The organism is Alloalcanivorax balearicus MACL04, assembly GCF_025532145.1.
Taxonomy (GTDB): Bacteria; Pseudomonadota; Gammaproteobacteria; order Pseudomonadales; family Alcanivoracaceae; genus Alloalcanivorax; species Alloalcanivorax balearicus.
In genome coordinates, this window is record NZ_ARXS01000029.1 from 1 (window position 1) to 57,019 (window position 57,019).

The 57,019-nt window shown below is 62.5% G+C and carries 46 protein-coding genes; 18 read left to right on the forward strand and 28 right to left on the reverse strand.

Annotated elements, in window-relative coordinates:
• Positions 1 to 224 precede the first annotated feature (224 nt).
• Together MA04_RS18345 and MA04_RS18350 are read right to left on the reverse strand one after the other, a co-directional pair.
• Positions 225 to 839 (reverse strand): DUF924 family protein, encoded by a 615-nt coding sequence (locus tag MA04_RS18345; RefSeq protein WP_262462054.1) that lies wholly within the window; start codon positions 837 to 839, stop codon positions 225 to 227.
• Complete coding sequence (locus MA04_RS18350; protein ID WP_262462057.1) at positions 836 to 1,450, reverse strand: arylesterase; 615 nt, start codon at positions 1,448 to 1,450, stop codon at positions 836 to 838. The genes MA04_RS18345 and MA04_RS18350 overlap by 4 nt, the downstream gene beginning before the upstream one ends.
• Here MA04_RS18350 and MA04_RS18355 point away from each other — a divergent pair.
• Together MA04_RS18355 and MA04_RS18360 are read left to right on the forward strand one after the other, a co-directional pair.
• Complete coding sequence (locus tag MA04_RS18355) at positions 1,428 to 2,123, forward strand: ABC transporter ATP-binding protein (protein ID WP_262462058.1); 696 nt, start codon at positions 1,428 to 1,430, stop codon at positions 2,121 to 2,123. The genes MA04_RS18350 and MA04_RS18355 overlap by 23 nt on opposite strands.
• Entirely contained in the window at positions 2,116 to 4,563 is a 2,448-nt protein-coding gene (locus MA04_RS18360) for an ABC transporter permease (protein ID WP_262462060.1), read from the forward strand. The genes MA04_RS18355 and MA04_RS18360 overlap by 8 nt, the downstream gene beginning before the upstream one ends.
• 129 nt (positions 4,564 to 4,692) lie before the next feature.
• Here the strand turns inward: MA04_RS18360 and MA04_RS18365 are convergent, their stop codons facing one another.
• Positions 4,693 to 5,871 carry a multidrug effflux MFS transporter gene (locus MA04_RS18365; protein ID WP_262462062.1) on the reverse strand — a complete coding sequence of 393 codons (1,179 nt, stop codon included), beginning with the start codon at positions 5,869 to 5,871 and terminating at the stop codon, positions 4,693 to 4,695.
• Positions 5,872 to 6,164: 293 nt separating this feature from the next.
• Here MA04_RS18365 and MA04_RS18370 point away from each other — a divergent pair, with 293 nt between their 5' ends.
• Positions 6,165 to 8,015: a cation:proton antiporter gene (locus MA04_RS18370; RefSeq protein WP_262462064.1), complete on the forward strand. Its 1,851-nt coding sequence runs from the start codon at positions 6,165 to 6,167 to the stop codon at positions 8,013 to 8,015.
• A gap of 141 nt (positions 8,016 to 8,156) precedes the next feature.
• On the opposite strand, the gene MA04_RS18375 is transcribed toward MA04_RS18370, so the two are convergent.
• From MA04_RS18375 to MA04_RS18390, 4 genes are read right to left on the reverse strand one after another with little or no spacing between them, the layout of a single operon-like run.
• The gene (locus MA04_RS18375) at positions 8,157 to 8,630 is read right to left on the reverse strand and encodes a MerR family DNA-binding protein (RefSeq protein WP_163127428.1); all 474 of its coding nucleotides are present in this window, start codon (positions 8,628 to 8,630) and stop codon (positions 8,157 to 8,159) included.
• Between the two features lie 45 nt (positions 8,631 to 8,675).
• Positions 8,676 to 10,238: an FGGY-family carbohydrate kinase gene (locus MA04_RS18380; RefSeq protein WP_262462065.1), complete on the reverse strand. Its 1,563-nt coding sequence runs from the start codon at positions 10,236 to 10,238 to the stop codon at positions 8,676 to 8,678.
• Positions 10,235 to 11,746, reverse strand: coding sequence for a glycerol-3-phosphate dehydrogenase/oxidase (locus tag MA04_RS18385; RefSeq protein ID WP_262462066.1), 1,512 nt, complete (start codon positions 11,744 to 11,746; stop codon positions 10,235 to 10,237). Before MA04_RS18385 ends, MA04_RS18380 begins: the two co-directional genes overlap by 4 nt.
• Positions 11,743 to 13,347, reverse strand: coding sequence for an FAD-binding oxidoreductase (locus tag MA04_RS18390; RefSeq protein ID WP_262462067.1), 1,605 nt, complete (start codon positions 13,345 to 13,347; stop codon positions 11,743 to 11,745). The genes MA04_RS18385 and MA04_RS18390 overlap by 4 nt, the downstream gene beginning before the upstream one ends.
• A 213-nt stretch (positions 13,348 to 13,560) precedes the next feature.
• Here MA04_RS18390 and MA04_RS18395 point away from each other — a divergent pair, with 213 nt between their 5' ends.
• Positions 13,561 to 14,226, forward strand: a complete 666-nt coding sequence (locus MA04_RS18395) for an OmpA family protein (RefSeq protein ID WP_163127420.1) — start codon at positions 13,561 to 13,563, stop codon at positions 14,224 to 14,226.
• 72 nt (positions 14,227 to 14,298) lie between these two features.
• Here MA04_RS18395 and MA04_RS18400 read toward each other — a convergent pair whose 3' ends face one another.
• The 4 genes from MA04_RS18400 to MA04_RS18415 all read right to left on the reverse strand — a co-directional run bounded on the left by MA04_RS18400 (position 14,299) and on the right by MA04_RS18415 (position 17,935).
• Complete coding sequence (locus tag MA04_RS18400; RefSeq protein WP_163127418.1) at positions 14,299 to 15,561, reverse strand: MFS transporter; 1,263 nt, start codon at positions 15,559 to 15,561, stop codon at positions 14,299 to 14,301.
• Positions 15,562 to 15,719: 158 nt separating this feature from the next.
• Positions 15,720 to 16,832, reverse strand: coding sequence for a ferritin-like domain-containing protein (locus MA04_RS18405; protein ID WP_163127416.1), 1,113 nt, complete (start codon positions 16,830 to 16,832; stop codon positions 15,720 to 15,722).
• Between the two features lie 180 nt (positions 16,833 to 17,012).
• A complete protein-coding gene (locus MA04_RS18410) occupies positions 17,013 to 17,465 on the reverse strand; it encodes a PaaI family thioesterase (protein ID WP_014994689.1) in 453 nt (150 codons plus the stop codon).
• Positions 17,465 to 17,935 (reverse strand): PaaI family thioesterase, encoded by a 471-nt coding sequence (locus MA04_RS18415; RefSeq protein ID WP_035451564.1) that lies wholly within the window; start codon positions 17,933 to 17,935, stop codon positions 17,465 to 17,467. Before MA04_RS18415 ends, MA04_RS18410 begins: the two co-directional genes overlap by 1 nt.
• A gap of 123 nt (positions 17,936 to 18,058) precedes the next feature.
• On the opposite strand from MA04_RS18415, the gene MA04_RS18420 reads away from it, so the two are divergent.
• Positions 18,059 to 19,180, forward strand: a complete 1,122-nt coding sequence (locus MA04_RS18420; protein ID WP_262462070.1) for an alpha/beta fold hydrolase — start codon at positions 18,059 to 18,061, stop codon at positions 19,178 to 19,180.
• Between the two features lie 161 nt (positions 19,181 to 19,341).
• On the opposite strand, the gene MA04_RS18425 is transcribed toward MA04_RS18420, so the two are convergent.
• Together MA04_RS18425 and MA04_RS18430 are read right to left on the reverse strand one after the other, a co-directional pair.
• Positions 19,342 to 19,752: a YkvA family protein gene (locus MA04_RS18425; protein WP_163127412.1), complete on the reverse strand. Its 411-nt coding sequence runs from the start codon at positions 19,750 to 19,752 to the stop codon at positions 19,342 to 19,344.
• On the reverse strand, positions 19,745 to 20,524 hold the full coding sequence (locus tag MA04_RS18430; protein ID WP_163127410.1) for a ParA family protein: 780 nt from the start codon (positions 20,522 to 20,524) through the stop codon (positions 19,745 to 19,747). Before MA04_RS18430 ends, MA04_RS18425 begins: the two co-directional genes overlap by 8 nt.
• Positions 20,525 to 20,835: 311 nt before the next feature.
• Here MA04_RS18430 and MA04_RS18435 point away from each other — a divergent pair, with 311 nt between their 5' ends.
• Entirely contained in the window at positions 20,836 to 22,182 is a 1,347-nt protein-coding gene (locus MA04_RS18435) for a cytochrome P450 (protein ID WP_262462072.1), read from the forward strand.
• A 253-nt stretch (positions 22,183 to 22,435) separates the two neighbouring features.
• Here the strand turns inward: MA04_RS18435 and gorA are convergent, their stop codons facing one another.
• Together gorA and MA04_RS18445 are read right to left on the reverse strand one after the other, a co-directional pair.
• Complete coding sequence (gorA, locus tag MA04_RS18440) at positions 22,436 to 23,854, reverse strand: glutathione-disulfide reductase (protein WP_262462099.1); 1,419 nt, start codon at positions 23,852 to 23,854, stop codon at positions 22,436 to 22,438.
• A 125-nt stretch (positions 23,855 to 23,979) separates the two neighbouring features.
• Positions 23,980 to 25,545, reverse strand: a complete 1,566-nt coding sequence (locus MA04_RS18445) for an FMN-binding glutamate synthase family protein (protein ID WP_163127406.1) — start codon at positions 25,543 to 25,545, stop codon at positions 23,980 to 23,982.
• Positions 25,546 to 25,789: 244 nt separating this feature from the next.
• On the opposite strand from MA04_RS18445, the gene MA04_RS18450 reads away from it, so the two are divergent.
• Complete coding sequence (locus tag MA04_RS18450; protein WP_163127404.1) at positions 25,790 to 26,425, forward strand: lytic transglycosylase domain-containing protein; 636 nt, start codon at positions 25,790 to 25,792, stop codon at positions 26,423 to 26,425.
• Between the two features lie 9 nt (positions 26,426 to 26,434).
• Here MA04_RS18450 and MA04_RS18455 read toward each other — a convergent pair whose 3' ends face one another.
• Positions 26,435 to 26,743, reverse strand: coding sequence for a Rieske (2Fe-2S) protein (locus MA04_RS18455; protein ID WP_262462074.1), 309 nt, complete (start codon positions 26,741 to 26,743; stop codon positions 26,435 to 26,437).
• 495 nt (positions 26,744 to 27,238) lie between these two features.
• On the reverse strand, positions 27,239 to 29,611 hold the full coding sequence (gene ppsA / locus MA04_RS18460) for a phosphoenolpyruvate synthase (protein ID WP_262462075.1): 2,373 nt from the start codon (positions 29,609 to 29,611) through the stop codon (positions 27,239 to 27,241).
• 270 nt (positions 29,612 to 29,881) lie between these two features.
• Here ppsA and ppsR point away from each other — a divergent pair, with 270 nt between their 5' ends.
• Together ppsR and MA04_RS18470 are read left to right on the forward strand one after the other, a co-directional pair.
• Entirely contained in the window at positions 29,882 to 30,700 is an 819-nt protein-coding gene (ppsR, locus tag MA04_RS18465) for a posphoenolpyruvate synthetase regulatory kinase/phosphorylase PpsR (protein ID WP_026949262.1), read from the forward strand.
• A 26-nt stretch (positions 30,701 to 30,726) separates the two neighbouring features.
• Complete coding sequence (locus MA04_RS18470) at positions 30,727 to 31,542, forward strand: thioesterase family protein (RefSeq protein WP_262462076.1); 816 nt, start codon at positions 30,727 to 30,729, stop codon at positions 31,540 to 31,542.
• A 46-nt stretch (positions 31,543 to 31,588) separates the two neighbouring features.
• Here MA04_RS18470 and MA04_RS18475 read toward each other — a convergent pair whose 3' ends face one another.
• From MA04_RS18475 to MA04_RS18510, 8 genes are all read right to left on the reverse strand, one after another.
• Positions 31,589 to 32,032, reverse strand: a complete 444-nt coding sequence (locus MA04_RS18475; RefSeq protein ID WP_262462078.1) for a hypothetical protein — start codon at positions 32,030 to 32,032, stop codon at positions 31,589 to 31,591.
• Positions 32,033 to 32,203: 171 nt separating this feature from the next.
• On the reverse strand, positions 32,204 to 33,688 hold the full coding sequence (prpD, locus tag MA04_RS18480; protein ID WP_163127392.1) for a 2-methylcitrate dehydratase: 1,485 nt from the start codon (positions 33,686 to 33,688) through the stop codon (positions 32,204 to 32,206).
• 203 nt (positions 33,689 to 33,891) lie between these two features.
• Entirely contained in the window at positions 33,892 to 35,061 is a 1,170-nt protein-coding gene (prpF, locus tag MA04_RS18485; RefSeq protein ID WP_055099999.1) for a 2-methylaconitate cis-trans isomerase PrpF, read from the reverse strand.
• A 99-nt stretch (positions 35,062 to 35,160) separates the two neighbouring features.
• Complete coding sequence (gene acnD / locus MA04_RS18490) at positions 35,161 to 37,767, reverse strand: Fe/S-dependent 2-methylisocitrate dehydratase AcnD (RefSeq protein WP_262462081.1); 2,607 nt, start codon at positions 37,765 to 37,767, stop codon at positions 35,161 to 35,163.
• Between the two features lie 68 nt (positions 37,768 to 37,835).
• A complete protein-coding gene (gene prpC / locus MA04_RS18495) occupies positions 37,836 to 38,978 on the reverse strand; it encodes a bifunctional 2-methylcitrate synthase/citrate synthase (protein ID WP_262462082.1) in 1,143 nt (380 codons plus the stop codon).
• Positions 38,979 to 39,045: 67 nt separating this feature from the next.
• Positions 39,046 to 39,936 (reverse strand): methylisocitrate lyase, encoded by an 891-nt coding sequence (gene prpB, locus MA04_RS18500; RefSeq protein WP_163127384.1) that lies wholly within the window; start codon positions 39,934 to 39,936, stop codon positions 39,046 to 39,048.
• Between the two features lie 45 nt (positions 39,937 to 39,981).
• Positions 39,982 to 40,668: a GntR family transcriptional regulator gene (locus MA04_RS18505; protein ID WP_163127382.1), complete on the reverse strand. Its 687-nt coding sequence runs from the start codon at positions 40,666 to 40,668 to the stop codon at positions 39,982 to 39,984.
• A 97-nt stretch (positions 40,669 to 40,765) separates the two neighbouring features.
• Complete coding sequence (locus MA04_RS18510) at positions 40,766 to 42,529, reverse strand: hypothetical protein (protein WP_262462084.1); 1,764 nt, start codon at positions 42,527 to 42,529, stop codon at positions 40,766 to 40,768.
• A 96-nt stretch (positions 42,530 to 42,625) separates the two neighbouring features.
• On the opposite strand from MA04_RS18510, the gene MA04_RS18515 reads away from it, so the two are divergent.
• Positions 42,626 to 43,723, forward strand: coding sequence for an anthranilate synthase component I family protein (locus MA04_RS18515; RefSeq protein WP_262462085.1), 1,098 nt, complete (start codon positions 42,626 to 42,628; stop codon positions 43,721 to 43,723).
• Between the two features lie 94 nt (positions 43,724 to 43,817).
• On the opposite strand, the gene dnaQ is transcribed toward MA04_RS18515, so the two are convergent.
• Genes dnaQ through MA04_RS18530 form a run of 3 tightly spaced genes read right to left on the reverse strand, consistent with a single transcriptional unit; the run spans position 43,818 to position 45,808 of the window.
• The gene (gene dnaQ, locus MA04_RS18520) at positions 43,818 to 44,537 is read right to left on the reverse strand and encodes a DNA polymerase III subunit epsilon (RefSeq protein ID WP_163127376.1); all 720 of its coding nucleotides are present in this window, start codon (positions 44,535 to 44,537) and stop codon (positions 43,818 to 43,820) included.
• The gene (gene rnhA, locus MA04_RS18525) at positions 44,534 to 44,977 is read right to left on the reverse strand and encodes a ribonuclease HI (protein WP_262462087.1); all 444 of its coding nucleotides are present in this window, start codon (positions 44,975 to 44,977) and stop codon (positions 44,534 to 44,536) included. Before rnhA ends, dnaQ begins: the two co-directional genes overlap by 4 nt.
• Before the next feature lie 48 nt (positions 44,978 to 45,025).
• Positions 45,026 to 45,808: a class I SAM-dependent methyltransferase gene (locus MA04_RS18530; RefSeq protein WP_163127374.1), complete on the reverse strand. Its 783-nt coding sequence runs from the start codon at positions 45,806 to 45,808 to the stop codon at positions 45,026 to 45,028.
• Positions 45,809 to 45,900: 92 nt separating this feature from the next.
• Between MA04_RS18530 and gloB the strand changes: the two genes are divergently transcribed.
• From gloB to nadN, 8 genes are all read left to right on the forward strand, one after another.
• Positions 45,901 to 46,674: a hydroxyacylglutathione hydrolase gene (gene gloB, locus MA04_RS18535; RefSeq protein WP_262462089.1), complete on the forward strand. Its 774-nt coding sequence runs from the start codon at positions 45,901 to 45,903 to the stop codon at positions 46,672 to 46,674.
• A gap of 78 nt (positions 46,675 to 46,752) precedes the next feature.
• Complete coding sequence (locus MA04_RS18540) at positions 46,753 to 48,339, forward strand: lytic transglycosylase (protein ID WP_205475472.1); 1,587 nt, start codon at positions 46,753 to 46,755, stop codon at positions 48,337 to 48,339.
• 136 nt (positions 48,340 to 48,475) lie between these two features.
• Positions 48,476 to 50,275, forward strand: a complete 1,800-nt coding sequence (locus MA04_RS18545; protein WP_262462092.1) for an extracellular solute-binding protein — start codon at positions 48,476 to 48,478, stop codon at positions 50,273 to 50,275.
• Entirely contained in the window at positions 50,276 to 51,364 is a 1,089-nt protein-coding gene (locus MA04_RS18550) for a microcin C ABC transporter permease YejB (RefSeq protein WP_262462094.1), read from the forward strand.
• Positions 51,364 to 52,398, forward strand: a complete 1,035-nt coding sequence (locus tag MA04_RS18555; protein WP_394356162.1) for an ABC transporter permease — start codon at positions 51,364 to 51,366, stop codon at positions 52,396 to 52,398. The genes MA04_RS18550 and MA04_RS18555 overlap by 1 nt, the downstream gene beginning before the upstream one ends.
• A complete protein-coding gene (locus MA04_RS18560; RefSeq protein ID WP_262462096.1) occupies positions 52,395 to 53,999 on the forward strand; it encodes an ABC transporter ATP-binding protein in 1,605 nt (534 codons plus the stop codon). The genes MA04_RS18555 and MA04_RS18560 overlap by 4 nt, the downstream gene beginning before the upstream one ends.
• 96 nt (positions 54,000 to 54,095) lie before the next feature.
• Positions 54,096 to 54,899, forward strand: a complete 804-nt coding sequence (locus tag MA04_RS18565) for an enoyl-ACP reductase FabI (protein WP_262462097.1) — start codon at positions 54,096 to 54,098, stop codon at positions 54,897 to 54,899.
• A gap of 81 nt (positions 54,900 to 54,980) precedes the next feature.
• Positions 54,981 to 56,813: an NAD nucleotidase gene (gene nadN, locus MA04_RS18570; protein WP_262462098.1), complete on the forward strand. Its 1,833-nt coding sequence runs from the start codon at positions 54,981 to 54,983 to the stop codon at positions 56,811 to 56,813.
• Positions 56,814 to 57,019: the final 206 nt, after the last annotated feature.

The following is a 57,019-nucleotide window of genomic DNA, read 5'->3' on the forward strand; positions in this document are numbered from 1 at the left end:
AATCCGTGTCTACTTAAATGGGGCCAGTCCAGCGAAAAAAATGCGATTCTGCAAAGGCCATTTGCGAATTCGCCACTCCTGATCCTAGTTGACAGGCTTGTTGTTTATTTGCTTTTGAACGCGGAGGGGCTTGCCAGCTTTTGACCGCGGCCCCTATGGTTGGAGAGCAAGGTTACGTATTTCGCGCAGCTATTAACTGTTCACTCTTCACTGTTCCCTGCTTTTCACTGTCCATACCGCTTCGCATTCTCCAAAAACACCGTCTCCTCTTCCGTGTTCTCCCTGCCCAGCGCTTCGTTGCGGTGGGGGAAGCGGCCGAAGCGGGCGACGACGTCGCGGTGTTCCTCGGCGAACTTGAGGTTATTTTCAATTTTGCTTTTCAAGTGTTCCGGCACCCGCTCCAGCAGGGAGCGGAAGCAGGCGATGCCCTGGTTTTGCAGTGCCAGGTCCTCGGCGTGCATCAGCGGCATATAGAAGAACACCTGCCCGGCCCAGGGAAGGCCGGTTTCCATACCGGTGGAGATACCTTCCAACGTCAGCGTGATCGCCTGATGGTCACCGGCGAAGGCCGCCGCCTCACCGCGATGGACGTTGCGACTGAACTGGTCCAGTAACAGAATCAGGGCCAGCCGGGAGCGGGGATGGCGCTCCCAGGCCACCAGTTCCCGGTCCAGTGCCGCTTGCAAACGAGCACTGAATTGCTCGCGAATGCGTGCATCCAGAGCGGCGCCGCCGGAGAACCATCGTCGCTCGCACTCCCCTGGCGGCCAGTCCCCCTGATCCAGCCCATCGAACCAAAAGTCCAGGATATCGTTGTAAGGCACTTCAAAATTCATCATTGCTGGCAGTCCTTCGGTAATACTTGCCGCAAAACCGGCCAGGCGTTATCCAGCAGGGTGGGCTGGGCTTCGGCGGTGGGGTGAATGCCGTCGCTTTGGATCCGGCCGGCTTCCACCACGCCGTCGAGAAAAAACGGCACCCAGGGTAACTCATTGTTCTCCGCCACCTGTTTGAACACTGCCTCGAAACGTTCGGTATAGGCACGACCATAATTGGGTGGAATGCGCATTCCGAGCAGCACCACCCGGGCCCCGGCCTGTTGGCCGAGGGACACCATTTTTTCCAGATTGCCGGCCAGACGACTCGGCGGCAGGCCACGAAGGCCATCGTTACCGCCCAGTTCCAGCACCAGAACATCCGGCTGATGCCGCTCCAACAAGGCCGGCAGGCGGCTGACACCACCATCACTGGTCTCACCGCTCACCGACGCATTGATCACCGGCATCGCGGAACATTGACTTGCCAGTCGTTGTCCGAGAAGGTGCACCCAACCCTCCGTTTCTTGCAGACCGTAGCCGGCGCTGATGCTGTCACCCAGCACCACGATGCCCTGCGCGCGGCCCAGTAAAGGCGCGAGGAACAACAGTATGACCAACAGGCACCTCGACATGGCTTCTTCCCCTGTACTCGTGGCTCAACGGTTAACCAAAACGGTGGTCGCTCCGGAAGGCGATCTGACCTTGCTGCACGGTATCGATCTGGAGATCGCCGCCGGTGACAGTTTGGCCATCACCGGGCCTTCCGGTTCCGGTAAATCCACCCTGCTCTCTCTGCTGGCCGGCCTGGATGTACCTTCCGGCGGCAACGTAACGCTGGCCGGACAGCCTTTCAGCGACCAGGACGAGGATACCCGGGCGGCCCTGCGCGGTCAGTATTGCAGCTTCGTGTTTCAGTCCTTTCATCTGGTCGCCGACCTCAGTGCGGTGGAAAACGTCATGCTGCCACTGGAAATCGCCGGCGACCGCGAGGCCCGCGATAAAGCGCGCCTCTGGTTGCAACGGGTCGGCCTGGAGCCCCGGCAGCATCATTTTCCCGCGCAGTTGTCCGGCGGTGAGCAACAGAGGGTGGCTCTGGCCCGGGCCTTCGCCATGGCGCCGCGGGTGCTGTTCGCCGATGAACCCACCGGCAGTCTGGATCGCGCCAACGGGGAGCAGATCGCCGAGTTACTGTTCAGTCTGAATCGCGATCACGGCACCGCCCTGGTGCTGGTCACCCATGATCCGGAACTGGCCTCCCATTGCGCGCGCCATCGGCAACTGGTGGAGGGGCGTCTCGGTGACTGAGCGGCTACTGCGCCCCTGGCGCTCCCCGGCGTTCCGGATCCAGGCGCTGGCGCTGTTGGTGGCCACCCTCGCCATCGCCACCGTGGTGCTGTTGCGCGGCGAGCTGGAGCATCGCTTCGCCACCCGCACCGCCGAGGCCATTGGCGGCGATCTGGTGCTCGAGGGCAGCGCGCCACCCAGCGATCAGCAAAAGGGCATGGTCAGCGATCTTGCCAGTGCCAACACTCTGACCTTCAGCAGCGTGTTGGTGCGTGACGACACCTTCGTGCTGGCCAGCGTCAAGGCGGTGGACCAAGGCTACCCTCTGTACGGTTTGGTGGCGGTGGCCGGGCAACGTTTCGCCGACCCGCGACGGGTGGATCACGGTCCCGCGCCCGGTGAGGTCTGGCTGGCCGGTACCGCCCTCGATCGCCTGGAGCAACAGGTCGGCGATACCGTCACCATCGGTGACCTGCCATTGCGGATCACCGCTGTGCTGGAACAGGAGCCGGATCAGGGCGCCGGTTTCTACAGCATGAATCCGCGCGTGCTGATGAACCTGGCCGACGTACCGGGTACCGGCATCATCGGCCCCGGCACCCGGGCCCGTTACAAGCTGCACCTGCGCGCGCCGGGCGAGATGATGGCGCCTCTGATCGAACAGCTGACTCCGACACTGGCCGCCAACCAGGAACTGGAAACCCGCGACAACGCCGGATTACGCTCCATGGGGCCACTGCGCCAGTTAACCCTTTGGGGGCAATTGGCGGTGATGATGGTGGTGCTGTTGTGCGGCGGCGCGGTCTATCTGGCCGCCGGTGTGCGCAGCCTTGAGCAGGCCCGGCGCAGCGCGGTGATGAAGACCTTCGGCGCCTCCCGGGCCACGGTGCTGCGTTGGATCCTGTCGCGCGAGCTGACCGCGCTGTTGCCGGCCATGCTGGCCGGGCTGGCGCTGGCGGTAGCGGCGTTTCTGGCTCTGCAACAGTGGCTCGGCGATACCCTGGCCTGGAGACCGGGCCCGGGCAGCTGGCTGCTGCTGGCGCTGGCGCCGCTGGTGATCTGGGCCGGGTTCGCCCTGCCCCGTCTATGGCGGCTGGCGGATCTGCCGCCTCGTCAGATCCTGCAGCCGGAACCGTCCGCGCCGGTGGCCCGCACCGGCCTCAACCTGGTTGGCGCGTTGGCGGCACCGGTACTGGTGGCCATGGTGCTGTCCGGCTCACTGATGGAGTTGCTCCAGTTGCTCGGGCTGATGGTGGCGGTGGCAGTGGGCCTGCCCCTGTTGCTGTGGGGGCCGCTGCGCCTTGCCGACCGCCTCGGCGACCGCTGGCCACTGGCGCCCAGGCTGGCCCTGCGGCGACTGTCCCGACGTCCGCTGACCACCCTGCCGATGCTGTCGGCGCTGGTGCTGGCGCTGGCGATCATGTCCATGTCCAGTCACGTGGGTCAGCAACTACTGAGCCAATGGCGCGCCACGCTGCCGGAAAAGGCCCCCAACTATTTCGTACTGAATCTGTTCGAGCCGGATCTGCCCGCGTTCCGGCAATGGCTGGATCGCCATGACGCGGAAACACCGCAGCTGTATCCGGTGGTACGCGGCCGGCTGGTGGAGGTCAACGGGCAGCCGGTCCGCGAGGCGGTGACCAAGGAAAGCGATGACCAGGAGCAAGGTGAGCGGGCCCTGAACCGGGATCTGTCGCTGACCGAAGGCGACACCCTGCCCGCCAGCAACCAGATCGCCTCCGGGCGCTGGCTCGACCCGGAACAGCCCGGCGAGGTCTCGGTGGAATCGGAACTGGCCGCGTCCCTGGGGCTGCAGGTGGGTGACCAACTGCGCTTCACCGGTGTCTCCGGCGAACTGAGCGCCACCATCGTTGGTCTGCGGGAGGTGGACTGGGAAAGTTTTCAACCTAATTTCTACTTCATGTTCAGCCCCGGGACGCTGGACGGCGAGGATCGCTACTGGCTGACCAGCTTCTATCTGGACGAGGCCAACAGCGGCGCCCTGCCCGATCTGATCCGCGCTTTTCCGCAAATCACCTTGCTGGACGTGAACGCGCTATTGGGGCAGGCACAGGTTCTGATCGCCCAAGCCAGCCGCGCAGCTTTGGCCCTCGCCGCGTTACTGCTGGCCAGCAGCGTCCTGGTCATGGCCGCGGCCTGGCTCGCCGGCAGCGGTCAACGGCGGAAGGACGACGCTCTGTTGCGCGTGCTCGGCGGCAGCCGCTCGCTGCTGCGGCGGGTGGCGACGATTGAACAGCTCTGGTTGATGGGCGGTGCCGCCGTGTTCGCACTGGTGCTGCACTTTCTGGCGCTGTGGCCCCTGGGCCAGCGTATGTTCGACGGTGACCTGCCGCTGTCTCCGTGGATGCTGCTGCCCTGGGCGGTGGTGCTGCCGTGGCTGGCGGTACAGCGGATTCTGCCCCACCGCACCGGCCCGCCGCTGGCGCGGTTGAGCGGTTAAAACATCGACCGTACTACGAAGCCGCTGTGGGAGCTTGCTCTGCAAGCGAATCTTTTGGCCGAGAGCCCATTCGCTTGCAGGCAAGCTCCCACAGCGGCCTTGTAGTAAATGCCTGGCGTCCGGCGATTCTCAGCTCCGCCGCGCCAGGCCCCAATAGCATCCCAATGCCGCCAGCGCCGTCGCCGCCATCAGTCCGGTCATCGGCAGCGGGGTACCGTCATGGATCATGCCCAATCCGGTGCCGATCAACCCCGCCAGTAAAAACTGCAGGCAGCCGTTGAGGCCGGTGGCAGCACCGGAATCGCTGTCGAAATAGGCGAGGAAGCTGGCGATGGCGTTGGGGATAATCAGCGCGCCCATTCCCGCCACCATCATGATCAGCGGCACCGTGTTCCACAGCGACAGGGTTCCGGCCAGCGTCAGCACCAATAAGGCCAGTGCCGACAACGTCTGAATCACCAGCGCCACACCGAGAATGTCGGCACCGCGATAGCGGCGCAGCAGCAATACATTGAGCCGGTTAAGGCTGAGCATGGTGAGAATGTTGCATCCGAAATAGATTGGGAAACGGGTTTCGTCGATACCGAAATAATCAATGTAGAGGAACGCCGCGTCGGTGATGAAGATGAACATGGCGGAGAACCCCAGACTGTTGGCAAGGATGAACCCCATCGCCGCCCGTTGCCGCAACACCCGACCGTAGGCGGCGAACATGCGATGGCGCAACGGCTCCGGATCCACCTTCGGCACCACCGTGGGCAGCGCGAACCGCAATACCAGCACCGCCACCACCGCATAAACCGCCAGGAACAAGAAGATGCTCTGCCAGCCCAACAGCTTCAATAAAGCGGCGCCGATGGCCGGCGCCAGCAACGGCGCCATCAGCATCACCAATCCGATGGTGGTCAGCACCCTGCCAGCGTCCGGGCCGGTAAAATGGTCCCGCACCGAAGCGGCGCAGATCACCACCGTGGCGCCACCACCAACGGCCTGCACCACTCGCAGCAGATAGAGCGTTTGTACGCTCTCGGTGACGGCGATGGCGAGACTGGCGAGAAAGAACACCAACAGCCCCACGTAGGCCACCGGCTTGCGCCCGAAGTGATCGGACAACGGACCGCCCAGCCATTGTCCCAGCGCCACCCCGATCACATAGAAGCTCACCGACAGCTCCACCGCGTGCACCGCCACGCCGAAATCATCGGCCATGGTCGGCAATGCCGGCAGATAGGTGTCGATGGCCAGCGGCCCGAGGGCCACCAGACTGCCCAGCATGATCGCCAGGCGCGTGGGGGAAATCGCAGACATACAGGCTCCGTTTTTTGGCGAACGGCGTCCCTCACCCGTCGGGTCTCACGGGGTTCGCCAAGGGCACAAGCGGGGTGCGCGACGCCGGCCAGCGTGGCCGGGCGGTCACAAGATTAACACCGGCGGCACCATTTCCCCAGCTTCGCGGCGGAATCCATCCGATCCGTCATGGAGGAATCACCAACCATTGAAGAATCAGTGGTCGTGGACGGTTCCGATACGACCGGTCAGGCCCTACACTTGCGCAAATGCCCCGGGCCACCGGGCACCCCCAAGCCAGTAAAAGGATGTCCATGGAACTGACTCTTCCGATCCAGCTTGCCCTGATCGTGGTGGTGGCCTTTCTATGCCAATGGGGCGCCTGGCGCCTCAAGCTGCCGGCGATTCTGCCGCTACTGTTGTCCGGTCTGCTGCTGGGTGGCGGCCTCGGGCTGATCGATCCCAAAGCCATGTTCGGGGATCTGTTACTGCCCAGCGTGTCCCTGGCGGTGTCGATCATCCTGTTTGAAGGCGCGCTCACTCTCAAGTTCGATGAAATACGCGGTCTGGAGCGCACCGTGCGCCGGCTGGTGACCTGGGGGGCCCTGGTCACCTGGGCGGTGGTCACCGTCGCCACCTGGTACTTTCTCGAGCTGCCACTGGATATGGCGTTGCTGTTCGGTGCCTTGGTGGTGGTCACCGGTCCCACCGTTATCGTCCCGCTGCTGCGCAGCGTGCGCCCGGTCAGCAGTGTGTCGCGGTTACTGCGTTGGGAGGGCATCGTCATCGATCCTCTTGGCGCCGTTCTGGTGGTACTGGCCTATGAGCTGGTGGCGGCCACTGGCCAGGGTGCTTTGCTGCACGGTCTGTGGTTGTTCGCCCAATCCATGGTGCTGGGCGTCGTGATCGGTTCCGTGGTGGCGTTCATGCTGGCCTTCCTGCTCAAGCGTCATCTGGTCCCGGAATACCTGCGCAGCTTCCTGGTGCTGTCCGTGGTGGTGGGCGAATTCGTGCTGGCCAACTGGCTTGGCGAGGAATCCGGGCTGGTGGCGGTCACCGCCACCGGTATCGTGCTGGCCAACCTCAAGGGCGTGCGCACCGACGATATTCTCCACTTCAAGGAGAACCTGTCGGTGATGCTGATTTCGGTGCTGTTCATCGTCCTCGCCGCCCGCCTGGACATGGCCCAGCTGGCGCAACTGGGCAGCGCTACCCTGGTGGTGTTGCTGGTGGTGCAACTGGTGGCCCGGCCGTTGTCGGTCTGGGTGTCCACTCTCGGCAGCAAACTCAACTGGCGGGAGAAAGCGCTGCTCGCCTGGATCGCGCCGCGCGGCATCGTCGCCGCGGCGGTTTCCGCCCTGTTCGCGGAGCGCCTGGAAAGCAACGGCGTGGAAGGCGCCGAGTTGCTGGTGCCGCTGACCTTCTCGGTGATCATTGGCACGGTGGCGCTGCAGAGCCTGACCGCGCGACCGCTGGCGCGCCTGCTGAAAGTGGCGGAACCGGCGCCACGCGGCTTCCTCATCATCGGTGCCAATCCGGTGGCTCGAGCCATCGGCAAGGCGCTCAATCAGAACGGCTTCCCGGCCATGGTTACCGATTCCAGCTGGGAGAATATCCGCGCGGCGCGGATGGCCGGCCTGGCCACTTACTACGGCAACGCGGTTTCCAGCCACGCCGACCAGTACCTGGATCTGGTGGGCTACGGCAAGCTGTTGGCGATGAGCCCGCGGCGGGAAATGAACGCGGTGGCGACCATGCGCTATCGCTTGGAATTCGGCGAGCGCAACGTCTACAGCCTGCCCTGGTCCGGCGATAAGGAAGAGAAACACGAGATTGCTTCCCAGCATCGCGGCGGCACTTTATTCGACGAGGATCTCACCTACGCCCGGCTCGCCAGCCTGATCAGTCAGGGTGCCGAAGTACGCAAAACGCGACTCACCGACGAATTCGATTACGCCGCCTACCTGCAGGTGGAAGATAGGCAGGTGTGGCCGCTGTTCGCGGTGGATACCCGTGATCGCATCCATGTTTTCAGCGCCAACAACCGCCCTGAACCGAAATCCGGTTGGTCTCTGTTCGGTCTGATCCGCGAGGACGACGCCAAGGAAGCGGCGAAGGAAAAAAGCAACGGTGACAACGGCAATGGCTCCGCCCTGCCGGGGTAAAGGCAGTTGACAGTTGATAGTGGACAGTTGACAGCGAAAAGAGCATTGCGAGCCGAGGTTTTCTGTGGGAGCTTGCCTGCAAGCGAATGTTGCAAACGCTTTAGCGAACCCCATTCGCTTGCAGGCAAGCTCCCACAGCGGCTAACCCCTGATGGGGGCGGACGTCATATTCTCGCGATGGTCACAGGCGACAGGCGCCGTCGCCTCGCCAATCCGCTCGAAGGAGTCGATCAACCCGCACACCCGGCCGTCGGCTAAATGCCGATCCGGCGTGTCTTCCCAGACCGCCATCGCCTGGCGCATACGCTGACTCAGCGCCTGCAATTCCTGGATGCGCTCTTCCACCTCACCGAGCCGGGTTTCGATCAAATCACGGACCCGCGGGCAAGGCGTCTGCCCGGCGCCACTGGCGGACATCAACTCCGACACATCACTGAGCGTGAAGCCGAGACTGCGGGCCTTGAGGGCAAAGCGCAGCCGGCGCAAATCCTCGGCGCCATACTCCCGGTAGCCATTGTGCGGATTACGGCGCGGCGCCAGTAATCCCAGATCGGTGTAGTGGCGCACGGTTTCCGTGGTGGTGTCCGCACGGCGTGCCAGATCCGTCACGCGCATAGTACTCTCCCTTCATTGACCAGACGGTTAACAGCCGCGGACCGCTCACAGGTCCGCCGGATAGCCGGTGATGGCCCGGATCTCCCGGTACAACCCCGATAGGCGGGGATAGATACGCCGATAGACCCGATGATACAGCTGCTGGTAGGTATCACGATGGCCGGCGCGGGGCTCGAAGCGCGGTCCCGGGTGGGTCATCGCCGCCACCGCCCGCTCGTGATCCGGATACAGCCCGGACCCCACGGCGGCATTGATGGCCGCGCCGAGCCCGGAAGTCTCAAAGGTATGGGGGCGCACCACCGGTAAATCAAAGATATCGGCGGTGATCTGCAAAATACGGTCGCTTTGCGAGCCGCCGCCGGAAACGCGCAACTCACGGACCGGAGTACGATTGCGTTTCTGCAAGCGCTCCTGCCCCTCCTTGAGCGCGTAGGCGACCCCTTCGACGATGGCCCGGTACAGGTGGGCGCGGTCATGGGCGTCGCCGAATCCAAGAATGGCGCCCTTGGCTTCCGGCCCCGGGAAACGCACGCCGGGATTCCAGAACGGCTGCAGCATCAGCCCCAGTGCCCCCGGCGGTGACTGGTCCAGCAACTCGTCGAACAAGGCCTCCGCCGCCACACCCTGGCGCTCGGCACGCTGCACTTCTTCCGCGGCGAACTCGCGCTTGAACCATTCCACCAGCCAGTATCCGCGCTGCACAATGATTTCCGACGTGTAGTAATCCGGTGCCGCAGCGCCGTAAGCGGGAACGAACGGGTACGGTTCCACGTAACGGCGATTGCTGGTATTGAACGTCGCGGTGGTGCCGTAACTGACATGGCCGATATCAGGGCTGAGCGCTCCGGAGCCGAGCACCTCGCAGGCTTTGTCGGCGCCACAGGCAATCAGCGGGAGACCGGCGGGAATACCGGTGTGGGCTTCAGCCTCGATGCTGATCCGGCCCAGTGGTTGTCCTGGCGGCACCAGTTCCGGCAACTGCTCACGCCGCACCCGCAGAGCATGCCATTTGAGGTCGCCGGGGCGGGCCCATTGCCGGCGCCGGTAATCGAAAGGCAGGTAGCCGACCTGGCTGGCGGTACAGTCTTTCAAGACCCCGCACAGCTTCCAGGTCAGAAACCCCGACAGCAGCACGAAATGCTCGGTGCGGCGCCACAGTTCCGGCTCGCGTTCGGCCAGCCAGTTGCACTCGGCCTTGCCGCGAAACTGGCGCAGCGTGCCGCCCTGCCCCAACAGATTGACGCCCCAGCGCCAATACCAGGGCAGTGCTGGAGGGTTGGCGGCACGGCGCCGGTCCAGCCAGATCACCGCCGGCCGTAACGGCCGATAATCCCGGTCCAGGCACACCACCGAGGCCCGTTGCGTGGTCAGCGCCACCGCCTGGACCCGTTCCTTCAGTTGCGGGTGGGCACACCACAGCGCCTGGCAGGCCTCTCCGAGGCCCCACCAAAAATGCTCCGCGTCCTGTTCCGCCTCGCCCGGCGGCCCTGACCAATACGGCTCCACCGGCTGCCGCGCCCTCGCCACCAGCTCACCACGGGTATCGAACAGCAGCGCCCGGGCGCTCTGCGTGCCCTGGTCGAGAGCCAGCAGCAGCGGCGCGCTCACGACGCCTCCGCCAACCTGCCCGGGACGCCGTAATACTCATCACGCAGGCGCCGGTAGCGTTGCCACTCCTGTTGCCAGCGCGCCGCGTCCCAGCCCAGTTTGTCGGCGGCCAGACCTTGCAGGCGGTCATGCAGCGACAAACCGCCGTCGCGCCGCAGCAGCCCCAGGCGGGTACGGCGTAACAGCAGATCATCCAGATGCACCACGGCTTCATGCTCCAGGCACCAGGACAGCAAGGCGTCGTCGTCCTGATTGCCGTGCAGGAACTCATCCACTTGAGCCGGTGCCTCCGGAATCGGCGCATACAAAGGCACATTACTGCGCCGGGCGCGGCGCCAACCGGTGCGATCCAGCAAACCGGCCGCCAGCAGCGCATCCAGGGCACTCAGCCGGAACGTGGTGAGCTTGCCGCCGCTCACCGAGATCACGCTATCGTGCTCCCAGACCGCGTGGTCCCGCTTCTCGCTGGAAGGCTTGCCGGCACGGCTGGAGCGGATCACCGGGCGCACTCCCGCCATGGACGACAGCACGTCCCCGGCGCCGAGTCCGGCACGCGGAAACTGCTGGTTGAGCAACTCCAGCAGATAGTCCATTTCCTGTTCCGAGGCGCGCGGCTCCCGGTTCAGATCCTCCGGGTGGTCCAGATCGGTGGTGCCAACACACACCACCCCTTCCCAGGGAAAAATGAACACCGGGCGTTGATCGCGCGGATGCAGCACGGTGAGGCAGTCCCGCACCGGCAGGCGCTCGGCGGAAAAGAACAAATGGCTGCCCCGCAGCGGCCGGATCCGCTCCGCGTCGCCACCAAGTTGCCCGGCCCAGGCGCCGGTGGCATTGATCACGGCGTGGGCGGTGAGTGTCGCCGTGGCGTCATCGGTCAGATCCCGCACCGCCACCCGCAGCGGCGCCGTGGCGGCGTCACCATCGCCACGGGAGACGCCGGTAACGCGCGCGTAATTCATCGCCCGCCCCTGGTAACGGGCCGCTTCCAGCAAGGTCCGCAGCACCAGACGGCAATCGTCGGTGAGCGCGTCGGTATAGCTGAGCGCGCCACCGAGTCCCTGGTCGTCCAGCCCCGGCACCCGCTTCAACAGTTCCTCGGTGCTCAGATAGGCGCGGTCACGGATACCGGCGAGAAAATCATAAAGCCCCAACAGCGCGGTCATTGGCCAGCGTCCGGGGAAACGTCCCTTGCGCAACGGGAACAGATAGGTGGCCCTTTCCACCAGGCCGGGCAGTTCACGCAGCAGGCGTTCCCGCTCCCGTAACGCGTCCCGGGTCAGCCGCACCTGCCCCTGGGCGATGTAACGCAACCCGCCGTGGACCATTTTCGAGGATCGGCTCGAAGTACCCCAGGCGAAGTCGGCCTGCTCCAGCAGCAGGGTCCGGTAGCCCAGGCGGGCGGCTTCCAGCAGTACGCCGGCGCCGGTGATGCCGCCGCCAATGACAATCAGATCCCAGTTCTGTTCGCTCAGGGACGCCAGCGTCGGTCGTGGTCCCAGTGTCATGGCCGGTCCTCCTCCGCCACCAGACAGCCGGGGTTGAGCTGTCCGGTGGGATCGAAATGAGCGGTCAGCGCGCGCAATGCCGCCAGCCCCCGAGTGCCTTTTTCCTCGCTCAACCAGCCACGGTGATCGCGCCCCACTCCGTGTTGATGGCTGATGGTGCCACCGCACGCCACCAGCGCGTCGCTGGCCGCCTCCTTCATCGCCCACCAGCGCCGCCGTGTTTGCTCATAGTCCGGCGAGCAGCGGAACACATAGGTAGTGTAGATACTGGAGCCCTGCGGATAGAGATGGGACAGATGGGTGAATACCAGAGCCTTCTCGCCTTCTCCGGCGTGGGCGTGAATGGCGTTTTCCATGGCGCTCACGGTGTCGTCGACCCGGGACCATTCCACGCAGGTTTCCAGCGTGTCCACCGCGTAACCATGTTCCCACAGACCGTGGCGCAAATAAGGGGAGCGGAAGCGGGCGTGTTCCCATTTTTTGCCCAGACTCTTGCCAATCATCACCCCGCCGTGTGCTCGCACCAAAGCTGAAGCGCGTTTCACCGCGGCGCGGCAGAACGCGGCATCACCGCTGGCGCCGAAGGTCACCATGCATCGTCCCTTGCCGCAGCCCCGCAATGACAGGTAGCGGTTGAGCGCGGAGAGCGCCAGAGGTGACGCCGCCAGGCGCAGTTGGGTGCGGGTCTCCTCGGCGTTGGAGAAACGCGCCATGGACAGCGATGGCCGGTCCTGGGCAAGGCGGCGCGCCAACTCCCGGGCCTGCTCCCAGTCCGGCACGAAGCCCACGTAAAACTGCTCGAATTCCGGCAATGGACTGATACGCACATCCACCTCGGTGATGACACCCAATCGCCCTTCGCTGCCCAGCACCCATTCGCGGGCATCCGGGCCGGCGGAAGACGCCGGGATAGTCGGCAAACGCCAGCTGCCGGAAGGGGTTTCGATACGGGCGCCGGCGAACAGCTGCTCGATGCGGCCATACAACAGGGACTGCTGGCCACTGGAACGGCTCGCTACCCAGCCGCCCACCGTGGACAATTCCCAGGACTGAGGATAGTGGCCAAGGCGAAAACCGTGCTCACGCAATTGCGCTTCCAGTGCCGGTCCCGGCGTGCCGGCACCGAAACGCGCCAGGCGATTCTCCGGTTCCAGCCGCAACAGCCGGTCCATGGCGCCCAGGCTCAGGGTCAGCACCGGACGGTCGTCCACCGGCGGGTTGATGTGGCCGGCCACCGAGGTGCCGCCGCCATAGGGAATCACCGCCGCGCCCTGCGCCAGGGCCCAGTCCAGCACCTGCCGAACCTGGTCACTGTCGCCGGGCCGGGCGACCCCATCGGGAAACACCCCGAACTGCCCCGAACGCATCGCCAGCCAGTCCCCCAGGCTTTGCCCGCGAGCATGGCGGACCCGGATTTCCGGGGAGCGGTCCACCAGCGGGTGTTCCGGCAGGCGGCTCCGCGGTACCGACTCGATCACCTGATCCAGATCGGCATCGGCCAGCGGCCGCCCTTTGCCGATCCGTTGACGCAAGAAGCGCACGGCGGAGGCACGCAACGGAAACTCCGTGGCTTCATCCCCCCACCCATTCCATCGACGCATAGTGGATTCCTTGTTCTGGTCTGCTCCCGATGGTAATCGGTCGCTGTCACCGTTGCACCGGCCGGCCACGCCAAAAGCGGCCGCGGCCGGCTCCATTACTCATTCCGGAACCACTACGCTTTACCGCTTTTTACCGGAACACTATGGTACAGTCCCACGATTACGGTACCTTGGATCAGGCTGATCCAGATTTCGAGATAATAAGGAGACACAATGAAACGCATCCTCGGTTGTTCCATGCTTGCCGCCGCGATCACTCTGGCCGGGTGTAGCACCGTGAACCCCTACACCGGCGAAAAACAAACCAGCAAGGCGGCCACCGGCGGTGCCATCGGCGCGGTAGCCGGGGCTCTGATCGGTATCGCCACTTCGGACAATGCCAAGGAGCGCAAAGAACGGGCTCTGGCAGGCGCGGGCATCGGCGCCGTGGCCGGTGGCGGCGTGGGCTACTACATGGACGTTCAGGAGAAGAAACTGCGGGACAAGTTGCAGGCCACCGGCGTGTCGGTGACCCGTAGCGGTGACAACATCATTCTGAACATGCCGGGCAACGTTACCTTCGACACCGACCAGTCCGACGTGAAGAGTAACTTCCGTCCGGTGCTGGAATCCGTCACTGAAGTGCTCAAGGAGTACAAGTCCACCATGATTCAGGTGGCCGGTCACACCGACAGCACTGGCGGCGAGCGCTACAATCTGCTGCTGTCACAGCAACGTGCCCAATCCGTGGCCAATGTGCTGAGCAGCTATGGCGTTGAAACCGTGCGCCTGGACGTGGTGGGCTTCGGTGAGACCCAGCCGATCGCCAATAACGGCACCGCCCAGGGCCGCGAACAGAACCGTCGGGTTGAACTGACTCTGCTGCCGTACACCAAGTAAGCAGCAAGCCCGTCCCCTGCTCCGGTTGCGCCATCGCGCAGCCGGAGTCCCCCCAACACCTTATCGCTAAGATCACTCTTCCCCGGACACGTCCGTCTTCAGCGTGGTCTCCGTCCGCCGCCGCAATCGCCACACCAATACCGCCAGCGGCACCATCAACACCGCCACCATGATGTACGGAAAACGGTGATCAACGCTGTACAGCGCGGTACCGGTCAAGGGGCCGATGATGAATCCGAGAGAAGGACAGGCGCTGGCGAGCCCCGCCACCCGGCCTTGCTCCGAACTGTCCACGCGCAGGCTGGCCAGCGCCATGATCGCCGGCATGCCGAAACCGATCCCCAGCCCCACCAGCATCACCGCCGCGGTCAGCGCCAGGCGCTGGTCGAACAGCCACAACAGCAGAGCGCCGGCACCGATCAACGGTACCGCCATGCCCAGCAAGGCCAGCGCCGGGGCGCGCAACCACTGCACCACCAGAATTTGCCCGGTGAGCGAGGTCACCGCCGCCGCCATCATCGCTGTGCCCAAGGCCCCGGCGGCGGCGGAGGGAGACATGTGCAGCGCATCTTGAAACAGAAAACCCAGCGTTTGCTGCACCAGTGCGAAGCTCATGAACAGGACCACGCCGGTAATCAACAGATCACGAAAACGGGGGTCGGTGTAAGCCCGCAGCCCGGTGGCCATGACGCTGCGCACGCGCGTATCCGGCGCCTGGGTGCGATAAGGGGAAGGCGGCAGCAACAGAAAAATCAGCAGAGCCATGCAGGCCACCACGCCGGCGACCAGGTAGAGAGGCAGAATCAGCGTCAGCGCGGCCAGCAGGCCGCCAATACCCGGCCCCAGCACCGTGCCCAGATTGTTGGCCGCGCCGATTCGACCCATGCCGCGGGTACGCGCTTCCGGGGCGGTGATATCCGCGGTGTAAGCCGCCGCCGCGGGCGGTGTGGCGGCCATGATCACCGCCTGACTCATCCGCGCCACCACCAGACAAGCAACCAGGGCGCCGCCGGTGAGCCAGCCATTCAGCCCGAGATGGAACACCACGGCGAAAAACACAGTGCCAACCGCGTAGCCGGTCAGCCCGATGATCAGCACCGGCCGGCGTCCGTACAGCTCGCTCAGGTACCCCCAGATCGGACTGGCCAGAGCAAAGGCCAGGGAGGAACAACTGATGATCAGTCCCACCTGGATTTCCGCCAGCCCGGTGGAACGGCCCAGTGACGGCAGCAAGGTAAACACCAGGGTCTGGCCTAGCGCGGTGACACCGACGGCGGCGAGCAGCAGGGTTTGCACGAATGCCGGGGAACGGGCGGCAGGCGACGCGGCGGGCATGGGGTCCTCCGAAAAACGGCTATGTTAGCACCCTTTGCGTCAGCCGAATTGCTCCTTTGGTAACCGGGGGTGACGAATCAGGTGGCGATTCGCTGGCAAGCCAGCTTTCCGTGGCCTCTTCCACGGGAAGCCGAGCCGCCAGCGAATCCGCGCCGATCTCAGGAAACTTCGTCGTAAAGCGGCCGGGACAGCTCCGCCCAGTCCACTTCACCGTCGTCCACCAGATTCTCGAACTGAAGAATACCCAGAGCCTCGAATTTGGGCCTTACCGACTCGGTCAGCAGACCAATACGCTTGAGGTTGGGGATGATGCGGGTAAACAGCAGATTGCGGAACTGTGCCATCAGCGCCGATGCCAGCGCCTTCTCTCGCGCCTGCTCCACATCCCAACCGAACTCCTCGAACACCTCCACCGCGATCAGCCGCTCACGCATCACCACGCAGGCTTCGTAGGCGAACTGGGCCCGTTCTTCCTTCTCCTGCTCGGTGAGGGTCTGCACGAAGTCTTCCAGGTAGTTGACACCGAAGGTGACGTGGCGGGCCTCGTCGCGCACCACCAGCTGAATGATCTGCCGCAGCAGCGGGTCCTGGGCGGTGAGCTTGAGGGTGTTGAAGGCAGCCAGGGCAAGCCCTTCGATGATGATCTGCATGCCGATGAATTTCAGATCCCAGCGCGGGTCGGACAGAATCTTGTCGAGCAGGGATTTCAGGTGTTTGTTGACCGGGTAGAAAATGCCGATCTTTTCCTGAAGGTAGCGGGTGAACACCTCCACATGCCGGGCTTCATCGAAGGTCTGGCTGGCGGCATAGAGCTTGGCGTCGTAGGTCGGTGCGCAACTGGCCAGTTGCGAGGCCACCAGCAAAGCACCCTGCTCTCCGTGCACGAACTGAGCCAGCATCCAGGCCAGGTTGTGCCAGCCAAAGCGCAGTTTTTCCTCGTCCGGCAGCGTGGCGAACGGTTCCCAGTCGTAAAACGGGTTCAGTTTCTGATCCAGCGGTACTTCCGATTTTGGAAAATTCCGTGACCAGTCCACGTCCATGTCCGCGTTCCAGTTGAGCTCCTTGCCGAGCCGGTAGAGCTTGCGGATACGACCATCGGCACTGCTGTAGTCCCAGTTGTAGTGACCGGTGAGCGGGGTCTGGAAGATTTCCACCACATCCTGAACGTGGGCGGGCGTGAGCCGCTCCTCCAGATCGTCACTGCCGGGACCATCCCAGCTTTGGTAGTAAGTGATGTCCGACGGCGGGGATGCCATTTCCTTGATGCGCATGATGAGGCTCCTTGTGGCTTTACTCAGCTGGGGCGCTCTCACCAAGCTAGTCGGGCCGGACACCGGCGGCAATGTCAGGCAATGACAATCTGCCGCCGGAAATGTCGCCAAATCACAACTAGAAATGACTTTAATTTATTACCTTTTACCCTTTTTTATCAAAGAGATAGGGAAGAATCTTCAAGCATTTTCATCGGAAAGAAGAAAGTGGGCCCGGGCAATGGTAATCGGCTCTTCCCGGTTCTTTTGCCAGGCACTGATGTGCACATTGGCGATGCGCCGGCCGAGACGGGTGACCCGGCATTCAGCGAAAGTGTCCTGATAAAGCCCCGCCCGCAGATAGTCGATGGTGAAGTCGATGGTCTTCGGTACCCGCGGCTCGCCCATCTGCAGCAAGATGAAGATGATCGCCGCCTGTTCCATGAACCCGGCCACGGCACCGCCGTGCAATGCCGGCAGGGTCGGGTTGCCCAGGTTGTTTTCGTTACGGGGCAGAATGAACGTCAGTTCCTCGCCCTGGGCCAGGACCTGGATGCCGAGGAAACGGGCGTAAGGCACCCGATCGATCAGATCCTGGTAATCCGCTTCACCGGCCCGGCAGGCCTGAACCAATGCTTTCAATGTGTCGCTCATCAGGATGCCACCCGCCCGCTTCTGTCCAGTTTCATACGTGTATAGGTGGCCTGACCGGTGGCCACCGGCTCGCCCTGCTCGTCCCCCTCCTCCCAGGCGGTCATGCGCACAAAGGTGACATGGGCACTGAGGCGATAGCAGGTGGCGTCGCAAATCACCGCCTTGCCCGGCGTCGGCGCGTGCAGGTGATCAATACGCAAATCGATGGTCGGGGTGATCTCCACCGCCGGGTACAGACGGCAGCTGTTGGCCATGCCGCCGGCATGGTCCATCAGGGCGAAGACAGCGCCGCCGTGCAGCACGCCGGTGTCCGGATTGCCCACCAGATCCTCGCGCCAGGGCAGACGCAATCGCACGCCCTCCTCTTCCGCGCTGAGCACTTCCAGGCCCAGCATGCGCGAGTGGCGCACGGTTTCCAGGGAACGTTTGCAAACGTCCATTCGGGTGTAAGGTACGGCTGAATCTGTCACGGCGGCCAATGCTCCCATGGTCAAGGCGCGGCAAGCTTAACGCCTTGTTTTAGCGCTGAAAAGCGCCAATGGCAAATGCCGGTGGCGACCTTCACCACTGGATCCGGCAGTCTGGAGCCCTGCATGTCACCTCGTTTCTCCCTGAAGAACGGCGCCCGCGCCCTGGGTCTGGCGATGGAACGCCGGCGCCACCCGCGTCGCTTCATCCAAACCGATAAAACGCCCTGGGATCGCATTTATCAGGACGGCATCATGTCGGTTCGTCACTACAGCCTGCCACCGATGGCGCGCATTCCGGTCGGCGGCGAGATGATCCCGGTGGAGCGGAGCAAGCACCGGCGGCCGCTGCTGCTGGTGCCGGCACTGGGAATCCACTGCTGGACCTTCGATCTGATGCCGAATCGCTCCATGGTGCGTTATCTGATGGCGCGCGGCCACGACGTCTATCTGATCGACTGGGGCCAGCCCTCCAAGGCGGACCGCGAGCTGGACCTGAACACCTACGTTAATCACTGGCTGCCGGCGGCGGTGGAAGCGGTGCGCGACCATACCGGCGCCGAGGATATCAATCTGCTCGGCTACTGCATGGGCGGCCTGCTCAATCTGATGTACCTGGGCGGCCATCCGGGAGCGCCGGTGCACAGCCTGGCCACCATCGCCAGCCCGGTGAACTTCCACAAAAGCGGCCCGTTCGGTACCGTCTTCAGTCTCGCGGCGATCCCCGCCATGCAGGTGCATGACTGGTTCCAGGTGCGCCTGGAGCCGCTGGACAGCAAACTGTTCCACATTCCCGCCAACCTGCTGTCCTGGGGTTTCAAGCTCACCAATCCGCCAGGGCTGGTGCAGTCCTACGTGGATTTATGGCGCAACTCCGCCGACCGCGACTATCTCACCGAATACATGACCATGGGGCAGTGGTTCAACGACATGGTGGATTACCCCGGCGCGGTGGTCAGAGAGGTGATCGAGAAACTGATTCTGGCCAACAGTCTGGCCGACGGTCGTATCAAACTGGCCGACCATGAGGTGGACTTCGCCAATGTCACCCAGGATCTGCTGGCCATCGGCGGCACCAGTGATCGCATCGTCACGCTGCGCGCGGCGCGGGACATTCTCAAGGTAGTGGGCAGTAGCGAAAAGCGCTTTGAGGAAGCGCCGGGTGGTCATGCCGGCGTCTTTGCCGGCAGCAAGGCCCCGGCCCATACCTGGCGCATCATCGCCGACTGGCTGGCCGCACGGGGGTGAAAAGCGCTGGAATCACCGCTCGCTTCGAATCACCCCCGGCTACGAAGCCGCTGTGGGAGCTTGCGGACTCCCGGGTCTCCTGGATTCGCTTGCAGGCAAGCTCCCACAGCGGCTTCGTAGACCTCTCTGAATTCATGTTCCCAGCACCGGCCGGTAGTGGCTCACGAGCTGCGATAGGCTGACCTACCTTCCGGGTCCTGACCGTCCCGCCACAGCCGGTACTTCTCCAGATCCGAACCGATCCAACGCCAGGCGCGATTGAGCACCACCAGATCATCCAGCAACCCGACACCGAGAATCATGTCCGGCACCGCGTCCAGCGGCATCAGGAAGTAGATCAACACCGCCGCCACCGTGACCAGCGTGGCCCAGGGCGCGGCCGGGTAACGTCGCAGGGACCAGTCCCGCAGCATGCCCCCGGCCAGTTGCAGTTTTTCCCAGGCCTCGCCCAGACGGTCACGGTTGGCCCAGGCCTTGGCGGCACTGGCGGCGGCCAGGCGCTGGCTGGCCAGCGGGGACTTGAGTACACGGCCGGCCCGTTGCCGGGCGCGGCGCCAGGTGGATTCAGCCATAGAGCTCCCGGTACAGCGCCCGGTATTCATCGGTGAGTTTATGACGCGGATTCCAGTGCACCAGCGGCAATGCCTTGTCGTGAGATTCCCGCATGGCGACACTGGCGGACAACCGGCTGTTGAGAATCGGCAGCCCCTCCTCCTGCAGCTGCGCCACCAGTTCCTGGGGCAGGCGGGCGCGGGGCTGGTACTGGTTGACGACGATGCCGTCCACGGAAAGATCCTCGTTATGGTCCTCCCGAGTTTCCTGGATATTTTCCAGCAACGAGTACAGCGCCTTGCGCGAGAAGGCATCACAATCGAATGGAATCAATACCCGGTCACAGGCGATCAGTGCCGAAAGCGTATAAAAATTGAACGCCGGCGGGGTGTCCACATAGATGGCATCGAACTCGCGCGAAAGAGTCTTTAACAAACCGCGCAGTTTGTAGATTTTATGCTTGGATTCCAGCAGGTGTTCCACTTCGCCCAGCTCACCATTGGCGGGCAATACATACAGATTTTCAAAACGGGTGGTGTGCAGATATTCCCTTGGCGCTTTTTCCTTGATCTTGAACGACAGTGTCTGAGCAAAGAACGAGCCGATGTTGGGGGCCGGCCCGTCTTCACCCCGATAGGCCTCCATGCCAAGCAGATACTGGCTGGCGTTACATTGCGGATCGAGATCCACCACCAGAGTCTTGCGGCCTTCACTGGCGGCAATGGCGGCCAGGTTGACGGTGATACTGGATTTGCCGACACCGCCTTTGCGGTTGAACACCACTGTTCGCATCAAAATACCTCCATAACCCAAGCTCTCATGTTACACAGCCGGCCAGCGTGGAGCAGCGGCCGTGGAGACCTGCCCCACAGGCGTGCGGGATGTCCACAGTTTCTGTGGATAACCGCGTGCATAAGCCGTTGATGGCGTGCCGTGGCCGGGAGAATACGGGACCTGCCCGCCACATGATCGTTCTTTACCCAGCACCGGGTAAATATCCGGCAGAAAGACATATACCCGCTATTGCCTTCCGTTCGAAGCCTGCCCAGCATACAGGTAAACACCATATATACGCCGATACCACAACGACAACGGAGAACTCCATGGCCACCATGACCCCGCTGGCGCCGGTTCCCGCCGGCAGCGCGCTGAAACCAGTCCCCGGCGATACCGGGCTGCCGCTGATCGGCAACACCCTGGCGATGATGCGCGACCCGGTCACCACGCTACGACAGCGTTATGACCGTTTCGGGCCGGTGTCCTGGACCCACCTGTTTGGTTTGAAGATGGTGCAGATGCTCGGCCCCGATGCCAATCAGTTCGTGTTGATGAATCGCGGCGACCTGTTTTCCAACCATCAGGGCTGGTCTTACTTCATCGGTCCGTTCTTCCATCGTGGCATCATGTTGCTGGATTTCGAGGAGCACCGCTGGCATCGCCGTATCATGCAACAGGCATTCCAACGCGAGGCCCTGCGTGGTTACCTGCGGCGGATGGCGCCGCGCACCGAAGAGGGTCTGTCGCATTGGTCGGAGGGCCCCATCAAGCTGCTTCCGGCCCTCAAGCAACTGACCCTGGACCTGGCCACCGACGTGTTCATGGGCCGGGAACTGGGCGATCAGACAGACCGGATCAACCGCGCCTTTATCGACACCGTACGCGCCGGGACTTCCCTGATTCGTTTCCCGGTCCCGGGACTCGGCTGGTCAAAAGGACTGCGGGGGAGACGGGTTCTGGAGCGGCTGTTCATGGACGATATCGGCGCCAAGCGCGCCGCTCCGGATAGCGACTTGTTCAGCATGCTGTGCCAGGCTCGCACCGAGGATGGCCATGAGTTCAACGACGAGGATGTGGTCAGCCATATGATCTTTCTGATGATGGCAGCCCACGACACCACCACCATCACGCTGTGCACCCTGCTCTATCATCTGGCCCGGGAGCCGCAATGGCAGGAGCGGCTACGGGAGGAGTCCCTGGCTCTGGGCAAGCCCTGGGTGGAACACGAGGATCTGGACAAACTCCCCGGTATCGGCCTGGCCATGAAGGAGGCGCTGCGGCTGTGCGCGCCAGTGCCCAGCATGCCCCGGCGCACGGTCAAGGACGTGGAGTACGACGGCTTCTATATACCCGCCGGCACCTTCATCAATATCGCGCCGTTTTTCACCCATTCCATGGAGGAGTACTGGCCGGATCCGGAACGGTTCGACCCGGAGCGCTTCAGCGATGCCCGCCGCGAAGACCGGGTACATCCCTATGCCTGGGTGCCTTTCGGTGGCGGCGCGCACAAATGCATCGGTCTGCATTTCGCCGAGATGCAGGTCAAATCCGTATTGCATCAAATGCTGCTGCGCTTCCGCTGGCGGGTGCCGGAGGGCTACGAAATGCCACTCGACACCCGCAGCCTGCCGGTGCCCGCCGACGGCTTGCCGGTAACGCTGGAGCGGCTTTAAGGCTGGGCATCGCGGTCGCTGGCACGCTTACACGCAACACGCTTGCTCGCCTCATTCGCAAGCAAGCTCGCTTCCCACATCGACTCGTAGCCCCCCTGTGGGAAGCGAGCTTGCTCGCGAATACAGTACGAATTCATGGCTACAAGACCACGCAAGCGGGCCAGGGGTTTAGCGTGCCGGCGTGCTGCGTGTACGCGTGCCAGCGAGTTGCGGGACACCACTGGTCCACGGACCGGCGATCTCCCGACGCTGATCAGACTGCGGATGACGCCCTCTCGCCGGCGCTAACAGTGTCGCCCTGACGCAAGGTCACCAACTCCTCGGCGGAGGTGGGGTGGATGCCGACAGTGGCGTCGAAGTCCGCCTTGGTGGCGCCCATTCGAATGGCGACGGCGAAGCCCTGAGTGATTTCCGCCGCCTCCTCACCGGCCATGTGCAGACCCACCACCTTATCGCTGCTGTCATCGACGATCAGTTTCATCAGCGTGCGTTCCTGGATATCGCTGAGGGTGTAGCGCAGCGGCCGGAACTGGCTGCGGTACACTCGCACGGTGCCATAACGGGCCAGAGCCTGCTCCTCGGTCAGCCCCACCGTACCGATATTGGGGTGACAGAACACCGCCGTGGGCACGTCACTGTAGACCACCGGTCCTTCCGGCTTTTGTTCACCGAACAGGAAGGCCGCCAGCCACATGCCTTCGGCCAGGGCCACCGGCGTCAACTGCAGCCGGTCGATCACATCGCCCAGGGCGTATACATTGGCGACGCTGGTCTCGAAGCGGTCATTCACCTCGATAGCGCCGCGCCCGTTGGTTTGCACCGCCACTCCGTCGGCGAACAGCCCATCCAGCCTGGGCACCCGGCCGGTGGCGTAGAACACTTCGTCCACGCGTAGTTCGGAGTCGTCGGTTAGGCGAAGTACCTTCTCTTCACCCTGCTCCTCAATGGCGCTCACGTCGGTGTTGAAGCGCAAGTCCACGCCGGCGTGACGCATGCCTTCGGCAACGAACTCCCGCACATCCTTGTCGAAGCCGCGCAGGAACAGATCGCGGCGATACAGTTGCGTCACCGCCACGCCCAGACCGTTAAGAATGGAAGCGAACTCGCTGGCGATGTAGCCACCGCCCACCACCGCCACCCGTTTCGGCAACTGCTCCAGGTAAAACAGATCGTCGGAGATGCGCACATGGTCACGGCCGGGAAAGTCCGGCACGAACGGCTTGCCGCCGGTGGCGATGAGAATATGGCGGGCCTGCAGCAAGGTCTCGCCGTTCACGCTGACCGTGCCGCTGCTCTCGACCCGGCCATGGCCTTCGAAGATCTGCACGCCGGCGCCGTCCAGCAGCTTGCGGTAAATGCCGTTCAAACGTTCGATTTCGCGGGTTTTGTTGTCCCGCAAGGTGGCCCAGTCGAAGGACCAGTCACCCACGCTGTAGCCATAACTGGCGGCCAACTCGAATTCACCAGGGAACCCGGCGCCATAAGCAAACAGCTTCTTCGGCACACAGCCCACATTGACGCAGGTGCCACCGAAAAAGCGCTCCTCGATGATCGCCACTTTGGCGCCATGGCTGGCGGCCATGCGCGCGGCACGCACACCGCCGGATCCCGCTCCGATCACTACCAAGTCAAATTCAGCGGACACAAGCTGCTCCTTAAATTCGTGCTGGATCAGGGCGCCGGCTTCGGCCCCCGGGGATGCTGTTATTCTGGCGTCTGTCCCGGGAATCACAAGCCGGCGCAGACAATGACGCCGATAGCGGACGGCGATACACCCTTAGAGCCTGTTCACGGTCTTCAGGCACCCACGCGGAAACGGGCAAAGGGCGCATGCAGACTGGGCCGTCCCTCGGTCAGGTAGAGACCGCGTTCAATCGGCGGCCACAGTTCTTCCATGGGGATCGAATCGCCGTTGGAATTGACCAGACGAATATGATGGCGGCGCAATTCCCGCGGCTCACCGACACCGCAGGAGTGGGCGATGGTTTCCACCTCCTTGACCAGGTTGGCATGGAAGTAGGCCACCCGCTGAGCCTTTTCCGCCGGCACCAGTCCGCGCTGCAAACGGGGGTCGTGCGTGGTGACGCCGGTGGGACAGGTATTGCGATTGCACTGCATGGCCTGGATGCACCCCAAAGCGAACATATAGCCGCGCGCCGAGACGCAGAAATCCGCGCCCATGGCGATGGCCCAGGCCACCATGTTCGGTGTGATCAGCTTACCGGACGCGATCACCCGGATCCGCTCCCGCAGGGCGAAGCCGTCGAGCAAATCCACCACCAGCGGCAGCGATTCCGACAGGTTCAGCCCGACATCGTCCATCAGCGACATCGGCGCCGCGCCTGTGCCGCCGTCACCGCTGTCGATGGTGATGAAGTCCGGAGCGCTTTCCAGGCCGCGTTCGTGGATCTCCATGAACAGGTCCTCCAGCCACTGCCAGGAACCGATCACCGCTTTGATACCCGTGGGTTTGCCGGTAACGTCACGGACGCGATGGATCATGTCGAGAAGATCAGCGGCGCTGCCCACATCCGGCTGGCCGTTGGGACTGATCGACGGCTGCCCCACCGGGATACCGCGAATCGAGGCGATTTCCTCGGTCACCTTGGGTCCCGGCAGAATGCCGCCCTTGCCCGGCTTGGCGCCCTGGCTGAGTTTGATCTCGATCATTTTCACTTCCGGCCGCTGCGCCACCTGCTCCAGCCTGGCATCGTCCAGGCCGCCGTCGGCATTGCGCACACCATAGCGGGCGGTGCCAATCTGGAAAATCACGTCGCAGTGACCTTCCAGGTGCCAGGGCGCCAGCCCCCCTTCCCCGGTATTCAGCCAGCACCCGGCCAGTGAGGCGCCGTGGGACAAGGCTCTGACCGCCGGTTTGGACAAGGCACCGAAGCTCATTCCGGAAATATTGTAGAAACTGCGGGCCACGTAAGGCTGGCGGGCGTGTGGACCGATCATCACCGGCATGGTCTCCGCCGCGTCCTTCTCCAGGGTCGGAAACGGCGTATTGAGAAACACCACCCGCCCGGCGCCATTCTGCTTGGTGGAGCCGAATGCCACGGTGTTGCTCAGGTTCTTCGCCGCCCGATACACCCAACTGCGCTGGGCGCGATTGAACGGCAGTTCTTCCCGGTCCATGGCGAAGAAGTACTGGCGGAAGAATTCCCCCAGGTGCTCAAAGAAATAGCGGAAACGGCCGATTAGCGGGTAGTTACGGCGGATCGAATGGGCGGTTTGCAGGTAGCGATCCTGAAACCACAGCACCAGAGCGGTCAGCAGCGCGATCACCAGAGCCAGCAACAACCCCAGCTCCAGCCAGGTAATGAAGGTATCCAGCCAGGACTGCAGCTGTGGAGACAACATACTTCCTCCTTGACGATTGAGGGACGGGCCGCTCTGTAAAGACTATCTGTAAAGACTATCCATAAAGAGTACTGGCAGGCGCACCTCCGGGAAAGGTGAGACCTGGTTCAGAGGCCGATGGTTGCCCTCTACCCCATGCCCGTCCGCTGTGGTATCAAAGGAACCCTTGGGGGAACGGTCGACGTGGACGTGGGCCGATAAACAATACCGTTCAACAATAACAGCACGGATTGAATAACGAGATATGACACGCTTTGGGGTATTCGGGTTGCTTCTGATCCTGATGGTCGGATCACCATCCTGGGCTCGGGACATCTACAAATACCGGGCCGCCGACGGCAGCATTCTGTTCACCGATCAACCCCGTGACCGGGTTGGTCCGGAGTATACCCTGTTGTCCGTCCGCAAGGGCTGGAATTACGTGCCCCGCGGGCTCACCGCGTCCCAGCGCGACCGCTATGACGACGTCATCGCTCGCGCCGCCCGCGCCCATAACGTGGAGGCGGCGCTGGTCAAAGCGGTCATCCATGCCGAATCCTTGTTTAATCGCCTGGCGGTATCCCGGGTCGGCGCCCAGGGGCTGATGCAATTGATGCCGGAAACTTCCCGCCATCTTCAGGTGCTGAACCCCTTCGATGCCGACGAGAACATCGACGGTGGCACCCGCTTCCTTGCCTATCTGCAGGGCCGCTTCGACGATCTGGATCGGGTGCTGGCGGCCTACAACGCCGGAGAAGGCAATGTTCGGCGCTACGACGGCATCCCGCCCTTTCCTGAAACTCAGGCCTATGTGCGGAAAGTGAAAGAGTTGAGACTGCGCTACCAGGTGCAACTGGCCGCCCGCTCCGATCAGGACGACGACGCCCTGGCGATCCGCTGATTCACGGAATCAGTCGCCGTCGGCCACCCACACTCCCAGCCAGGGTCCCTCGTAATCGATACGGTAGCGGCGCAGATGGTAGCTCTGATTCGGGCAGCGGCCGCTGTCCAGAGAGAATTCCAGACCATGCCCCGGGCAACGGAGCACGCCGCGATGAACCGTGGCCCGCTCCAACGGAAATTCGCCATGGGGGCAGCGGCGCTGAATCAGCCAGGTACGCCCGTCATCGTGCACCAGCAACAGCTCCACCCCGGCCACCCGCACCGGCAGGCGCAGCCCGTCGTACAGCTCCAGAGTGCGAATGATGCGGTGAAACATGCTGTTCCCTCTTTTTCGGGAACGATAGCACGGAGGCCGGTGTAGGCAATACCAGGCTCATCCCGATCGGACAGCGGAGTGTGCGGGCCTTGGAGACATAAATTCGGAGTCCACTGTGGGAGCTTGCCTGCAAGCGAATGGGCTTTCGGCTAAGATTCGCTTGCAGGCAAGCTCCCACAGCGTCTTCGTAGCTCCTTCTGTGCCAGCGATCGACGTTGCTTGAGTCTGCGAGGCCTCCGTTCAGACCCGTTTCGAGTGAACCGCCGCGTTCCGGACTCCAACGACGATGGACCTTTCCAGAAACGGCCGTCTGGCACCTCGAAGCGGAGCCGTGTTACGCCTTTGCGGAACCTGCTTCACGACGTTCCCGCAAAGGCGTAACACGGCTCTGCTGTCCCTGATGGAGGGTCAGGCCGTTTCCCTCTAAACCGCGATGAACCACAAAAAAAGCCGTGCCCCTCTCGGGACACGGCTTTTTCGTTCAACACGGACCGATCAGTGGCCGTGTTTCTCCGCCAAATAGAACCAGGTATCCAATACCGAATCCGGGTTCAGCGACACGGAGGAAATGCCCTGCTCCATCAGCCACTTGGCCAGATCCGGGTGATCGGACGGGCCTTGGCCGCAAATACCCACGTACTTGCCCTGGGCATTGCAGGCGTCGATAGCCATCTTCAACAGCGCCTTCACCGCCGGATCGCGCTCATCGAACAGGTGGCTGACGATACCGGAGTCACGGTCCAGACCCAGGGTCAGCTGGGTCAGGTCGTTGGAGCCGATGGAGAAGCCGTCAAAGAACTTCAGGAAGTCATTCGCCAGCAGCGCGTTGGTCGGCAGCTCACACATCATGATGATGCGCAGACCGTTCTCACCCCGCTTCAGACCGTTCTTGGCCAGCAGATCGATGACCTGCTCGGCTTCGCCCGGCGTACGCACGAAGGGCACCATGATTTCCACATTGGTGAAGCCCATCTCATCGCGTACTTTCTTCAGCGCGCGGCATTCCAGCTCGAAGCAGTCGCGGAAGTTTTCGCTGATGTAACGGCTGGCGCCACGGAAGCCCAGCATCGGGTTCTCTTCCTCGGGCTCATAGAGCTTGCCGCCGATCAGATTGGCGTATTCGTTGGACTTGAAGTCCGACAGACGCACGATGGCTTTCTCCGGGTGGAAAGCGGCGGCCAGGGTGGAAATCCCCTCCACCAGTTTTTCCACGTAGAAATTCACCGGATCGGTATAACCGGCGATGCGCTTGTCGGCGGCCTGCTGCACGTCCCGCGGCAGGGTGTCATAGTTTAACAGGGCCTTCGGGTGCACACCGATCATGCGATTGATGATGAACTCGAGACGGGCCAGACCCACGCCCTGGTTTGGCAGCGCGGCGAAGTCGAAGGCACGGTCCGGGTTGCCCACGTTCATCATGATCTTGAACGGCAGCTTCGGCATGGACTCGATGGAGTTACGCTGAACGTCGAAATCCAGCATGCCTTCATAGATGTTGCCGGTATCACCCTCGGCGCAGGACACGGTCACTTTCTGGCCGTCCGTGAGCTGCTCGGTGGCGTCACCACAGCCGACGATGGCCGGCACACCCAGCTCGCGGGCGATGATCGCGGCGTGACAGGTCCGGCCACCCCGGTTGGTAACAATGGCGGCGGCCCGTTTCATCACCGGTTCCCAATCCGGGTCGGTCATGTCGGTGACCAAAACGTCACCGGGCTGCACTTTTTCCATTTCCTTGATGTTGGAAACGATCCGCACCGGACCGGCACCGATACGCTGGCCAATGGCGCGGCCTTCCACCAGCACCTTGCCGGTCTGCTTGAGCAGGTAGCGCTCCATGACGGAAGCGTCGGAACGGCTCTTCACGGTCTCCGGACGGGCCTGCACGATGTACAGTTTCTGATCATCGCCGTCCAGCGCCCATTCGATGTCCATGGGCATGCCGTAGTGCTTTTCGATCTCGATGGCCTGACGGGACAGATCCGCCACCTGGGCATCGGTGAGACAGAAGCGCATGCGGTCCTCGGCGCTTACGTCCACGGTCTGCACGGACTTGCCGGCCACCGCTTCGCTGCCGTAGACCATCTTCTGCATCTTGCTGCCAAGGTTGCGGCGCAGGATGCTGGGGCGCTTGTTGAGCAGGGTTTTCTTGTGAACGTAGAACTCGTCCGGGTTCACCGCGCCTTGCACGACCATTTCGCCCAGGCCATAGGACGCGGTGATGAAGACCACGTCACGGAAGCCGGATTCGGTGTCCAGGGTGAACATCACGCCGGCGGCGCCGGTCTCGGAGCGCACCATGCGCTGGATGCCCGCGGACAGGGCCACCAGTTTGTGGTCGAAGCCCTGATGCACCCGGTAGCTGATGGCGCGGTCGTTGAACAGGGACGCGAACACTTCCTTGACCGCCACCATGACACTGTCCAGGCCGCGGATATTGAGGAAGGTCTCCTGTTGACCGGCAAAGGAGGCATCGGGCAGATCTTCCGCGGTGGCGGAAGAGCGCACCGCCACCGGCAGATCACCGTTGCCTTCACACATCTGTTCGTAGGCGTCGCGAATGGCGGCTTCCAGGGCGGGCTGGAACGGCGCGTCCACCACCCATTTACGGATTTTCTCACCGGTCGCCGCCAGCGCTACCACGTCGTTCACGTCCAGGCTGCTGAGCGCGTCATTGATCTTGGTGGTCAGGTCGTTGTGTTCCAGAAACTCGCGGAAGGCTTCCGCGGTGGTCGCGAAACCGCCGGGAACGGACACACCGGCCGCCGCCAGGTTGCTGATCATCTCGCCGAGGGAAGCGTTTTTACCACCGACGCGTTCCACGTCTCCCTTGCCCAGATCCTTAAACCAGACTACGTACTCCGCCAAGGTCGTCTCCTTAGATATTGCTGGCCGATACTGTGGAAACCCACTGTTTAATACATCCCGGTCCAGGCCGGAGGCGCCCGGAACCGTGGAGAAAAATTAACCAGGAGTTCCTTTACCGGATTGAACCGAGCCGCCATTCTACTCAAAACCAAGGCGGTTTGCCCGCATGGATTGGGTAAACTGTTACGACTTTCGTTTATGGCCGGGCCGGCGTTACGGCCAACCGACCGCCGCAGGCCCGCATTTGCGCCCCACGAGGAGCCTCACTGCATGAAAAGATCCGCATTCTATGTCTCCGACGGCACCGGGATCACCGCCGAGACACTGGGTCACAGTCTTCTAAGCCAATTCGGCAGTGTCGAATTCAGCCAGACCACCATCCCCTATGTCCAGTCCAATGACCTCGCCCGCGAAGCGGTAACGCGGATCAACCAGGCCGCCGAGCGCGATGACGCCGCGCCCGTGGTGTTCTCCACTCTGGTCCACGACGACCATCGTGAGATCCTGCATACCTGCAAGGGGCGCGTGCTGGACCTGTTCACCGCCTTCCTGCAGCCGCTGGAGGACGAGTTGGGGGTGCGTTCCAGCCACCAGGTGGGCCAGAGCCATGCCATCCGTGATCAGCAGGCCTACCGGATTCGCATCAACGCGGTGCACTTCGCCCTCGACAACGACGACGGTGCCCGCACCCGCCACTACGATCAGGCCGACGTCATCCTGATCGGCGTGTCGCGCTCCGGCAAGACCCCCACCTGCCTGTATCTGGCGCTGCAATTCGGTCTGTTCGCCGCCAACTATCCGCTCACCGAGGACGATTTTGACGACCTGCGTCTGCCGGACAGTCTGGTGCCGCACAAGGACAAACTGTTCGGGCTGACCATCAATCCCGACCGGCTCAGCGCCATCCGCAGCGAACGCAAGGCAGGCAGCCGTTACGCGTCGCCACGCCAATGTGAGATGGAGGTCCGCGCCCTGCAGGCCTTATACAACAAATTCAATATTCCCCACCTGGACGCCACCGAGCTGTCCATCGAGGAGATCAGCACCCGCATCCTGGCCATGAAAGGCCTGACCCGGCGGCTGCAGTAACCGGTTGCAAAGAAAAGGATAACAACATGACACGTGGACTGTTTCGTCGCGATAGCGACCTTTATCACCCGAACCAGGCGGCGCTGGGCCCCTGGAGTCCTGATTTTCTGCATGGCGGCTCCCCCTCCGGCCTGCTCGCGGCGGTGATGGAGGACGCCATGGACGGCGCCGACCTGCGCCTGGCCCGCTTCACCCTGGATCTGTTGCGTCCGGTACCCAGCCAACCGCTGCTGGCCACGGTGGAAACCGTACGTGCCGGGCGCCGCCTGCGGGTGCTGCAAGGCACACTGATGGCGGACGGCGTGGTGACCGCCCGTGCCACCGGGCTGTATCTGGAACGCACACCGGTGACCGTTCCCGTCGATGCCCGCTTCGGCGATCATACCCTGCCCGCCAGGGACAACCGGCCGGTGGCGTCACTGATCGCGGTGGCGGAGCGGGACCAGGAAAAGCCGCGTCTGACGCTGCCCGGCCTGCACAGCACCGTGGAGGTGGCACTGATCGATGGCGTCGAAGGGCGTGGACGGGGACGGGCCTGGATGCGGCTGCCGATCCCGGTCATTGACGACATGCCCTGCTCCACCGTGGTGCAGGCCGCCACTCTGTCGGATTTCGGCAATGGTGTGGGGCAATTGAAGGTGGCCTCGGACATCGGCTCTATCAATGCCGATATCAGCCTTTACCTGCATCGCGATCCACGGGGCGACTGGCTGGGACTCGACGCCGTCTCCCGCATGGAGGACACCGGCAACGGCCTGGTGGAAACCACCTTGTTCGATGAGCACGGTCCGGTGGGCCGGGTGCTGCAGGCGACGCTGGCAATGCCGGTGTACGCCGGCTGAATACGCCGACCGAGCGCACCGATTGTTCTTTATCCTGGCGGAGACGCTATTCTCGGGAGATCTCCGCCGTCCACCCCTCCCCGCGATTGTGGTACGCGCGGCACTCATAATCCTCACTATACCCACCGGCGTTCGCGCGCCCATCAAAATACCGGAAAGACCAGACACGCCCCACCGCCTGCATCCGTTCATTCGAGCGCCATTCGATATCCAGTCCCTGGGTGGTCGCCAGTGCTACACAGGCCGACATGGCCGCCCGCCGCCCCTTACCGCCAAAATGCTCCATATAGGCGAACGACCCGGCAAAAAGAACGGCAATACAGAGCACCACAAGCGCGAACTTTTTCACCGCCTGCCAAGGGATCCCACCTGATGGCATCCGCCCTTTATGCACCTTCTGCCTCTTTCCGCGCCACCGTGCATAGCCAACTCCAACCGTGGCGATGGCGATTACCGCCATCACCAGCATCAACACAACAACCATTTCCATGTCGCTTAAGACCGCCCTCTTCACCACTTTCGACGCCTTACCTGGGATTGGCCACCATAAAAAAGGCCCAGCTTGTGGCCGGGCCTGGGTGCGACGCCTCGGCGTCGCTGGGGTTGGCGGGGTTGCCGCCAGTCTTGGGCGGCTTACCGGTGGTACGGTACGGGGACCGAGTCAGATCACCAGCAAGTCCATGAAGTCGTTCACCGGAGTCCTTTCCAGAGTCGCCTGATCCTTGCACAGCTCGAATACCGCCCTGACCCGCCCGGCCGGAAACCGGGTTTCCAGATTACGCTTGAACTTGGTTTCAAGCAGCGGAATGCCTTCCGCGCGACGGCGACGGTGGCCGATGGGGTATTCCACGGCGACTTTGTCGGTGCAGGAACCATCCTTGAAAAACACCTGAATGGCGTTGGCGATGGATCGTTTCTGCGGGTCATAATAATCCTTCGTGTAGCGTTCGTCTTCCTCGATCTGCATTTTGTCACGAAGTTCGTCGATCAGCGGATGAGCAGCGTGGAAATCGTCCTCATAATTTTCCGCCACCAGGTCGCCGAAGATCAAAGGCACCGCCGTCATATACTGGATGCAGTGATCCCGGTCCGCCGGATTGGCCAGCGGCCCCTCCTTGGAAATAATGCGGATCGCCGAGTCGTGGGTGGTAATGACGATCCGGTCGATCTGGTCCAGGCGATCCTTTACCTGCGGGTGCAAGGTCACGGCGGCTTCGCAGGCGGTCTGGCTGTGGAATTCCGCCGGAAAGCTGATCTTGAACAGAATATTTTCCATCACATAGGATCCGTACTCCCGCTGAAAGCGGAATCGGCGCTCGCCTTCCGGTTTCAGCTTCTGATCCTTGTTGGTTTTGGAAAACAGCACATCGTAAAAACCCCACTGTGGCGCGGTGAGCGCGCCGGGGATACCCATCTCCCCACGCAGCGCGATATCCGCCAGTCGCACCGCCCTGCTGGTGGCGTCACCGGCGGCCCAGGATTTGCGTGAGCCAGCGTTGGGCGCATGCCGATAGGTACGCAGGGACTGGCCGTCGACCCAGGCGTGGGAAACCGCGGACAACAGCTGCTCACGATCCGCGCCCATCATCTTCGCTACTACCGCCGTGGTGGCGACCTTGACCAGTACCACATGATCCAGGCCGACCCGGTTGAACGAGTTTTCCAGTGCCAGCACACCCTGAATCTCATGGGCCATGATCATGCCCTCCAGCACCGTCTTCATGGTCAGCGCCGACTTGCCATTGGCCAGGTTCTTTTGTGAAAGATGATCCGCCACGGCGAGGATGCCACCGAGATTGTCCGACGGATGCCCCCATTCCGCCGCCAGCCAGGTGTCGTTGTAGTCCAGCCAGCGGACGATGCAGCCGATGTCCCAGGCGGCTTTTACCGGGTCCAGCCGGAACGAGGTGCCCGGCACCCGGGCGCCATGGGGCACCACCGTTCCCTCCACCAGCGGGCCCAGATGTTTGCTGCATTCCGGGAAACGCAGTGCCAGCAGCCCGCAGCCGAGCGTATCCATCAGACAATTGCGGGCGGTATCCCAGGCTTCCGGGGACTTGATGCGGTAATTGAGGACGTAATCGACAATTGTCTGGATTTCCGGGTCATAGTCCGGGCGCAGATTTTGGTCCACATTGCTGTTCATCGGGGCACTCCTTTTCCATTATTCAAGGGCGGAATGGCGATGGGCTATCCGATAAATCAACAGTGCGGGATGCGGCGAAGTGGGTCAATTCGCGCCCATTCGCTACCGAGGCAGCTTCCCACAGCGGCTCCGTAGGGATACTGCTGTGGGAGCTGCCTTGGCAGCGAATGGTGGTACTCCAGGACCCATGAATCGGGTACGGATTAGCCGGGTACCCGCACCCAGCCTTCCATCAGTACTCGCGCACTGCGACTCATGATGGCCTTGGTGGCGGTCCATTCGCCGTTGACCTCGGCGGCTTCGGCACCGACCCGCAGGGTGCCGGAGGGGTGCCCGAAACGCACCGCGTTGCGCTCACCGCCACCGGCGGCCAGGTTCACCAGAGTGCCGGGAATCGCCGCCGCAGTGCCGATGGCTACCGCCGCCGTCCCCATCATGGCGTGATGCAGTTTGCCCATGGACAGAGCCCGTACCAGCAGATCCACATCATCGGCACTCACCACTTTGCCACTGGAAGAGGTGTAACCGGCCGGCGGCGCGACAAAAGCCACCTTGGGCGTGTGCTGGCGCGCGGCCGCTTCGCTGACGTCCTTGATCAGACCCATGCGCACGGCACCGTGGGCACGAATGGTTTCAAAACGCGCCAGCGCTTCGGCGTCCTCATTGATGTCACCCTGCAGTTCGGTGCCGGTGTAACCAATGTCCGCCGCGTTGACGAAAATGGTGGGAATGCCGGCGTTGATCAATGTCGCTTTCAACGTACCGATACCGGGAATGTCCAGCTCATCCACTCGATTACCGGTAGGAAACATGGCGCCATCGCCATCCGCCGGATCCATGAACTCAATGCGCACTTCCGCCGCCGGGAACGTGACGCCGTCCAGTTCAAAATCACCCGTCTCCTGTACCGCGCCGTTGGTAACCGGCACATGGGCGATAATGGTCTTTTCAATGTTCGCCTGCCAGATCCGTACTACTACCGTTCCGTTTTCCGGAATACGAGCCGGATCCACCAGCCCATTGCTGATGGCGAAGGAACCGACCGCCGCGGTGAGATTGCCGCAGTTGCCGCTCCAGTCGATAAAGGGTTGATCAATGGAAACCTGACCGAACAGATAATCCACATCGTGGTCCGGTTTTTCGCTTTTCGACAGGATCACCGTTTTGCTGGTGCTGGACGTTGCGCCGCCCATACCGTCAGTGTGCTTGCCGTAAGGATCGGGGCTGCCGATCACCCGCAGCAACAGCTTGTCCCGGGCCTCACCGGGAACCCGCGCCGCTTCCGGCAGATCCTTCAAATTGAAGAAAACGCCCTTGCTGGTGCCACCGCGCATGTAGGTGGCGGGAATTTTTATTTGCGGTGGATGTTGCATGATTTTCTCACTTTATGAGTAAGGATGGCGTGCGACACACCCAACCCGGAGCCGGGTTGGGTGTGTCGCTTTCTGTCCACGAGCGTGCCAGTGTCTCTCTCAGCCTGCTTCCGCCATGAACTCCTTGGCGAATTTCTGCAGGATGCCGCCGTTGGCGTACACCGACACTTCCTCCGCCGTATCCAACCGGCAGATCATCGGCACGCGGTCCACGTCGCCATTCTTGCGGGTAATCACCAGTGTCAGGGTCGCACGCGGCGCCAGATCACCTTCCACGTCATAGATTTCGGTGCCATCCAACTTGAGCGTGTTGCGGGTGGTACCTTCCTCGAACTGCAAAGGCATCACACCCATACCGATCAGGTTGGTGCGGTGAATCCGCTCGAAACCTTCAGCGGCGATCACCTCCACACCGGCCAGCGCCACCCCTTTGGCGGCCCAGTCACGGGACGAGCCCTGCCCGTAATCCGCGCCGGCGACGATGATCAGCGGCTGCTTGCGCTCCATGTAGGTTTCGATGGCTTCCCACATGCGCATCTGCCGGCCTTCCGGTTCCACCCGTGCCAGCGAGCCCTGGATCACCTCACCGTTGTCATCGCGGCACATCTCGTTGAACAGTTTCGGGTTCGCCAGTGTCGCGCGCTGGGCGGTCAGGTGGTCGCCACGGTGCGTCGCGTACGAATTGAAGTCCTCTTCCGGCAGGCCCATCTTGTGCAGGTAGGCGCCAGCGGCGCTGTCCAGCAGGATGGCGTTGGAAGGCGACAGGTGATCGGTGGTGATGTTGTCCGGCAGGATCGCCAGCGGACGCATACCCTTCATCTGACGTTGGCCCGCCATGTTGCCTTCCCAATAGGGAGGGCGGCGAATGTAGGTGGATTGCGGACGCCAGTCGTACAATGGGCTGGCGGCACGGGCGCCGTCGCCCTTCTTCTCGAACATCGGGATGTAGGTCTTGCGAAACTGCTCGGGTTTCACCGCCGACTTCACAATGGCATCGATCTCTTCATCGGAGGGCCAGATGTCCTTCAGATAGATCGGGTTACCATCCTGATCCTTGCCCAGCGCATCCTTCTCGATGTCGAAACGGATGGTGCCGGCGATGGCGTAGGCCACCACCAGCGGCGGCGAGGCCAGGAACGCCTGCTTGGCGTAGGGATGAATCCGGCCGTCGAAGTTACGGTTTCCGGAAAGCACCGCGGTGGCGTACAGATCACGCTCGATCACTTCTTTCTGGATCTCGGGATCCAGAGCACCGGACATGCCGTTGCAGGTGGTACAGGCGAACGCCACCACGTCGAAGCCCAGGTTCTGCAGCTCGGGCAGCAGACCGGATTCTTCCAGGTACATCTTCACTGTCTTGGAGCCCGGCGCCAGGGAGCTCTTCACCCACGGCTTGCGCACCAGGCCCAGCTTGTTGGCGTTGCGGGCCAGCAGACCGGCGCCGATGATGTTGCGCGGATTGGACGTATTGGTACAGCTGGTGATGGCCGCGATGATCACCGCGCCATCGGGCATCAGCCCTTCTTCCTCTTCCCATTCCTTGGCGATGCCGCGATCGTGCAACTGGGACACCGGCAGCAGCGCATGCGGATTGGACGGGCCGGCCAGATTACGCTCAACCTGGGACAGATCGAACTTCAGAACGCGTTCGTATTCGACGCTCTTCAGGCTGTCCGCCCACAGCCCGGTTTCCTTGGCGAACGTCTCCACCAGAGCCACTTGCTCGTCTTCGCGGCCGGTCAGCTTCAGATACTCGATGGTCTGATCGTCGATGAAGAACATGCCGGCGGTGGCACCGTATTCCGGGGTCATGTTGGCGATGGTGGCACGGTCGCCCACGGACAGGCTGTCCGCGCCTTCACCATAGAATTCCAGATAGGCACCGACCACCCGCTCGTGGCGCAGGAATTCGGTCAGCGCCAGCACCAGGTCGGTACCGGTGATGCCCGGCTTCAGCTTGCCGGTCAGTTCCACGCCGACAATATCGGGCAAGCGCATCATGGACGGATTGCCCAGCATCACGTTTTCGGCTTCCAGACCGCCCACACCCACGGAGATCACGCCCAGGGCGTCGACCATCGGCGTGTGACTGTCGGTACCCACGCAGGTATCCGGATAAGCCACGCTCCGTCCGCTGCCATCAGAACCGACCTGCACCACCGGGGACATTTTCTCCAGATTGATCTGGTGCATGATGCCGTTACCCGGCGGAATCACATCCACGTTATCGAACGCGGTCTTGGTCCAGTTGATGAAGTGGAAACGATCCGCGTTACGGCGCTCTTCCACCTCCCGGTTTTTCTCGAACGCGTCTTTCTCGAACCCCGGATGTTCCACCGCCAGGGAGTGATCCACGATCAGCTGGGTCGGCACCACCGGGTTCACCTTGGACGGGTCCCCGCCTTTTTCGGCGATGGCGTCACGCAGACCGGCCAGGTCCACCAGTGCGGTCTGGCCGAGAATGTCGTGGCACACCACACGAGCCGGGTACCAGGGAAAGTCCAGGGTGCGCTGGCGTTCGATCAACTGCTTCAGGGAATCGGTGAGCGATTCCGGTGCGCAGCGGCGAACCAGCTGCTCGGCCAGGATGCGGGAGGTATAGGGCAGCTTGTCGTAAGCGCCGGGCTGGATGGTGTCGACCGCGGCACGGGTGTCGAAGTAGTCGAGATCGGTACCGGGCAGCGGTTTGCGGTAATCAGTGTTCATGGCTAGGCATCAATCGAGTCGGGTTGGCGGGCTGGGTCGAGGGAGCGGCGCACCGCTCCCTTCCCGGATCAGCGTTGCGCGATCGGGGTTACCTTGCGAATCTCCGGACCGGTGTACTCGGCGCTCGGGCGGATAATACGGTTGTCCGCGCGTTGCTCGAAGACATGGCCGGCCCAACCGGTCAGGCGGCTCATCACGAAAATCGGAGTGAACAGCTTGGTCGGGATTCCCATGAAGTGGTACGCGGAAGCGTGGAAGAAGTCGGCATTACAGAACAGTTTCTTCTCCCGCCACATGACTTCCTCGCAACGTACGGAAACCGGGTAAAGCACGGTATCGCCCACATCGGCGGCCAGCTTCTCGGACCAGCCCTTGATGATGGCGTTGCGCGGGTCGGACTCGCTGTAGATAGCGTGACCGAAGCCCATGATTTTTTCCTTGCGCTCGAGCATGCCCATCATGCCCTGCTCGGCATCGTCGGCGTCCTTGAACTTCTCGATCATGTCCATGGCCGCTTCGTTGGCGCCGCCATGCAGCGGGCCGCGCAGGCTGCCGATGGCACCGGTGACACAGCTGTGGATGTCACTCAGGGTGGAGGCGCAAACCCGGGCGGTGAAGGTGGAGGCGTTGAACTCGTGCTCCGCGTACAGGATCAGAGAGACGTTCATGACCCGCTCATGCAGCTCGCTGGGCGCTTCATCACGCAGCATGTGCAGGAAATGGGCGCCGATGGAATCATCATCGGTGTTTTCTTCCACACGAACGCCGTCGTGGCTGAATCGGTACCAGTAACAGATGATAGACGGGAAACAGGCGAGCATGCGGTCGACACAGTCTTCCTGGTTCGGGAACACGCCCAGAACCGAGGTGTCTTCCTGCTCAAGGTTACCGAGCATGGAACAGCCGGTGCGCATCACATCCATCGGATGGGCGTCCTTGGGAATGCGCTCGAGCACTTCCTTGAGAGCCTGGGGCAGACCGCGCAGCGTTTTCAGTTTGGCCTTGTATTCGTCCAGTTGCGCCTGGGTGGGCAGTTCGCCCTTGAGAATCAGATAAGCCACTTCCTCGAACTGGCAGTGTTCCGCCAGGTCCTTCACGTCGTAGCCCCGGTAAGTCAGCCCGGATCCGGATTTGCCCACGGTGGACAGAGCGGTTTTACCTGCTACCTGGCCTCGCAGGCCGGCGCCTGCCAGTTTCTTGCCTTCTGCCATTATCATTCTCCTGCTTCAATTCCGGTGTTTACGTCTGCGCTCTCCTCTGCCGGGAGAGGCGTTGTCATCAGCCCTTGCCCTTGGCGAACAACTCGTCCAGCTTGCGCTCGTAGTCGTGATAGCCGAGGAAATCGTACAGTTCCATACGTGTCTGCATGGTGTCGACCACTTCTTGCTGAGTGCCCTTCTCGCGGATTTCGCGATACACCTTCAGAGCCGCCTGGTTCATGGCGCGGAACGCCGACAGCGGATACAGAATCATGCTGGCGCCGGCGTCGGCCAGCTCTTCGCGGGTGAACAGCGGCGTGGCACCGAATTCCGTGATATTGGCCAGCAACGGGGCGCCACCGATGCCATCGGCGAAGGCCCGGTAGTCATCCAGAGTGTGCACCGCTTCGGCGAAGATACCGTCGGCGCCGGCTTCCAGGCAGGCGCGGGCGCGTTCCACCGCGGCGTCCAGACCTTCTTTCTGGAACGCGTCGGTACGGGCGATGATAAAGAAATCATCGTCGGTGCGAGCGTCGGCGGCGGCCTTGATGCGATCCACCATCTCCTCCTGGGAGACGATTTCCTTGTTGGGGCGGTGACCGCAGCGTTTTTGCGCCACCTGATCTTCCAGGTGCACGGCGCCGGCGCCGGCACGAATCATTTCCTTGACGGTACGGCCAATATTGAAGGCTCCACCCCAGCCGGTGTCGATATCCACCAGCAGCGGCACCTCGCTGGCCGCGGAAATCCTGCGGACATCCTCCAGCACGTCGTTCATGGAGGTAATGCCCAGATCCGGCAGCCCATAGGAGGCGTTGGCCACGCCGCCGCCGGACAAGTAGATCGCCCGATACCCCACCTGTTCCGCCATCATGGCGCAGTAGGCATTGATGGTGCCCATGATCTGCAGGGGCTTTTCTTCGGCCAGTGCCCGTCGAAAACGGGCGCCGGCGCTGTTCGGCTGGCTCATTGTCATCTCCTGTGTCGGTTCCACCCGGCTCGCGGCGCGGCACGCTCAGACGGCGTCCGGCTCTTTCCGCTTCGCCTGCTGTTCGATATTTTCTCTTGCCCGGCTGATATGGCGGCGCATCAACAGCTCCGCCAGGTCCGCGTCCCGAGCTTCGATCGCCTCGACGATACGGCGATGCTCGTTGAGGGCCTTCTGCGGCCGGTTGGACACGGTACTGAACTGATAACGGTACATCCGCACCAGGTGATACAGCCCGCCCACCAGCATCTGGATCAGCGTGGCGTTGTGGCTGCCCTGGATAATGCGGTAATGGAAATCCAGATCGCCCTCGCGCTGGAAGTACGCGGTGTCCTCACGCAGGTCCTGCTGCTGTTCATGCTGACCGAGCAAGGCGGTCAGACCGCGCACTTCCTCATCACTCATGTTCTCGGCGGCAAGGCGCGCGGCCATGCCTTCGAGCGCTTCGCGCACGTAGTAGATTTCGATCAGATCGTCGAAACTGAGGGAGGTCACGCGGGTGCCCACATGAACCACTCTTTCAAGCAGCTTGCGGGATTCCAGACGGCGCAGGGCTTCGCGCAAAGGGCCACGGCTGACGCCGTAGCGGCTGGCGAGATCGGTTTCGCTGACTTTGGTGCCGGGGGCGATCACACCGCGCACGATATCGTCCTGGAGACGGGCAAACACCCGATCCGCCAGGGTTCTTACGTTATCGTCGAGGGTGTGGGTCATGGCATCCATTGTCGACAATTGAAGGATCAGGTGGCGACTTTACCCGTCACCCTCCGATCTTTCAATGATTATTGTCGACAATGATGCCAAGTTGGGCTCAGAGGGCGCAACCGCTGCCCTGATAGCGCCATTCCACCGAGCCGCGGCTTTCGGAGTCCCGGCGCTCCAGGTCATTGCTTCCGGCGGCCCGCAGTTGGGCCGGGCGGTAGAGATCACGCCAGGTACCGCGCAGCCGTTCACTGTAGCGGTCCGTGCGGTACAACGGGCGGTTGCCGTTGGTCAGATCCAGGGTGCCATCAATGCGGGTGCCAAAATGAGGCGTACCGGCCTTGTTGGCGGCCCCCGGCGCCAACAGCAACGCCAGTGTCGCACGGTTCTGGGTGGCGGCGGTGACCAGCCCGGCGGGAACCAGTTCATCCTCACAGGACTTGGCGGCGTAAGCGGTGCCATCGGCGGAAATACGCACCACGAAGGTTTCAATCTGGTTTTCATCCGCCCGGTTACGCTCACGGGCCTGGTTTGGTTCCAACGGCTGGCAATTGCCATCGCTGTCATGCAGGCACGCCGGATAGTTGCCGTTGCTGCCCAGTTCCTTGGTGGGAATAAAATCCGCGCACTGCTCCGAGCTGCCGGTACAGGCCCGTTTCAGGGTCACCGAGTAATAGCCGGCGGCCTCACTGGCGCCGTCCATCATCACCGGCCCGGTCTGTGTGGCGCGGATACTCAGGCCAATGTTGCCGGCGCCAAGCACACTCCCCTGAACCCGCCCGGTTTCACCACCACTGGGCGGGGACGGACTGCCCGGCAGATCCAGCGCGAAATCGGTGACGAAACCACCCTCCACGCGCTGATTGATATAGAGCGCGCGATGCCCCAGCAAACGCCCGCTCAGGGTGGCATCGGTGGCGGCGGCACTGTTCAGCAGGCCGACGATATTCCCCTGTTGGACGGTCAGTCCCGCCGCCAGCGTGGGAACCCCCTCCCAAGTCACCAGATCCTCGCTGCCGCCGTTTTCCGGATCCCCTTTTTGCAACTGCCCCAGGCCCAGCACGCGGCCATCCGGTAGGACCAGGGTTTCCATTCGCAACGCGTTCTGATTGGTATCGAACGCCTTGAGCTGATCACAGGGCGCGGCTCCGTCCTGGCAGGTCTCCAGAACATATTCACCTGCGCGCGTCGCCGTATTGGCGGTACTGATCCGCGCGGTCACCGTGGACGGATCCGCTGGAAAACCGGCAACCGTAGCTTCCGCGGACACCGCATCCAGCAACGGCTGCCAGGCGGCACGGAAAGCGGCGTAGTCCGGATAATCAAATTCCAGGGCCGGCACCAGGGCGTCGAAATTCTCGCTGACCAGTTCGTTGACTACCTCGGGCAACTCGAGCCGGGAAGTGGCCAGATCGCTGTCCAGCGCCATCAACAACGCCGCCCGGTTACGCACCCGATAGTCACCGGCGCCGATCCGGCGTGGTGCTTCCACCATATCGGCCAGGGTGAAACGATAATCGCGGGTTGTCAGCCGTTGCGGCAAATAAGCTTCACCGAGAGTAACCCAGCGCCCCTTGTAACGGCGGTCCCCCAGAAAGAAAGCAATGCTTTCAGCGTCCGACGGACACAGGGCCTGGTTGGCCGGTAACTGCTCGGTGGCGGTATCCAACACATAATAGAGAGAGCTGCCGCACTCGTAGGACAGATTGGTCGCCACGGTGCCCTCCAGCGTCACCCGATGCTCTCCGCCGGGTTCCAGCAAACATCGCGCCGTGGAGGGACAGACCCCCACATCATGCTGGGAATAGCTTTTGCCCCCACCACCGCAGGCCGCCAAGGCCAGACAAGCGGATATCAACAACAGTTTTTTCATGCGCGTTTATTCCTTCGCCACGGCTCGCCGCCCGGCGCCGGTAGCGCTACACTAGCCGGCCTGTTTTCGCCGCCCGCGAGCCTTTCCCGACACCTCATGCTTGATAGCGTTCACGTCGTCTTTCATCAAAATGGCCGTTTGCTGGCCCTCGGGCCGCCCGATCACACCCTATACGCACAGGACCGGGACGCCCTGAGGGCTCTGCCGGAGCGGGTCACCGACGCCCTGGCCCAGGGTTACCGGTTCGCCTGCGGCCTGCTGCCCTATGCGGCAGGCCTGGCCCTGCATGGCATTGGCGACAGCGATACACCGGCGGTGGTGCATCTTTACCGGTCCATGCCGCGGCCATTCCACGAGCAGCCAGGCACCTTCCGTCTGACCCGGCCGTTCCAGGCACAGCAAACTGCTGATAAGTATGCCTATGCACTGCAAAGGATCAGTTGCTATCTCGTAGCCGGAGATTGCTATCAGGTAAATTACAGTCAACGTTTCGATGCCCGCTTCGAAGGCGACCCGCTGATCGCCTTCCAACGGCTGGTGCACGCACACCCCGCGCCTCATGCCTGTTTTTTCCGCGATCGGGACGAGGCGGTGTTCGGCGTATCGCCGGAGCGCTTCCTGCGGGTGGACGGCCGCGACGTGGTCACCGAGCCGATCAAAGGCTCGCGGCCGCGCGGCGATGGCGAGGAAGAGGATCGGCGCCTAGGGGAAGCCCTGCTGGCCAATCCCAAGGATCGCGCCGAGAACCTGATGATCGTGGACCTGTTACGCAACGATCTGGGGGCGGTTTGCGAGCCGGGCTCGATAACGGTGGACCCGCTATTCGAACTGCGCCGCTTCAGCAACGTGCAGCATCTGGTGTCCACCGTGCACGGCCGCCTGCGCCCGGACATGACGCCCCTGGCCGCGCTGATCAGTGCCTTTCCCGGAGGCAGCATCACCGGCGCGCCGAAAAAACGGGCGATGGAAATCATTCAGGAACTGGAATCGGTACCGCGCGGCCCCTATTGCGGCACATTGTTCTGGCAGGACGATCGGGGTCGGCTGGACAGCAACATTCTGATCCGCACCCTCTACACCCAAGGCAACGCTCTGTACTGCCACGGCGGCGGCGGCATCGTGATCGATTCCACCATCGAAGAAGAATATCGGGAGAGCCGCTTTAAGGTGGAAAAGCTGATGGCGGTGTTTTAAGAGTCTGTTCGCTGCCAAGGCAGCTTCCCACAGAGGGGCTCGGAGCCGCTGTGGGAAGCTGCCTTGGCAGCGAATTGTGGGGCACCAGCGCTCGTCAGCTTTCCTCGGTCTCCCACAAGGTGGGCTGGCCGTTCTGCTCCGCCATGGAGCGCAGCTTGTCCAAATGGCGCTGAAGATCATCGCCACCGGCCGACACCACCCGCAGCGAAGGGCGATCCGCGCTCAACCGGCGAATCGCCTCCGCCTGCCGCTGGCCGCCACTGCCACCATCCTGTCCGCCCAGGGAAAGGTTGGTCTGGCCACCGGTCATGGCCAGATAAACGTCGGCGAGAATCTCGGAGTCAAGCAGAGCGCCGTGCAATTCCCGGTGGCCGTTGTCCACGTCGTAACGGCGGCACAACGCGTCCAGGCTGTTCTTCTGCCCGGGGTGCATTTCCCGCGCCAGCCGCAGGGTATCCAGCACCCTGCAGCGCTGCTCCACCGTGCCCCACCTGGCGCCCAGCAGCTTCAACTCGTGATTGATAAAACCGACATCGAAAGGCGCGTTGTGGATCACCAGCTCGGCGCCGTCGATGAAATTGACGAATTCCTCGGCGACCTGCGCGAATACCGGCTTGTCGGCGAGGAATTCCAGAGTGATGCCGTGCACCTCCATCGCCCCCTGGTCGATCTCCCGTTCCGGGTTGATGTACAGGTGCAGGTTGTTACCGGTAATGCGGCGGTTCATCACCTCCACACAACCGATCTCGATAATACGGTGGCCGGCGGCGGGTTCCAGGCCGGTGGTTTCCGTATCCAATACGATCTGTCTCATCCGTCCACACTCATCTGATCAATTCCACGATTGGCCAGGCGGTCGGCCCGTTCGTTCTCCACGTGCCCGCTGTGGCCCCGCACCCAGCGCCATTCCACTTCGTGGGGGGCCGCGGCCTGATCCAGGCGTTGCCATAGGTCGGCGTTCTTCACCGGTTGGCGGGAAGCGGTGCGCCAGCCGCGACGCTTCCAGTTGGCCATCCATTCGGTGATACCCTGACGCACATACTGGGAATCGGTAGTCAGTACCACCCGGCAGGGTGACTTCAATGTTTCCAGAGCAACGATGGCCGCCATCAACTCCATACGGTTATTGGTGGTCAACGGCTCGCCGCCGAACAATTCCTTCTCGTGCTCGCCATGGCGCAGTAACGCCCCCCAGCCGCCCGGCCCAGGATTACCCCGGCAAGCACCGTCGGTGAAAATTTCCACTGTCTTCAAGAACCACTCCACTCCTGTCCACTTTTATCTTCGATATTCATTCTTTATTCATTCCACATTGCGTTGCCAGCGGGCCACGGGCACGGAAATTACCGTTGGACGTGATGGTTCGCCACGCCGGAACGACGGTGCCAGCGGCCGCACCATGGCGGCCCGCTTGCGCGCCACCAACAGATAGCAGGCACCGTGTCGCCACCACAGGCGCCGCCCCAGCCATTCCAGCCACGCCAACCGGCGGCGGCCACGCTCACCAAGCGGCAGATTGTGGAAGCCGCTGGCCAGGCCTTCCACTTCAAACCCCAGCACCTGCAACCAGTCACTCACTCGATAGGGGGTGAAGTAACGCCCCACCCAGCCGGGTCGGCGGCTGGCGCCGGGCCGGAACCAGCGCGCCAGCCCCAGCAGACTCACCGGTTGAAACGACACCACCGCGATCATGCCTCCCGGCGCCACGCAGCCAGCGGCCTCCCGCAGCACCTGATGCGGCTCGTCCTGAAACTCGAGACCGTGATGCAGTAACAATACATCCACGCTGTTCTTGGCGATGGGCAGGGCCTTGGCCTGGGCTTGTACCTGCCCTCGGCCCAGCTCCGGCGGCGTGACGTTGCAGCACCAGGGAATACGAATGCCTTCCAGCATATCCCGGCAGGCGCAGGAACCCACCGACACCGCCCGCTGCCCCACCAACCTGGGTAGCCAGTCGGCGAGCAACTCGCGCTCCTCGTGGAGCAGGGCGCGGCCGGCGTCGCTGTCCAGCCAGCGATCAAAGCGATGCGGCATATCCTGGGGATGACGCCGGTAAGGGCCGCGGGGCAAGGGGGGTAACTGCATCCGTGACACTCTCCCTGGTAGGCTCGACTCCGTGGTAGGCTTAACGCTGACGTTCAGTGCCAAATATCAGTTCCAAACAAGGGTAGCACGACATGCTTCAGACCCCTACGGCGATTCCCGCCTTCCAGGATAATTACATTTGGGCCCTGCGCCGTGACAATCACTGCGTGGTGGTCGATCCCGGCGACGCCGCCCCGGTGGAAGCCTGGCTGCGCCAGCAGGGCCTGATTCTAACCGGCATTCTGATCACCCATCACCATCCCGATCACGTCGGCGGCGTCAATGCCTTGCTGGCACACCGGGATATCCCGGTATACGGCCCGGCCCGGGAAACCATTCCCGGCCTCACTCACCCTCTCAATGACGGCGACCGGGTGAAGTTGGCCGATCTGGATCTGGAGCTGGAAGTGCTGGACGTGCCCGGCCACACCCTGGGGCACATCGCCTACCATGCCCGCCAGCCGGGCTGGTTGTTCTGTGGCGACACTCTCTTCGCCGGGGGTTGCGGACGCCTGTTCGAAGGCACTCCGGAACAGATGCACCATTCATTGTCGCGACTGGCGGCACTGCCCGAAGGCACCCAGGTCTTTTGCGCCCACGAATATACCCTGGCCAATCTCACCTTCGCCGCCAAGGTGACGCCAGAGGACCCGGATGTGCGGACGCGTCTGAACGACGTCAAGGCGCTGCGCGACGCCGGGCGCATTACCCTGCCCTCGACTATCGCCGTGGAGCGCCGCACCAACCCCTTCCTGCGCGCCACCGAACCCGCGCTACGTCACTCCTGTGAGCGCCACTTCGACGCGCCGCTGGACACCCCGGTGGACAGCTTCGCCGCCCTGCGGCGCTGGAAGGACAGTGGCTAACGCTGGGCACATTTAACCTTGCCGTAACCTTTCCCGGTCCCTAGAATTCACCGGAATTTCAATAGCCATATAATTGACATGCATAGACTTCTAGGCGTTTTTGCCTTGGGGGTGTTGTTGTTTGGCGGGGGCTGCTCACTGACACCATCCGTGGATGAACTGCCGCCCATGCCACCGGCGGCACCGGAGCCAGAACCGGAACCGAGACCGGAACCAGAGGCGGGCACACCCGACCTTGCCAACGGCATGGCGGAACCCGAGCCCATCCCTGTCGCCGAACCGGTGAAACAAGACCAGGATCTCTGGGCGCGGCTGCGTGAAGGATACGGCCTGCCCCGGGTGGACAATTCCCGAGTGGAAGAGCAGCGAGTGTTCTACACCCGCCACCCGGTCTACTTCACTCGGGTCACCACCCGCGCGGAGCGCTACCTGAAGTTCATCGTCGACGAAGCCGAGGCGCGACACATGCCCACCGAGCTGGCTCTGCTGCCGGTGGTGGAAAGCGCCTTCGACCCCTTCGCCTATTCCCACGGCCGCGCCGCCGGACCCTGGCAGTTCATTCCCTCCACCGGCCAGCATTTCGGCTTGCGTCAGGACTGGTGGTACGACGGCCGCCGCGACATCATCGCGTCCACCCGCGCCGCCCTGACTTATCTGCAGCAGCTCGCCGACCGTTTCGACGGGGACTGGCTGCTGGCACTGGCTTCCTACAACGCCGGTGCCGGCACCATTCTCCGGGCCCAGAAACGCAACGAAGCGGCGGGCAAGCCCACTGACTTCTGGAGCCTGGATCTGCCCACGGAAACCACCGCCTATGTGCCCAAGCTGCTGGCGGTGGCGGATATCGTCAGAAACCCGAAGCAATACGGCGTGGCTCTGCACCCGATCACCGACGTGCCCTACTTCATCAGCGTCAACACCGGTGGACAGCTGGACCTGACCCAGGCCGCCAGACTCGCCGAAGTACCGATGGAAGAGCTGTATCTGCTTAATCCCGGCTTCAATCGCTGGGCCACGGCCCCCGCCGGCCCGCACCGTCTGCTGATACCGGCGGACAAGGCGGAACGGTTCAAAGCCGGTCTGGCCAACTTGTCCGCCGGCCAACGGATGCGCTGGCAGCGTTACACCATCGCCCGCGGCGATAATCTGCAAAGCATTGCCCGCCGCCACCGCACCAAGGTGCAGGTACTGCGCGAAATCAATCACCTCAAGGGCAACACCATCATCGCCGGCAAGACCCTGCTGATTCCTCAATCCACACGCGGCGGCGCCTCTCCGACCGGAGACGGCGCCAACACGCGGGGCCAACGGCTGGCGCACCGGGTCGGTAATGGCGATACCCTGTGGGACCTGGCCCGGCGTTACCAGGTGTCGGTACGTGACCTGGCCCAATGGAACGATCTCGATCCCAAGGATCCACTGCGGGTCGGGCAGACCCTGAAAGTGTGGAGCGGCAACGAAGGCGGCGGTCAGGGGCAACGTTCCGAAATGGTCCGCCAGGTCCGCTACTCGGTACGCCACGGTGATTCGTTGTACACCATCGCCAATCGCTTTAATGTGTCCGTGAACGACATTCGCGGTTGGAATAATACCCTGAGCAAGCGCCGCTACCTGCGTCCCGGTGATCGTGTCACGCTGTTCGTGGACATTCGCGACGCCCCCTGATCGAACCGTGCGGGCTGCCGGAACGCCGCGCGCCGCTCATGGTCATATACCCTGTCGAAGGCGCTGAAAGCTGGCACCCAGGCCTTCGACAGGCTCTAATGTGGGATTCGATGACGATCAGGAGTAGATAATAACGATGAGAGCCGTCACCATTCTGTTGGGTTTGCTGCTGGCCCTGCCGGCCTTCGCCGAAGTGCACAGCGGCCATGCCATCACCATGTACGACGCTCCCAAGTATGGTCCCTCCTTCCGTCACTTCGACTACGTCAACGCCGACGCCCCCAAGGGCGGTCAGATCAAGCTCCATGTGATCGGCGGCTTCGACAGCTTCATGCCCTACCTGCCCAAGGGCAGCGCCGCCGCCGGCGTCGGCGGTCTCGGCCCCAGCTTTATTTACGACAGCCTGACCGTGCGCAGCCTGGACGAACCGTTCACCGAATACGGCCTGCTCGCCGAACGTATGGAATGGCCGGACGATCGCAGCTGGATCACTTTTACCCTGCGTGATGAAGCCCGCTTCGCTGACGGTCATCCGGTCACCGCCGAGGACGTGGTATGGAGCTTCAATCAGCTGACCGAACATGGTCAGCCGCTTTACGCCTACTACTATGCCGATGTGGAAAAAGTGGAGGCGCTCTCCGAGCGCAAGGTGAAGTTCACCTTCAAACCCGGAGACAACCGGGAACTGGTGATGATCGTCGGCCAGCTTCCGGTATTGCCCAAACACTTCTGGAAAGACAAGGACTTCACTCAGGCGGATCTCACCGTGCCGATGGGTTCCGGTCCTTATCGCATCGCCAGCTTCAAGCCCGGCAAACAGGTGGTGTACCAGCGCCGCGATGACTACTGGGCCTGGGACCTGCCTGTTATCCAGGGCCAGTACAACTTCGGCCGGGTGATCTTTGAGTATTATCTGGATCAGACCGTGGCGCTGGAGGCCTTCAAGAAAGGCGATTACGACTTCCGCTTCGAGATGAACTCCAAACTCTGGGCCACCGCCTACACCGGACGGGATTTCAACAGCGGCAAGCTGGTCAAGGAAGAAATCCATCACCAGAACCCTTCGGGCATGCAGGGCTTTATCTTCAATACACGCCGCCCGCTGTTCCAGGACCCGGCGTTACGCGAGGCGATGGCCTATGCGCTGGACTTCGAATGGTCCAACAAGCAGCTGTTCTATAACCAGTACAAGCGCACTCGCAGCTATTTCCAGAACTCGGAAATGGCCGCCACCGGCCTGCCCTCCGAAGCGGAGCTGAAACTGTTGGAACCGTTACGCGATGAGCTGCCGGAGCGGGTCTTTACCGAGGAGTATCAGCCGCCGGTCTCCGACGGCACCGGCCGTCCGCGGGAGAATCTGCGCACCGCCCAGACCCTGCTCAAGAAGGCCGGCTACGAGGTGCGTAACGGTCAGTTGTTCAATCCCGAAGGGAAGCCGGTGAAATTCGAGTTTCTGCTTTACAGCCCGGCCTTCGAACGTGTGGTCCTGCCCTTCTCCCGCAACCTCAAGGCCCTGGGTATCAGCGCCGATGTGATTCGCGTGGATGAGTCCCAGTACCTGCAGCGGGTGCGAAATTTCAATTTCGACATGATCGTCGGCGGCTGGGGCCAGTCCTCCTCCCCCGGCAATGAACAGCGGGATTTCTGGTCCAGCAAGGCGGCGGACCGCCCCAGCAGCCGCAATTACGCCGGCATCAAGGATCCGGCCATCGACAGCCTGGTGAAAACCCTGATTTCCGCCAAGGACCGTGAGGCCCTGGTGACCAGTAGCCGGGCGCTGGATCGCGCCCTGCAGTGGGGATTCTATGTCATCCCCAATTGGGGGATGGATTACCACCGCTTCGCCTACCGCTCCCGGCTGGCCCATCCTGATTTGCCGCCGTACCTTGGCGTCGACGGGGCCCTGGATCTTTGGTGGGATACCACGGCGAAATAAATGCCACGCTATATTCTTAAACGACTACTGCTGATCGTCCCCACCCTGTTCGGCATTCTGTTGCTGAACTTCCTGGTGGTGCAGGCAGCCCCCGGCGGCCCGGTGGAGCGCGTGCTCGCCGAACTCCAGGGTCAGGGTGGTGGCGCGGGCCCCGGCGGCGGCTTCGCCGGCACCACGGCCGATACCATCGGCGGTGGCGGGCATTCCGGTTATCGTGGCTCCACCGGGCTGTCACCGGAGCTGGTGGCCCGTATCGAGCAGTTCTACGGCTTCGACAAACCGGCCCTGGAACGCTTCTGGATCATGCTGCGCAATTACCTGAGATTCGACTTCGGCGAGTCCTATTATCGTGATCGTCCGGTGTCGGATCTGATCATCGAACGGATTCCCGTATCGGTATCATTGGGGCTGTGGAGCACGCTCATCGCCTATCTGGTGTCGATTCCGCTGGGCATTCGCAAAGCGGTGAAGGATGGCTCCCGATTCGATGTCTGGAGCAGCACCGCCATCGCCATCGGTTACGCCATTCCCAGTTTTCTGTTCGCCATACTGCTGGTGGTGCTGTTCGCCGGCGGTTCCTATTTTGAGTGGTTCCCGCTGCGCGGCCTGACTTCGGACAATTTCGAGCAGTTGTCCTGGTTCGGCAAGATCATCGACTACCTGCACCACATCGCCCTGCCCACCCTCGCCATCGTCATCGGCAATTTCGCCACCCTCACCATGCTGACCAAGAACTCGTTCCTCGACGAGATCGGCAAGCAGTATGTGCAGACCGCCCGGGCCAAGGGGCTGAGTGAAAAGCAGGTGCTCTACCGCCATGTTTTCCGCAATGCCATGCTGATCATCATCGCCGGTTTCCCGGCCGCTTTCGTCAGTGTGTTTTTCACCGGCGTGTTGTTGATCGAGTATATCTTCTCCCTGGACGGTCTCGGGCTGCTTGGCTTCGAATCGGTGATCAACCGGGACTATCCGGTGGTGTTCGGCACCCTGTTCATCTTCACCCTGCTGGGCATGCTGCTGAAACTGGTCTCCGACCTGACCTACATGTGGGTGGACCCGCGTATCGATTTCGAGCGGAGGGCCCACTGATGATGGCGACGGCAAGCGCGCCTCTTTGGCGGCGGCAATGGCGGGCGTTTCGGGGCAACCGTCGCGGCTTCTGGTCCCTGTTGGTGTTCCTGGTGCTGTTTGTGCTCAGTCTCGGCGCGGAATGGATCGCCAACGACAAGCCTTTGTTGATTCGTTATGACGGCGCTTTCTATACCCCTGTGCTGCACACTTATCCGGAAACCACCTTTGGCGGTTTCTTCGAGACCGAAGCCAATTACCGGGATCCGGTGGTGCGGGAGTTGATCGAGGAAAAAGGCTGGATGCTGTGGCCGGCAATCCGCTACCACTACACCACCATCAATTACGAACTCACCGTGCCGGCACCGGCGCCGCCTTCGGCGGAGAACTGGCTCGGCACCGATGATCAGGGCCGGGACGTTCTGGCGCGCCTGATCTACGGTTTCCGCACCTCGGTGTTGTTCGGTTTGATGCTGACCCTGAGCGCCAGCGCCATCGGTATCATGGTCGGCGCGATCCAGGGCTATTACGGTGGCTGGACCGATCTGGCCGGGCAGCGCTTCATCGAAATCTGGTCGAGCATGCCGATTCTGTATCTGATCATCATTCTCTCCAGTTTCGTGGTGCCCAGTTTCTGGAGCCTGCTGGTGATCATGCTGCTGTTCTCGTGGATGACATTGGTGGATCTGGTGCGCGCCGAGTTCCTGCGTTGCCGCAACATGGAATACGTGCGCGCCGCCCAGGCCATCGGTGTGCGCACCCCGGTGATCATGTTCCGGCACATGCTGCCCAACGCCATGGTCGCCACCCTGACCTATCTGCCGTTCGTGCTCAACGCCGCGGTGATCACCCTCACCTCCCTGGATTTCATCGGCTTCGGCCTGCCCCCGGGGTCACCGTCACTGGGTGAGTTGCTGGGCCAGGGCAAAGCCAACCTGCAGGCCCCGTGGCTGGGACTCAGCGCCTTCGTCACCCTGGCGTTGATGCTGTCTCTGCTGGTGTTCATCGGCGAAGCCGTGCGCGATGCCTTCGACCCGAGGAAATTCCTGTCATGAGTCTGCTGGAGCTGGAGCAACTCACGGTCCGTTTTGGCGACGCCGTGCCGGTGGTGGATCAGGTCAGCCTTAAACTGGAACGGGGCCGCATGCTGGCGCTGGTGGGTGAATCCGGTTCCGGCAAATCACTGACCGCCATGTCCATCCTCGATCTGCTTCCCGCCAGCGCTACCCGCGAGGCCACGGCCCTGCGCCTGGATGACGAGAATCTGCTGGCCTGGTCGGCGACGGAACGGCGGCGGCTGCGCGGCGGCCGTATCGGCACGATATTCCAGGAACCGCTGACCGCGCTGAATCCCTTGCACACGGTGGAAAAACAGATCGGTGAAACGCTGCGCATTCACCAGGGGCTCAGCGGTGCCGCCGCGCGCCAGCGCAGTCTGTCGCTGCTGAGCCAGGTGGAGCTGCCCGCCAGCGAAGCCATGCTGTCACGCTATCCCCACCAGCTCAGCGGCGGGCAGCGTCAACGTGTGATGATCGCCATGGCGCTGGCCAATGATCCGGAGTTACTGATCGCCGACGAGCCCACCACCGCCCTGGACGTGACCGTCCAGGAAACCATCATGGACTTGCTCAAACGCCTGCAGCACGAGCGTAATCTGGGCATTCTGCTGATCAGCCATGATCTCGGACTGGTGGGCCGGTTCGCCGAGGACGTGGCGGTGATGCACCAGGGCAAGGTGGTGGAAAGCGGCCCGTCGGACCAGGTGTTGAGTCAGCCACAAGCGCAGTACACCCGTCATCTGATCGACGCCGAGCCCAGCGGAACCGCGGTACCGGTGGCGGATGATGCTCCAGCCTTGCTCCGGGCGGATGATCTTGAGGTGAGCTTCAAAGGCAGCCGCCGCGGTTGGTTCGGCCCACGGGAGGAGACCCGGGCGGTGGACCGCATTTCTTTTCAGTTGCGCCGTGGTGAAACCCTGGGCGTGGTGGGCGAATCCGGCTCCGGCAAATCGACCCTGGCGCTGGCCCTGCTGCGGCTGGTCGCCTGTCAGGGGCGCGTCATGTTGCTGGATCAGGATCTCACCCGCCTGAGTGGCGGCGCCCTGCGCCCCTGGAGACGCCATATGCAGGTGGTGTTCCAGGACCCGTTCGGCAGTCTGAATCCACGTCTGACGGTACTGCGAGCGGTGGAGGAAGGACTTCGCGTGCATCAACCGGATCTGAGCCGCGACCAGCGCCGGAAGCGGGTGCGGCAATTGCTACGGGAAGTGGGTCTGGACCCCGATGCCCTGGAGCGCTACCCCCATGAGTTCTCCGGCGGTCAACGCCAGCGCATCGCCATTGCCCGGGCCCTGATCATGAAACCGGATCTGCTGATCCTGGACGAGCCCACTTCCGCCCTGGACCGCAGCGTGCAGGCCCAGGTGCTGGATCTGCTGCGCGATCTGCAACGCCGGCACGGGCTCAGCTACCTTTTCATCAGCCATGACCTCAAGGTGGTGCGTGCCCTCAGCCATCGATTACTGGTGATGCGCCAGGGCCAGGTGGTCGAGCACGGTGACACCGAGACCGTCTTTCAGCGGCCTGCTCACGACTATACGCGCACCCTGATCGACGCGGCTTTCAGTACCGAGAAGAAACACGCCGTTGCACATTGAAAGGCCCCCACCGTTTATCCCCGGCCGGTTTTCTCTATACTTGGGCCAACGGCGCTTTATCTTGTTTTTTTCAACACCAATATTCGAGGACAGACCATGGGTTTTCTCGCGGGCAAACGCTTCCTTATCGTCGGCATCGCCAGTGATCGTTCCATCGCCACCGGTATCGCCGAAGCCATGCACCGGGAAGGCGCCGAACTGGCCTTCACCTACCAGAACGACAAGCTGAAAAAGCGGGTACTGAAAGCCGCCGAAGCCTACGGCGGCAACGAAAGCCTGTGCTTCCCCTGCGACGTGACCTCCGATGAGGAAATCACCCAGGTATTCGCCGATCTGGGACAACAGTGGGACGGCCTGGACGGCGTGGTGCACGCGGTGGGTTTCGCTCCCGCCAACGAACTGGATGGTAACTTCGCAGAGGTCGCCACCCGGGAAGGCTTCCGCATCGCCCACGATATTTCCGCCTACAGCTTCGTGGCGCTGGCCCAAGCTGCACGGCCGTTGATGCAAGGCCGCAACGGCGCCCTGCTGACACTGTCCTATCACGCTTCTCGCCAAACGGTGCCAAACTACAACGTCATGGGCCTGGCCAAGGCCAGCCTGGAAGCCTCGGTGCGCTATCTGGCTTCCAGCCTGGGCCCGGAAGGTATTCGCGTGAACGGCGTTTCCGCCGGTCCGATCCGCACCCTGGCCGCCTCCGGCATCAAGAAATTCCGCACCATGCTGGAATACAACGCCGCCAAGGCACCGCTGCGCCGCAACGTCACCATCGAGGAAGTGGGTAATACCGCCGCCTTCCTGTGTTCCGATCTGGCTTCCGGTATCACCGGCGAGATCACCTACGTGGACGCCGGTGCCGCCACCGTCTCCATGCCGTTCGAGGAACCGGGCGAGGACTGATCCTCGCCCTCCCCACCATCACCAGACTGACATATTCGACTGTCAGGCTGGCGGCTCCGAACCGATCAATAAAGGAGCCCGATGGTGAGCCTGAAAACGTCTCTGGCCCTGTTGCCGCTGGTATCCGCACTGGCCCTGGCGGGCTGCGGTGGCGACAGCAGCGATAACGATAACAGCGGCGGTGGGGAGCCGCTGTCTCTGACCATCCTTCATATCAACGACCATCACTCCAATCTGGAGGCGTCGAGCCTGACGCTGGATATCGCCGACGCGGAAACCACCTTTGAGTCGGGCGGTTTTCCCCGCGTAGTGGCCAAAATCGCCGAACGCGAAGCCGCCCTGGGCAATGTCCTCAAGCTGCATGCGGGGGACGCCATCACCGGTACTCTGTACTACTCCAGCTTCGAAGGTCAGGCCGATGCCGAGCTGATGAACCAGGTGTGTTTCGACGCCTTCGCTCTGGGTAATCACGAATTCGACCGCGGTGACGCTGGCCTCAAGAAGTTTCTCGACTACCTGGCCGATGGCAGCTGCGACACTCCGGTTCTGGCCGCCAACGTCAAACCGCAGGTAGGCACTCCGCTGGCGCCCAACGCCGGGGACGACTACATCAAGCCTTACGTGATCCACGAAGTGGACGGGCAACAGGTCGGTATCATCGGCATCGACATCGCCGGCAAAACCCGGAACAGCTCCAGCCCGCTGGATACCACGGAGTTCCTGGACGAGCAGGAAACCGCCCAGGCCATGATCGACGAGCTGGCTGGTCAGGGCGTCAATAAAATCGTCCTGCTGACCCACTACCAATACCAGAACGACCTGGAAATGGCCGCCAATCTGTCCGGCGTCGACGTGATCATCGGTGGCGACTCGCACACCCTGCTCGGAGATTTCGCTGATTACGGCCTGGCCGCATCCGGTGATTACCCCACCATTGTGACCAACGCCGATGGCGATCAGGCCTGTGTCGCCCAGGCCTGGCAGTACTCCCAAGTGGTGGGAGAGCTGAACGTGGAATGGGATGCCGACGGCAACGTCACCGCCTGCGCGGGCGTGCCGCACTTGCTGCTGGGAGACTCGATCACCCGCAAAACCGCCGATGACGAATCCTATGAGCCCGAAGGCACGGAACGGCAACAAATCCTGACCGCCGTTGACGCCGACGCTCAACTCAGTCTGACCAGCCCCGACCTCAATGCCCAAACGCTGCTCGCCGGTTTTACCGAGCAACTGGACGAGTTCCAGAATATCGAGATCGGCACCGCCACCGAAGACCTGTGCCTGGCCCGGATCCCCGGTCAGGAGTATGGCGACCCTTGCCCCAGCGAGGACCCGGATCGTGGCGGTGATATTCCCAATGTGGTGGCCAACGCCTTTCTGTTCATGAGCAAGGAGGCCGACGTCTCCATCCAGAATGCCGGCGGCGTGCGCATCGACATCCCTGCGGGTCCCATCACCATCGGTGATGCCTACACCTTGCTGCCATTCGGCAACACTCTCACCAACCTGGATATGACCGGCGCGGAAATCCACCAGGTGCTCAATGAAGCAGTGGATTATGCTCACAGCGACTCTTCCGGTGCCTATCCCTATGCCTCCGGACTGCGCTGGTACGTGGACATGAACCGGGCGGAAGGCGAGCGCCTCTATGACATAGAATACCGTCTGCGCAACGAAGGCGAGTGGCAGCCGCTGGACGATACCACCGAGTTGACCGTGGTGAGCAACAGCTTCACCGCCAGCGGCCAGGATGGCTACCTCACCTTCGGTACGGTCAGCGAAGACGGACGCGCCGTGGACACTTTCCTCGATTACGCGCAGTCCTTTGTCGACTACATGATGGAAGTCGGCACCGTCAGCAAACCAGCCCTGGAAGCCTACTCCACCCGCCACTACACCCCGGCGGCGGAATAAGCTTCAACGACGACCCGCAGGATGACCGCCATGGACGGCGGTCATAAGAGGCCACCACGAAGCCGCTGTGGGAGCTTGCCTGCAAGCGAATCCAGGGACCCGGAAGTCCAATCGCTTGCAGGCAAGCTCCCACCCTTCTGTGCCAGCGATCCCGGAAGGCCTCCGTGCAGACCCTTTTCGAGTGAACCGCCGCGTTCCGGACTCCA

Bases quoted from the DNA above. Each gene is read 5' to 3' on its own strand.
- MA04_RS18425 (WP_163127412.1), bottom strand. From the start codon at position 19,752: ATGGCTGAATCCACCTGGCGCCGCGCCCGGCAACGGGCCGGCCGTGTA.
- dnaQ (WP_163127376.1), bottom strand. From the start codon at position 44,537: ATGAGACAGATCGTATTGGATACGGAAACCACCGGCCTGGAACCCGCC.
- MA04_RS18515 (WP_262462085.1), top strand. From the start codon at position 42,626: ATGCTTGATAGCGTTCACGTCGTCTTTCATCAAAATGGCCGTTTGCTG.
- MA04_RS18420 (WP_262462070.1), top strand. From the start codon at position 18,059: ATGTCACCTCGTTTCTCCCTGAAGAACGGCGCCCGCGCCCTGGGTCTG.
- MA04_RS18555 (WP_394356162.1), top strand. From the start codon at position 51,364: ATGATGGCGACGGCAAGCGCGCCTCTTTGGCGGCGGCAATGGCGGGCG.
- prpF (WP_055099999.1), bottom strand. From the start codon at position 35,061: ATGCAACATCCACCGCAAATAAAAATTCCCGCCACCTACATGCGCGGT.
- MA04_RS18400 (WP_163127418.1), bottom strand. From the start codon at position 15,561: ATGCCCGCCGCGTCGCCTGCCGCCCGTTCCCCGGCATTCGTGCAAACC.
- MA04_RS18345 (WP_262462054.1), bottom strand. From the start codon at position 839: ATGATGAATTTTGAAGTGCCTTACAACGATATCCTGGACTTTTGGTTC.
- MA04_RS18385 (WP_262462066.1), bottom strand. From the start codon at position 11,746: ATGACACTGGGACCACGACCGACGCTGGCGTCCCTGAGCGAACAGAAC.
- MA04_RS18430 (WP_163127410.1), bottom strand. From the start codon at position 20,524: ATGCGAACAGTGGTGTTCAACCGCAAAGGCGGTGTCGGCAAATCCAGT.
- MA04_RS18410 (WP_014994689.1), bottom strand. From the start codon at position 17,465: ATGAGCGACACATTGAAAGCATTGGTTCAGGCCTGCCGGGCCGGTGAA.
- MA04_RS18450 (WP_163127404.1), top strand. From the start codon at position 25,790: ATGACACGCTTTGGGGTATTCGGGTTGCTTCTGATCCTGATGGTCGGA.
- MA04_RS18405 (WP_163127416.1), bottom strand. From the start codon at position 16,832: ATGCGCATCAAGGAAATGGCATCCCCGCCGTCGGACATCACTTACTAC.
- prpB (WP_163127384.1), bottom strand. From the start codon at position 39,936: ATGAGCCAGCCGAACAGCGCCGGCGCCCGTTTTCGACGGGCACTGGCC.
- MA04_RS18355 (WP_262462058.1), top strand. From the start codon at position 1,428: ATGACCAACAGGCACCTCGACATGGCTTCTTCCCCTGTACTCGTGGCT.
- MA04_RS18365 (WP_262462062.1), bottom strand. From the start codon at position 5,871: ATGTCTGCGATTTCCCCCACGCGCCTGGCGATCATGCTGGGCAGTCTG.
- MA04_RS18550 (WP_262462094.1), top strand. From the start codon at position 50,276: ATGCCACGCTATATTCTTAAACGACTACTGCTGATCGTCCCCACCCTG.
- MA04_RS18375 (WP_163127428.1), bottom strand. From the start codon at position 8,630: ATGCGCGTGACGGATCTGGCACGCCGTGCGGACACCACCACGGAAACC.
- MA04_RS18370 (WP_262462064.1), top strand. From the start codon at position 6,165: ATGGAACTGACTCTTCCGATCCAGCTTGCCCTGATCGTGGTGGTGGCC.
- MA04_RS18530 (WP_163127374.1), bottom strand. From the start codon at position 45,808: ATGCAGTTACCCCCCTTGCCCCGCGGCCCTTACCGGCGTCATCCCCAG.
- MA04_RS18445 (WP_163127406.1), bottom strand. From the start codon at position 25,545: ATGTTGTCTCCACAGCTGCAGTCCTGGCTGGATACCTTCATTACCTGG.
- MA04_RS18395 (WP_163127420.1), top strand. From the start codon at position 13,561: ATGAAACGCATCCTCGGTTGTTCCATGCTTGCCGCCGCGATCACTCTG.
- nadN (WP_262462098.1), top strand. From the start codon at position 54,981: ATGGTGAGCCTGAAAACGTCTCTGGCCCTGTTGCCGCTGGTATCCGCA.
- MA04_RS18470 (WP_262462076.1), top strand. From the start codon at position 30,727: ATGACACGTGGACTGTTTCGTCGCGATAGCGACCTTTATCACCCGAAC.
- MA04_RS18545 (WP_262462092.1), top strand. From the start codon at position 48,476: ATGAGAGCCGTCACCATTCTGTTGGGTTTGCTGCTGGCCCTGCCGGCC.
- MA04_RS18510 (WP_262462084.1), bottom strand. From the start codon at position 42,529: ATGAAAAAACTGTTGTTGATATCCGCTTGTCTGGCCTTGGCGGCCTGC.
- acnD (WP_262462081.1), bottom strand. From the start codon at position 37,767: ATGAACACTGATTACCGCAAACCGCTGCCCGGTACCGATCTCGACTAC.
- MA04_RS18505 (WP_163127382.1), bottom strand. From the start codon at position 40,668: ATGACCCACACCCTCGACGATAACGTAAGAACCCTGGCGGATCGGGTG.
- MA04_RS18560 (WP_262462096.1), top strand. From the start codon at position 52,395: ATGAGTCTGCTGGAGCTGGAGCAACTCACGGTCCGTTTTGGCGACGCC.
- MA04_RS18455 (WP_262462074.1), bottom strand. From the start codon at position 26,743: ATGTTTCACCGCATCATTCGCACTCTGGAGCTGTACGACGGGCTGCGC.
- MA04_RS18540 (WP_205475472.1), top strand. From the start codon at position 46,753: ATGCATAGACTTCTAGGCGTTTTTGCCTTGGGGGTGTTGTTGTTTGGC.
- MA04_RS18475 (WP_262462078.1), bottom strand. From the start codon at position 32,032: ATGGAAATGGTTGTTGTGTTGATGCTGGTGATGGCGGTAATCGCCATC.
- MA04_RS18565 (WP_262462097.1), top strand. From the start codon at position 54,096: ATGGGTTTTCTCGCGGGCAAACGCTTCCTTATCGTCGGCATCGCCAGT.
- prpC (WP_262462082.1), bottom strand. From the start codon at position 38,978: ATGGCAGAAGGCAAGAAACTGGCAGGCGCCGGCCTGCGAGGCCAGGTA.
- gloB (WP_262462089.1), top strand. From the start codon at position 45,901: ATGCTTCAGACCCCTACGGCGATTCCCGCCTTCCAGGATAATTACATT.
- MA04_RS18435 (WP_262462072.1), top strand. From the start codon at position 20,836: ATGGCCACCATGACCCCGCTGGCGCCGGTTCCCGCCGGCAGCGCGCTG.
- MA04_RS18350 (WP_262462057.1), bottom strand. From the start codon at position 1,450: ATGTCGAGGTGCCTGTTGGTCATACTGTTGTTCCTCGCGCCTTTACTG.
- ppsR (WP_026949262.1), top strand. From the start codon at position 29,882: ATGAAAAGATCCGCATTCTATGTCTCCGACGGCACCGGGATCACCGCC.
- MA04_RS18390 (WP_262462067.1), bottom strand. From the start codon at position 13,347: ATGCGTCGATGGAATGGGTGGGGGGATGAAGCCACGGAGTTTCCGTTG.
- prpD (WP_163127392.1), bottom strand. From the start codon at position 33,688: ATGAACAGCAATGTGGACCAAAATCTGCGCCCGGACTATGACCCGGAA.